This is a genomic window from Collinsella aerofaciens (assembly GCF_015552075.1).
In the GTDB taxonomy this organism is placed as follows: Bacteria; Actinomycetota; Coriobacteriia; order Coriobacteriales; family Coriobacteriaceae; genus Collinsella; species Collinsella aerofaciens_Y.
The window spans coordinates 1-55,937 of the sequence record NZ_JADNDZ010000071.1 but is presented as its reverse complement, the minus strand read 5'-3'; the positions used below and the strand labels follow the sequence as shown (position 1 = coordinate 55,937).

The window sequence follows — 55,937 nt, the reverse complement described above, 5'->3', positions numbered from 1 at the left end:
GTCATGCCTTGCCTTTTGAATGACAAATTGTCGCTCTGGGCGGCGCGCAGCGTCGACCGGTCCGCCGTTCGTTAGAACGGCGGAACCCTAATGTTCGATCCAACAACGTAAAGTTTCGCCGGCTTGCAGGTGACGCAGATTCTCTGCGGCAATGTCGACCACATTATTGAGCGTGGCTGCCAGGTGGAACCAGCCGGAGACGTGCGGCGTGATGAGCATGTTGGGCGCATCCCACAGGGGGCTTGTCTCAGGCAGCGGCTCGGGGTCGGTGACGTCGACCGCGGCGCCGGCGAGATGTCCCGACTCCAGGGCGGCAACCAAGTCGTCGGCGACCACAAGGTCGCCGCGGCCGCCGTTGGCAAAGAAGGCGCCCGGTTTCATCGCGGCGAAGAACTCGGCGTTCGCCAGGCCGCGGGTCTCGGGTGTGCTGGGCATAAAGGATGCGACGATGTCAGCCTCGGCCAGGCGCTCGGACAGGGCGTCCATGCCGTCCATGTCCTCAAACACAATGGGGTAGACGAGTGGATGGCGCTTGATGCCGCGGACGTGCGCGCCCATGTTGCGGCAGAGCGTGGCGAAGTGGCCGCCGATATCGCCCGCGCCCAGCACCAGCACATTGGCGTTTTTGAGCGAGGTGACCGGCCCCAAATCCTCCCAGCGATGCTCGCGCTGCAAGTCGTGATAGCCGGGCAGGCGCTTCATCATGGAAAGGACCATGGCAAACATGTGCTCGCTTACGGCCTGGCCGTAGGCGCCCACCGAGCAAGACAATTTGGCGTCGGCTGGCACGGTGCCGGCGGCCAAGTAATCGTCATAGCCGGCGGTCTGTAATTGCAACAGCTGGAGATGCTCGCATGCCGTGAGCATGCCAGGGTCGATGTTGCCCAAGATCACGTCCGCATCGGCGACCTGCTTGCGCGTGATGGCGTTGGAGCTCGTGTAGATAAAGTCCTCGCCCGGAGCACTCGACTCAAGAATTGCGCGATGGCGGTCGTTGACGGGCAACAAAACCAGGATGTTCACAAGCAGTCCTCTCCGCTCGACCTGCCAAAAGGGGACAGGTTTTTTTTTGGCAGGTTTTATCAGGCAAAACGTTCAAATAAAAACGCCGGATGCAAGACGAGCGTGCCCGTCAGCATCCGGCGCATCCACGGCTACCAGCTCAGCAGCTCGTAACCGTCCTCGGTCACCACAAGCTGTACCTCGCATTGGGCCGAGTCGCTGCCGTCCTTGGTGCGCACGCACCAGCCATCGCCCTTGCTGATCTTGATGTCGGGCGCTCCGGCATTGACCATGGGCTCGATGGTAAAGACCATGCCCGGAGCCATGATGGTGTCCACATCGGGTGCCTCGGTGGTAAAGCCCACAAACGGGTCCTCGTGGAACTCCTTACCGATGCCGTGTCCGCCGTACTCGCGCACCACGCTAAAGCCGGCGTCCTCGACCGTCTTTTGCACGGCCTCGGCCATCACGGACAGTGGCAGCCATGGCTTGACGGCTGCCAGACCCGCCTCCACGCTGGCGCGGGTGACGTCGACCAGGCGCTGGCGCTCGGCCGAGACCTCGCCGATGCAGAACATGCGGCTCGAGTCGCTAAAGTAGCCGTCTAGGATCGTGGAGCAGTCCACGTTGATGATGTCGCCCTCGTGCAGCACGTCCGTATCACAGGGAATGCCGTGGCAGACGACGTCGTTGATCGAGGTGCACACGCTCTTTGGGTAGCCCTCGTAGTGGAGGTCGGCCGGTGTGCCACCGTGCTCGACGGTGTAGTCGTAGATCATCTGGTCGATCTGGTTGGTGGTCATGCCCGCGGCGATGTGCTCGCCTACGTAGTCGAGCACGCCCACGTTGATGGCGGCGGAGCGCTTGATGCCCTCGATGTCGGCGGGCGTCTTGTAGAGCGTGCGGGGCAGAACCTCCCAGCCCTCCTCCCACAGGCGCTCGAGGCGCTCGTCGAAGGCGCTGTGACATTTCTTATATTTTTTGCCGCTGCCGCACCAGCAAGCGTCGTTGCGGCCCGGCACGGGTCCTTTGTCAAACATGGCTAACTTCCTTTCATTCGCAGCTAGTATAGCCCACCCACGTGTCCAAAAAAGTTGCGGTGATATAGTTCCGATTTAAGCGGTTTAACAGCACAAATAGGAACTATATCACCGCAACTGATGGGGCGGGATGGCGGCACTAGCTGCTGCGCGGTTTTGCTAGTAACTCACCTGGCAGGGAATGCCGAGGGCGCGCACGCGCGCGGCAATGGCGTCGAGCACCCCGGGCGCCGCTTTAGCAAGGCCAGCGACCGGTGTCTCGCGCGCCACCGTGTAGATGGTCGCTTCCTGCGGACGAATGCGCTCAAGAGCCGCGAGCCAGGGGGCAACGTACTCCTCGCCGGTGTTGTCGATGAGCTTGCCCTGATACTCGCCGGTCAAAAAGATCGTCTGGATAATGACATGACCGTTAAAGCTTGCGAACGTCTCGATCTGGTGCTCGACGTCGTAGGGGCCAACGGGCTGGTCGAGCAGCTGGATAAACGCCGGGTCGACGGTATCGAGCTTAAGAATGTTGTCGTCGACCATCATGAGCGCGTCGTGCACCTCGGGGCGGTCGGCGCGCGTGCCGTTGGAGAGCACGGCGATCTTGGAGTTTGGGGCAAGCTCGTCGCGCAGCGCGACGGCGCCGGCAATGGCCTGCGGAAACTCCGGTGCGGCGGTGGGCTCGCCGTTGCCTGCGAAGGTGATCACATCGGGGAGCTCGCCCTCGGCTGCCATCTCGCGCAGCTTTGCCTCGAGCGCGTCGAGTACCACGGCAGCTGTGTTGTATGGCTCATGGCAGGGGCGCTCGGCGTTGAGGCCGTTCTCGCAGTAGATGCAGTCGAACGTGCAGATTTTGCCGCTGGCCGGCATCATGTTGACGCCGAGCGAGAGACCAAGGCGACGGCTGCGAACGGGCCCAAAGATGGGGCTGGCATTCAAAAACGTAGACATAGGCATATGCTCCTCAAGACAATTGTGCCTAAGCATAGCATCGGCTCCAAAGCAAGGTGTGGGCTCTTGCTTTACAAGTTTCGTTTTTTCACGTCGCTCATGATGCCGTGCCATGAAAAGCCTCGGGTCGGGTAAAGTTAATCTGTTAACAAGGTGTAAAGCAATGCGGGTCCATCCAACCGTGCTGACGTGCAACTGGATGAGCATTGATGATGGGGGCACAACATGGATTTTACGGTCGAGAATGCGGGCACTACGATTGCCTGTCGCGAATATGCCGACCTGGATGTGTCGCCTGATGCTCCTGCCTTGGTGTGCGTGCACGGCGCTTGTGTCGACGGCACATTTTTCGACAGCATCGCTTGTGAGCTCAGTCGCAACTACCGCGTAATTGCCTACGACCGCCGCGGCTGTGGTGGCAGCAGCGATGCGGCAGACGGCAGCTATGATCTTGCCGCTCAGGCCGCCGATCTGCAAGCCGTGATCGAACACGTTGGCGCTCCGACAAATGTGCTTGCGCACAGCGCCGGTACGTTGGTGGCGCTGGAGCTTCTTCGTACCGAACCCCATCTCGTCGACCGTGCGATTCTGCATGAGCCGGCTGTGTCGGCCGAAGGCGTCGGCATGGGCGCAGCTCCGGTTTTGCTCGATATGATTGCGGCTGGAAAGGTTTCAAGGGCGCTCCGGCTTTTCTTGGGAGCCCTCGGCGACTTGGACCCCGAGGCTCCTGGAACGACCGAAGCGGAAGCCAAGCATGCCCTGCGCAACGGCCGCAGTTTCATGGCAAACGAATACGGGATTACTATGACCTGCGTTCCCGATTGGGATAGCGTTCACGCGTCAAAAACAGTGGCCGCCGTGCTCCTAGGCGAGCTCTCGATTGGCACGCCCCGCGAGGCGGGCACGAGGATGGCGGCTGAGCTTTTGGACTGTCCACTCGTAATGGTTCCCGGCGCGCACAACGGCCTGCGCGATCGCCCGGCAGCGGCTGCCCGGGCTGTCTGTGGCATCCTGGGGCTCTAACACCCGCAATGGCCAAAGCAGGCTTCACTCGCAAACGTTTCGGCCGTGTTAACAAATGTGCTCAAAACCTCACGTCTGCGACTTCAATCGCGCCGCCTGTCAACTCATAAAAATGTAACGGCATTCACGTGCTTACCTGCATCGGCAAGGTGTTACCCTTGTAACATTTGGAACCCACCGCTCCATGCGAAACTATCGAAAGGGCCCCGTATGCTCAATAATCACGAGGTCAATCTAACCGACGAGGAGGCCGCCGCCGAGGTCGCCCGTGTCGCAAGGACCTACCCCGTGGTACGTTTGCTGTCGGCCGATCAGATTAAGAGCGAGCCTAACTGCCTGCTCGCCGGCGATCGCTGCCCTTGTCTGCGTCAGTCGAGTCTTGAGGCCTTGACAGATTCCGATGAGGTGTCGGAGCAACTGCTCAACGATGGTGTTGAGTACCGCGCCCGCCTGCGCCCTCTGAAGGTCGAGGGCGAGCCTCACGTCCTGCTGATGGTGCGTCCGATCGATGAGCAAGAGGCTGCAGAAGAGGACCTCGTCTACACCGACGTGCTGACGGGTGTGCGCAATCGCCGATATTACGAGGAAAAGCTCCGTAGCGCCCGCATGAATGCCGGCGTTGCGGTGATCGACCTTGATGATTTTAGGGTCTTCAACGATACGTGTGGCCGTCATGCCGGCGACCTTGCGCTCGGTGCCGTGGCGACGGCCATACGCAGCGGAATTCGTTCGACTGACGAGCTTGTGCGCTATGGCTGCGACAAGTTTGTGGTCGTCATGCCCAATATTCCCTCCGATGACTTCACCCGTCGTCTGCATCAGGTGTCCGATGCCGTTCATGCCACGATTGTTCCGGGCCATGAGTACGTGAGCTTGACGGCATGTATTGGTGGCGTTCGCATTCATGGCGAGACGGTCGATGAGGGAGTTGGCCGCGCTGTCCAGTTATTGAGCCGCGCTAAGGCAAAAGCCGGTACGGTCGTGACCGACGCCGATTCCATCGAAGCCTTCCAAAGCGAAAAGCCTTCGGTGCTTATTGTCGATGACTCCGAGATGAACCGAGCCATTCTCAACGAGATGCTCAAGGACGAGTATTGCATCCTCGAGGCTGATAACGGTCGTACGGCGCTCGATATGGTCGACCGCTATGGCGATGAGTTGTCGCTCGTGCTACTGGACATTGTCATGCCGGACGTGAGCGGCTTTGAGGTGCTGACCGATCTGTCGCGCCGATCGGTTGTTGACAAACTGCCCGTCATCATGATCTCGAGCGAGGATTCCGATGACGTGGTGCTGCGCGCCTACGAGCTGGGTGCTTCGGATTACATCAACCGTCCGTTTAACGCACGCGTCGTTCGCCGCCGCGTGAGTAACACCATCCGCCTGTATGCCAAGCAGCGTCGCCTGACGAGTCTGCTGTCTCAGCAGTACAACGAGCGCGTCAAGAACAGCCGCATGCTCATCGATATCATGGCCGGCGTCATGGAGCTTCGCAACGGCGAGAGCGGCCTGCACGTCACGCATATCGAAAAGCTGACCGAGCTGCTGCTGGGCTGTCTGGTGCATCGCAGCGACCAGTTCCCGCTCGACAACGAGCAGCGTTCCACGATCGCTATGGCCTCGGCGCTCCACGATATCGGCAAGATGTCGATCGACGACGCGATCCTCAACAAGCCCGGACGCCTGACATCCGAGGAGTTCGAGATCATGAAGACGCACACCACCCTCGGTGCCGATATGCTGTTTGAGCTGGGTCACCAACATGCCGGCAATTCCTTGCTGGAATATGCGTACCAGATCGCACGCTGGCACCACGAGCGCTGGGACGGCAAGGGCTATCCCGACGGTCTTAAGGGCGACGAGATCCCCATTGCCGCGCAGGTGGTTTCGGTGGCCGACGTATACGACGCGCTCACGAGCGTGCGCGTGTACAAGGACGCCATCCCGCACCAGGAAGCGATTCAGATGATCCTGGACGGTAAGTGCGGTCAGTTTAACCCGCTGCTGCTCGACTGTCTGCTCGAGGTGTAAGACCGTATCGCCGAGACGTTGGCACGCCCTGCCGATGTCGTCGCGTTTCCCACGATTTAGTTTGACCGAAGGAGTTTTAATTCATGGGTTCCATGCGTGAAGCGTATGAGAAGATCGGCGCCGATTACAACGGTGCCAGCGTTCGCCTGATGGGCGAGGAGATGCTCGCCCGCTTTGCCCTTAAGTTCTTGGATGACGAGAGCATGGACAAGCTGGAGGCCGCTATGGCGGCAGGGGACGTTGAGGGTGCGTTTATGGCCGTGCATACGCTTAAGGGTGTGAGCCAGAACCTGGGGTTCGACAATCTGTATGAGCCGGCGGTCGTGGTGACCGAGGCGTTGCGTAATGCCAGCACCGTTGATGGTGCTCGCGACGGGATACATGCACTGCGTCAGCAATATGCGGCTACGATGTCGGCCCTGCGCGAGGCGGCCGAATAAGTGCTTGCGGGCCTTGATGACTATGAGAGTGGATAATCTCCCGTTTTAGGCCCGGTGGCGGCCCCAAAGTGGGAGATTATCCACTCTCGTTCGATATGTGTCCAAAAATCCACGCTCACCCCTCCGGGTTAGTAAATGGCCTATGCGCACTGGCGGGGCTTTCCGCATGCAATCAATATCGTTGTTCGATAAACTGTTCGAATAACGATAGAGTCGATGAGGGTGAGTGTATGTCTAACAGCGTTCAGCGTATGGCCAAAGCGGGCGAAAATATCAGGAAGCTTGGCTTTTGCATGGCAGCCGTTTTTGCAGGGATGCTCGTCGCTTTTGCCGCGTTGGTTGTTTACGTGATCTGGTATGCGGTTGCAAACGTTGCCTCTGTCGATTCTTTCGGCGTCGTGACGCTTCTCGATGGCGGGTGCATCGTTATCCCAAGCGGACTGTGCCTGGCACTCGTCGTGGGTATTTCGCTTGTCGTTCTGTGTGGGATCAGCCGTAACATCTCGCGAGGCGTCTCGCCCTTTACCAAGACGCATGTGCGGCTTATCCGTGTTCTTGCGCTTGCCTTTGCTGTTAACGCCGCGGTTTCGCTTATTGGTGCCTACGGATCGGTCAATCTTACCATTGGTGGGCTGGAGCTTTACGTCGTGCCTCATTCCTTCGTTATTGAGATTTGCCAAGGCGTTGCCTTTGATGCGGGGTCGCTTATCGGCGCGGCTGTCTGTCTGTGTATCTCGGTGATCTGGAGTTATGCCTCGCTGCTCCAAGAGCAGTCTGACGAGCTTGTGTAGGAGGAAGCATGAGCTATCTCATCATCGAGCTTGAGACGCAGCTGCTTAAGACCGGAAAGACCAGTGCTGATCTGATTCGTGCCACGGGGCATACTCCGGCTAATATTTCAAAGCTGAGAAACGGAAAAATTAAAGCTATTCGCCTTAAGACGCTTCTCGATATTTGCGATGAACTTGACTGTCAACCGGGAGATATTATTCGGCGGGTGAGTGAGAAAGAGCTTGAGGAGCTTATTGTTGAGCGTGCAAAAAATGTCGTGAGGCAGATGCGGGACGGCGGAGGCAATGAGGCGTTGCTTCCGACATCAGTCTTTGCTGTAGATTTGAGCGACGAGTAGCATAAAGCGAACAGCTATAACGAAATATCAGCGTAAAGGGGCCCGTGTCTAACACGGGTTCTTTCTTTTAGATTACCTTGACAAATATGAGTTATCGAAAAACAATAACAACTATGAAAAACGATAAAGGAAAGAAGGAACGATATGAGCGGTTTTGCTATCAAGCAGAACGGGAGGCCGATGAACGCATCAGCGATAAAGCTATCAAAGGTGTCAAAGCGCTACGGGAGACGGCGCGTTTTGCATGACGTTTCCTTCGAGGTGCATCAGTCCGAGCTCCTTGCCCTTGTTGGTGCAAACGGTGCGGGCAAAAGCACGCTAATTAAAATCGTCTTGGGCCTCTGCGAGCCGTCGTCGGGGAGCGTGGAGCTCTTTGGAGGCAAGTCGAAAAAAGAGCTGAGCCTGATGCGGACGCGTGTCGGCTATGTGCCAGATTCCTGCGGAGCATACCAATCCCTCAGTGCGGCTGAGAATCTTCGGATCCGATGTGCGGAATGGGGGCTCGATGAGAAACGTGAGGTTCCTCGCGTCTTGGGCCTAGTCGGGCTGGACGTCGATGAGAAAAAGAGCGTGAGCAGTTTTTCTCTGGGAATGAAACGGCGACTGGATATAGCTACGGCTTTATTGGGCGACACCGACGTACTAATTTTCGATGAGCCGGCGAATGGATTGGATCCGTTGGGCATCGAGAGTATATGGGCCCTTATCGGTCGATTGAATCGAGAGCAGGGTAAGACCATGCTCATCTCTAGTCATGATTTGGATGAGTTGGCATCGGTTGCAACAAGCTGCCTGTTTATTCATGACGGCGAACTGCAAAAAAAGAATCGATGGACGTCATAAGGGATGAGGCGTCATCCCTAAAAGAGTATTACAGGCGCTTGATGAAGGCGGTCTCGCTATGAAGCGGGCGATCCATCCCATAAAGGCAGATATGATGCGTTTGCACAGGATATTTCCGGCGAAGTTTGGTCTTGCGCTTATGCTGGCGTTCGGCCTTCTCTTCGGTATCTTTCTAAAAAACGGAACAACGTTGCTCGCCTTTGGCAATAGCGTTTTTGGGGAGGATATTGGCTTCTGCTGGAATGTAATCGATCCTTCTGCACCCGAAGAGTCCCTTGTGCGTAGCGCCTTTGCCGGCACAGCTCTGCTTGTGCCGCTCATCGTTTGCCTGGTAATTCTACAGGAGCGTGGCTATGAAGAGGGCTGCCGAATTTCTTTGGCAAGAGGTCTCAGCCGCTTTTATGGGGCTCTAGCCCATGCATTTTCGTCTGCTTTAATAATTGGCGCAGCATATAGTGCGCTTTGCCTTCTTCTTTTTGCAATAGCCATAATACGTGGAGGGCATAACTACTCGCACGACATGCTAACTGTATTTTTGCCCGCATTGATAGTCAACGCCGTATTGGTGATATCGGTTGCGTTGGAGACGACGACCATCTATCGGATTACAGGCAGCGCTGTATTGAGCGGGGCTGCGATAATTATTGGATTTGTCATGAGCTTGACGCTCTACGGAACTTACCTTCAGACGCCCATACCGTCCTTGCGATGGATCTTCTTTCTTCCGGGGCCGTACCTTGGAGTCGGATGTGCCCTTGGGTATAGCGATATGGGGCAGCTGACGCTTCTGGGGTATGGCGCGGCAGCCAGCTGCCTATCGGTATTGATTTACGCTCTGGTGAGCTTTCGTGCTGGGGGTGTGCTCAATGGCTCGTCAGACTAGAAGATTCCTTCATTCAGAATTGAAGCATGTGAGCAAATGGACGTACGCCTTAATCCTGGTAATTTATGCGTGCATGGTGGCATTGCAGCTTAATTCTTTCCCGATGTGGTTCTGTAGCCTCCGTGAGAACAGTTTCTTGGGCTTTTTCCCAGACCCGACGCTTCTGCTGTCGGCAGAGGATGTCCTTCTATTTGGTAATGCAGAGGTTTTTCGCGGTCTGCTGTTCAACGTAGCCCCGTTGGCTCATGCATTGTTCTTTCCGTTCATCGCGGCTTGCATTGTGCCGCGCTTTGTCAGTTCGGGCTTTATTGAGGAACCGTGGGGGTTGTCGGAGGCTCGGGGAGGGAAGCGTGTGTGCGCTATCGTTGCGCGAGTGGTGCTGTCTTCTTTTGCCCTTTTGGGCGCGTTTATCCTGTCGAGTGTCGTTTTGTACTGTCTTAACTGCGTAATCGTTTTGGATGCTCAACAGTATTTCAACCTGCATGTATTTTGCTATCGACTTGTTCTTGCTGCCGCTGCCTGCCTTGCATACGTGGTTTCTTGCGTAATCGTTGTTTCCTATTTTGGATCCGGCTTCGGTCCGATTGGCATGCTGCTGCTTGTCAACGTCGTAGCGATCTACATACAGCTCGGGGCCATTTCCATGCTTCCGCTTCCGTCCTCGATGCTCATGTGGATTTGTGGCGTGACCCCGTTGGGGAATAGTCAAAGCATTTCGATTCTAATCGACTGCCTAATTAACGTAGCAAGCGTTTTTACCATTTGCTTTACCGTAGACCGATTGCGGTCGAGATTTCTTTGATTGTTTGTGAGGGGTAATCATACCGAGCATACCAAATGCCGGGGGGCGGGCACCGTGGCTGGTGTCTGCCCCCCGGCATGGAAGGTTTAAGCCTGTGTGATTCGCGAGCTAGCGCGCCTGCTTTACCTTGGCCGCTGCCTCGACAAACGACTTCCACAGGTTAAAGTCGGTCTCGAGCGTCTTCCACGTGTACTCAGGGTGCCATTGCACGCCTAGGCAGAAGGGTTGCCCCTCGACCTCGATGCACTCGGGAACGCCGTCGGTTGCCTTGGCGACCAAGCGCGTGCTCTTACCCAGACGGTCGACGCAGCAGTGGTGTGCGGAGTTGGTCTGGATCAGCCTGTGCCCGCCAACCGCGCGCTCCAGCAGCGAGCCCGGCATGACCTCGACAGGGTGCACGGGGTCGTTGAGCACGTGGGTGTGGCGCCACTGCGTGCGACCCTCGCGCGCGCCCAGGCTCGGCACGTCCATGCACAGGGTGCCGCCGGTGGCGACGTTGAGCAGCTGCGTGCCGCGGCAGGTGGTAAAGAGCGGCTTTTTGGCGCGGAGTACCTCGTCGACCAGCTTAAACTCAAAGCTATCGCGGATCTCGCAGCACAGCGTGGGGTCGTAGGGTCGATCATCGCCCCAACGTTTGGGATTGACATCGGGGCCGCCGGGAATGGCGATGCCGTCGGCGATATCGACATAATGACGGATGACCTCAATGTCCTCGGTGATGGACATCTGCAGCGGCAGGCCGCCGGTGGCAAGGATGGCATCGACAAAGACACTTGCGATCTCCTCGTTGGGGGAGAGCGTCTCGCTTAAAAACGGCTTCGCCTCTTCCCAGCGCGGCGCGACGAGGATGAGTGGGCGGTCGGCGGGGGCGACGTCGACATGCGGGGTGTAGGACGATGAAGTACGTGTTCCGATCATAGGTGTAACTTTCGAGTTTGGATGAGCATGGCGGGCGAATATGGCAATTGGGTTAGTGGCCCTTGATGGAGTTGAGGAAGTCCTGGGCGCGCTTGGTCTGGGGGTGGTCGAAGAACTCATCGGGCGTGCCGGTTTCTACGATCTGGCCGTCGGCCATAAATACGACGCGATCGGCCACGCGACGGGCAAAGTTCATCTCGTGCGTAATGACGATCATCGTCATGCCCTGCTGGGCCAGACGGACCATGACCTCGAGCACTTCGTTGATCATTTCGGGGTCAAGGGCACTCGTGGGCTCGTCAAAGAGCATGGCCTTGGGCTGCATGGCGAGTGAACGGGCGATGGCCACGCGCTGCTGCTGGCCGCCCGAAAGCTGTGCGGGCACCTTGTCGGCCTGCTCGGCCACGCCCACGCGGCTCAGCAGGTCCATGGCGCGCTCACGAGCTTCCTCCTTGGACACGCCCAGTACATCGACCGGCCCCAGCATGACGTTCTGCAGTACGGTCATATGCGCAAACAGGTTGAACTGCTGGAACACCATGCCCAGCTCAGCACGCATGCGGGCGAGGTCCTTGCCTTCCTGCGGCAGGGGCTCGCCCTCGATGAGGATCTCGCCCGAATCGATGGTTTCCAGGCGGTTGATGGTGCGGCACATGGTCGACTTGCCCGAGCCCGAGGGACCGATCACAACGACGACCTCGCCGCGGTCGACCGAGAGATTGATGTCGTTGAGGACGTGCAGATCGCCATAGTGCTTATCGACGTGTCTGAGCTCGATCAGCGGCTGATTGCCGGTGGAAGAGGTGCTCTGTGCCATGGTGCTCGGCTCCTTATGACTCGAAATGGTAAAGCGTTAGCGGATGATGGTCGCGCCGGTCTTGTGCGAAACATAGACAGCGGCCTTGTTGATCGCGACGTTGATGAGGATATAGATGACCGCGATTACCAGGTAGACCGACACGAGGGCGTCGTAGTTGGTAATGAGCACGCGGGCGTTTTGCATGAGGTCGGGGTAGCTCACCACGTAGGCAACGGTGGTGTCCTTGACTACGACCACAAGCTGCGAAATCAAGGACGGAATGATAAACCGAATAGCCTGCGGCAACACGATTTTAAAGGTGATTTTGGCCTTGGAGAGACCGAGTGCCTGGGCTGCCTCGACCTGACCGCGCGGCACGGCGTTGACGCCGGCACGGAAGATCTCGGCAAGTACGCCAGCTGCAGCGAGCGCGACGGGAAGCGTGAGCATCCAAAACGACGGCAGCGCGATCTTGTACTGAGGCAGCACCAAAAAGAAGAAGTAGATGAACAGCAGGCTCGGTACGCCGCGGAAGAAATCGGTGAGCACGCGGCAGACCAGCTGCAGCGGCTTAATGTCGCTGGTACGGCCGAGCATAAGGGCTAAGCCCAGCACCAGCGCGATGGCGCCAGCGGTGAGTGCGACTTTAACGGTGCCCTCAAAGCCGGCAAGCAGGAACTTCCAGGTGGTGAGGTGCGTAAAGAAATACCAATAGTGAACCGAAAGCTGGCCGGTCACATAAAAGCGCTGCAACACGAGGACGACAAGCGCGGCGACGGCAACAAGCGAGATGGCGGTGCCGATGCGAATCTTGGCGCGCATCTTGGGGCCGGGAGCCTCGTAGAGCGCATCGCGCATGGTAAGCGCAGGGGAGGAATGCTTGCTCATCGGATGATCCTCACCTTCTTATCAATGTAGTTGCCAATGTGGCTCACCACAAAGGCCGTGCCCAGGTAGCCGAGCGCCGAGATAAAGAACGCGGCGACGCCGCCAAGTGAGCGCGTGTTGATGTAGCTCACCACGCCGGTGAGCTCTTGCGGCTTAAGCGGCACCTGGCTGCCGAGCGCGGTGGTGAGCATGACGGCGATAAAGAGGTTGGTCATGGGCAGCACGCTCGAGCGCAGTGCCTGCGGAATCACGATCTTGGCGAGGATACGGCTGAAGCTCATGCCGAGCGAACGTGCGGCTTCGACCTGACCGACGCCGACGGTGTTGATGCCGCTCATAAAGTTCTCGGAGCCAAAGGCCGAGCCCAAAAGAACCGTGGCGACGATAACGCAGGTGCGGTAGGGTAGGACGACCTTGAGCGGCGGCAGCGCATAGACGACGATGATGAGCAGTGCGATGCCGGGGATGTTACGGAAGACCTGGACATACAGGTCGCCAAAGACGCGCAGCGGCTTGAGCGGCGACACGCGCATCACGGTGACGGCGACGGCCAGCACCATGGCGATGGCAAACGACTCAAGCGTCATGCCCCAGGTTGCTAGCAGCGCGTCGATATAGTTCTGGCCATAGAGCGACCAGAGTTCGGAGAGACTCATGCGGACCTCCCGCCGATAAGGAAAGGGGCTCCCGTGTGTACGGAAGCCCCGACAACTCAGTGAGGAAACAGTTTACCGCAATAAAGCGCATCATGCGTTTCCGTATGGTTTCGTTGCGGCCGTTACTAGGCTCGCCGCTTAGGCGCCGACCTCGGGCAGCTCGGGAACATTGGTGTCGCCCGTACGGTCGCCGATGCAGATCTGCCACAGCTCAGTCCAGGTGCCGTCGTCCTCGATCTTCTTAAGGAAGTCGTTGACGAAGGCGACGCCGTCGGAATCGAGCGGCAGGCCGATGCCGTAAGGCTCCTTGCTGCCGAAGGGCTTGCCGGCGATCTTGTACTTGCCGGGCTCGCGAACCAGGGCGCTCTGCTGCATGTTGTTATCGATGACGTAGGCATCAACGCGACCCTGCTGGAGTGCCTGGCGGGCCTCCTCGTCGGTCTTGAACTCCTGCTGGCTGGCCTTGGGGGCGAACTCCTCCAGGATGGCGGGGCCGTTGGAGCCGGACTGGACGGCGACGTTCTTGTCGGCCAGGTCGTCGACGCTCTTGATGCCGTCGTTATCGGCGAGCACCAGGATGGCCTGCTGCGTGTAGTAGTAGGGGCCGGCGAAGGAGACGAGCTTCTTGCGCTCGTCAGTGATGGTGTAGGTGGCAAAGACGGCGTCGACCTGGCCGTTCTGCAGGACAGACTCGCGCGTGTCCGAGGTCACCTGGGTGATCTCGACCTTGTTCTCGCCCAGAATGTAGTTGGACAGGAGCTGTGCGATACCGGCATCGAAGCCGCGGGTCTGACCGTCTTTCTCGTTGAGGAGGGAGAAGAGCGTGGAGGTCTGAACGCCACCGATCTTAAAGACGCCGGCGTCCTTGACGGCCGTGGCCCAGGCGCTGGCGGCGATGGCGTCGTCATCGGCCTTGGGACCGTTGTCGACGAGCTTGTCGAATGCCTTAGCGTCGAGCGTGGTGGAAGCCTCGGTATCATTGGAGCTCTTGGAGGAGCCGGCGGCGGAACCCTTGTCGGCCTCGGCGCTGGTGTCGGAGCAGCCGGCAAGACCAAGGCCGGCGACGGTTGCGAAGGTGGCGGCAACGAAGCCGCGGCGGTCGAGAACGACCTGCTGGGAGAGGTTCTTGCTCATGGGAGAACACCTTTCTCAATAAAATCCCTAGCGGTTGAGTAGAGTTATACCCTATCCCGCTCAAATGGGTCAACACGAAATAACTCAGAAACATACTTACCTTATGGGTTATTGCGTCTATCAAAAAGGACAGGCACCTTCGTGGTGGTTCTTGCAGATGTGGTGGCCTGTCTCGCTACTTTGTCTCAATCTGTAACATCTGCAGTCGCTTTTGCCGAGTAGTTGTTACAGATTGAGATTTTCTCTTCAGGGGAATTCGAATGTCTCAATCTGTAACATCTGGACGGCCAAAAGGTCTCTATCTGTTACAGATCGAGACAAAGGCCAGGGACTAAGACGTCTTGTCTCGATCTGTAACAGGTAGACGGGAATTCGGGCCCTAGATGTTACAGATTGAGATAATCGCGTCGCGAAAATAAAAACCTCCGCAGGGATGCTTCCCTTGCGGAGGTTTTCTTACTCGTTGAGTAGTCTCACGGCTTCGGCGGCCATGTTCTCGACCGTCATGCCGTTCTGAGCGAGCAGCTCGTTGGGGTCGTAGCGGTCGGGGAAGCCCTTGGCGATGCCAAAGGTGCGCGCGCGCACGGGCATGCAGGCCAGGTAGCACGCCACGCGCTCGCCCCAGCCGCCGTCCAAGATGCCGTCCTCGAGGGTGACGACGACGCGATGCTCGGCGGCAAGGCTGTCGAGGAGCTTGCGGTCGAGCTCGGTTGCAAAGCGCGTGTTGACGAGCGTGGCCTCGATGCCGTACTCGGCAGCCAAGCGGTTTGCCACGCGCTCGCCCAGCTCAAAGAAATCGCCGAGCGCGAGCACGGCAACGTCGCGGCCTTGACGCACCACGTTGTAGCGAACGGCGCTGTAGTCGGTGTCTTCGACGGGTGCCAGATCGGGGCGGCTTACCAGGCCAATGCCCGGTACGCGGATCGCCGCGGGATGCTCGCGGTGGTCGAGCGACCAGCTCAGCATGGACAGATATTCCTCCATGCAGGCCGGCGCCAAGTAGCGCATGTTGGGAAGACCGCCCAGCATGGAGATATCAAAGAACGAAAGGTGCGTCTCGGATGTGGTGCCAAAGATCGATGCGCCAAACACCAGGATGGTTGCGGGGGCGTCGTTGAGGCACAGGTCGTGCCACAGCTCGTCGTAGGCGCGCTGCAAAAACGTGCCGTACACACCAAAGACTGGCTTGGCGCCCGAGCGCGCAAGCGCGGTGGCAAAGGTGACGGCGTGCTCCTCGGCAATGCCCACGTCAACAAACTGTTTGCCGGCGGCAGCGCGAAGCTCGGGTGTAAAGCCCATGATGTAGGGCGTGGCGGCCGTGATGCCCACGACCTGCGGATCGCGCTCGATGGCGGCGCTGAGCGCCTCGCCCGTAATGTCGGCATAGGTGCGCGGCGCAGGCTCGCTTGGATGGCCCGGGCAGAGCTTGCGGCCGGTCGCCATGTCAAACGGACCCACGTGGTGCCAGCGCTCGGGGTCGCTCTGGGCCGGCTCAAAGCCCTTGCCCTTGGAGGTGGAGACGTGCAGTACGATGGGATGATCGATATTGCGCATTTCCTGCAGCGCGTCGACGAGGGCTAACACATCGTTACCGGCGTCCAGGTAGCGGTAGTCGAGCCCCATCGCGCGGAAAACGTTGCGCTCGCAGGTGCCGTTGCTGGCGCGCAGCTCGGCCAGATTGCGATACAGGCCACCGTGGTTTTCGGCGATGGACTGGTCGTTGTCATTGACGATGATGATCAGGTTGCTATCGAGCTCGGCGGCATTGTTGAAGCCCTCAAACGCCAAGCCGCCCGAAAGCGAGCCGTCGCCAATGATGGCGATGACGTTGTATGCATCGCCCGCCAGGTCACGAGCGTGCGCCAGGCCGCAGCCCAGGCTCACCGAGGTCGAGGTGTGCCCCATGGCAAACAGGTCATGCTCGGACTCGTCGGGATTGGCAAAGCCAGAAGCCTCACCATAACGCTCCGGATCGATATAAGTGTACGCGCGCCCCGTCAGCGCCTTGTGGGCGTAGGTCTGGTGCGAAACGTCAAAGACAATCTTGTCGATGGGGGAGTTAAACACGCGATGAAGCGCAACCGTAAGCTCAACGACGCCCAAGTTGGGAGCAACGTGCCCGCCGACGGCGGCGGAGCTTTCGAGGATGGCGTGGCGAATCTCGTCGCAGAGCTGCGGGAGCTCGGCACGATTAAGAGCCTTGACGTCCTCGGGCGTTGTCGTTTGCGTAAGCAGCATCGTTGTGGGTTACTCCATGCGAATCGAGCGTCGGCGCTCCCTCGGCCGACACAATTGCACAAGACAGTCTCGCACATTTTGGCGTTTGATATGTGACGGCGGCGCGGTAATTCGCCAACTGGTGGGGCAAAACGTTTTGTCCGATGCCATACTGATATGTTCCATGATGTTTTTATCGATTGTGCACAGGCCGTGGCTTGCCGCCGTGAGCCGCTGGAAGGAGGCAGCATGTCCGATGTCGTTCGTGCCGAGAACATCGCACGCGAAGTAGACCATGCTGCCCGTCAACTGGCGCAGGCGGGCCGTCTGGACCTGACGCGCGAGTTTATCCAGCACGGCGATGTGACGGTGTATGCGCATGTGACTTCGGTAGCGCGCGCGAGCCTGTCCTTTGCCGAGCGCCTGGGCCGCGTCGGTGTCTCGGTCGACCGCGCCTCGTTGCTGCGCGGAGCTCTGTTACACGATTACTTTCTCTATGACTGGCACGATCCCGACCCAAGCCATCGGCTGCATGGCTTTCGCCACCCGTTTTTTGCCTTGGCGCGTGCGGAGGAAGATTTTGAGCTGACGCCGCGCGAGCGGAATATTATCGTACGGCATATGTTTCCGCTGGTACCGGTGCCGCCGACGTGTCGTGAGGCATGGATTGTGTGCCTGGCGGATAAATGGTGCGCACTGCGCGAGACGATTGCCGGCCGTCTGCCGCGCAAAGGCGGCGCGAACGATTTGAACGAGGGCCCGAGTGACGGCTCGAGCAAAGAATCGAACGAAAAGAGGAGTGAGTAGACGGTGGGAACCGCGATCGACATGGCATTTGGCGGCGCGACGCTTGCCGCCTGCCCACTCTCGGCGCTGGTGCTCTCGTTTGCCTTTTACGGGTTTTGCGGCTGGGCATGGGAGTCGACAGTCTGCGCCATGCTTAATCACGGACGATTTGCCAACAGCGGCTTTTTGCTGGGGCCGTGCTGCCCAATCTATGGCGCGGGCGGCATTGCCTGCTGGCTGCTGTTGCGCGGGATTCCGGATGCCTCGAGCCAGTTTGTCGCTGCCGCGCTCGTATGCAGCGTGATCGAATATAGCGTGGGCGTGCTGTTGGAAAAAACGACGGGTGCCCGGTTTTGGGATTACTCGCATCTGCCGTTTAACCTGCACGGACGCATCTGCCTGTACTGGGCCTGCGCGTTTGGCTTGGGTGCGTTGTGTATTTGCCGTTTAGTGGAGCCGGCATTGCTGGGGCTGCTTGGCCATCTGCCGGTGCTGATTGTGCGGCTGTCCGCCTTTATCGTCGCGGTCGCGATGATGGTCGATGCGGTGTGCTCGTTGGCCAGCTGGCGCCGCCTGTCCGATCAGCTTGAGCGTGTGCGTGCCGACCTTGCCGACCGCATCAATGAGTCGCTTGCCGACGCCTCCGACTCTATGCTCGAACGTATTCCCGATTCGGCGATTGACTCGGTGGCGCAGACGCATATCCGCGGTCGCGCCGTTAACGCTTGGCTGGCCGAGCTGGGCGACGCGGCGCTCGATGCCCTGCGCGAGAAGGCTTCGATGCCGACGTTTATCTCGGATGGTGCTCGCGGCCTGGCGCTCGCTGCCCGCCGCGTGGCCGATGCCGCGCCGAGCGTGCCCCGTCCGTCGCTCACCCGTCTCCGTACCGGCAAGCGCATGAGCCGTCCGGTGCCGAGTGTGTCGCTCAGCCGTCGTGACCTGCGCTTCTTTAACGCCTTCCCGCGTCTGCGCATCAATCGCTACGAGGGCGTCATCCGAGCTACCGACCTCCGCGACCGAGCCCGCGAGCTGTTCCGCCGCTAGCCAGAACGGAGCCAAGCGCGCCCTTCTCGTTCGCACGTTTCCCGTTCGTTTCGCGCCCGTTGCCGTGCCGTTTCCAAGATTGCGGCACCGTTTCCATTCGACAACGCAGCGTTTAACAACGCCGTATCTGGTCTACACCAGTTGGCCCTCGGCCGCATCATGAGCGCCGACAACGTTCATGCGACCAAGGGGGAGCGAATGTACGATACGGGATCGACAACGTTTATGCTCATCTGCACCATGCTCGTGTTTTTAATGACACCGGGTCTGGCGTTTTTCTATGGCGGCCTGTCCAGGCGCAAAAATGTCATCAACACCATGCTTATGTGCTTTGGCGCCATTGGCCTGGTTGGTGTACTGTGGATTGTTGCTGGCTGGTCGCTGGCCTACGGCGGCGACGGTTCCAGCCCGTTTATTGGAGGCCTTGACCAGTTGCTGTGCCTACCGGTGCTCAACCAGGTGCTGCAGGCGGCCGAGGGCAATGCCACGGACGGTGCCGTCTATCCTCAGATCATCAACATCGCCTTCCAGATGGCGTTTGCCATGATCACCGCCGCTATCGTCACGGGCAGCCTGGCAGGTCGCGTTAAGTTTGGTGTCATGACGGCTTTCCTGGGCATTTGGCTGCTCGTGGTTTACGCGCCGCTCGCCCACATGGTTTGGGGCGGCGATGGCTCCTTTATCGGCGACATCATCGGAGCGCTCGACTTTGCCGGCGGCGACGTGGTGCACATTTCGTCCGGTCTTACGGGCCTGATTCTCTGCTTAATGCTCGGCCGTCGTCGCGGCTTTGGCATGGTGAGCTATCGTCCGCATAACGTGCCGTTTGTAGCACTGGGCGCCGGCCTGCTTTGGTTTGGCTGGTTTGGATTTAACGGCGGCAGCGAGTTTAAGGCCGACGCCGTGGCGGCGCTCGCCATCCTCAACACCGTGACGGCCAGCGCGGCGGGCATGGTCTCGTGGCTTGCCGTCGAGCGCGTGCACACCGGTCGTCCCACGCTGGTGGGCGCCAGCACCGGTCTGGTTGCGGGCCTTGTGGTGGTCACGCCGGGCGCGGGCTTTGTCGAGCCGTGGGCGGCGCTGGTCATGGGCCTGATCGTCTCTCCCGTCTGTTACCTGGCCATCAGCCATCTCAAGACCAAGTTCGGCTACGACGATGCGCTCGACGCGTTTGGCTGCCATGGTATCGGCGGCATCTTGGGCGGCGTGCTCACGGGCCTGTTCTGCGTGCCGGAGCTTTCGTGGACCGGTAAGGGCGGCCTGTTCTACACGGGTGATATGTCGCTGCTCATCTCGCAAATCCTGGGCATTGTGGTGACGGTCGCTATTGTGCTGGTGCTCGACTTGGTGATTGCCGCGGTGGTCAAGGCGCTGTTCCGCGGCAGCCTGCGCGTGGACGAGGCCGATGAGGCGCTGGGCTTGGATGCCAGTCAGCACGGCGAGAGCGCCTACCCTTCGTTCTCCGGACTCGATTAGCAGCTTCCCCAAGCACCGCACCTCGGCCTTCAATCGTCGTTTGCGTACCTTAAGTACGCGGCACTCCTCTTTCAGGCCGATCTGCGGCACTTGGGAAACCTGCTAAGACCTGTTAGTTGCACTTATCTGATCTACAAGGTTGGTCTGTGGCACCTGGAAAACCCGTGCCATGTGAAGGACAATCAATTTCTTTTATTAAAGAGAGGAATTCATTATGAAAAAGATCACGGCTATCGTGCGCCAGGAGAAGCTTGAGGTTCTCAAAGATGCGCTGTTTGCTGCTGATGTTCGCGGCATGACTATCAACCAGGTGCAGGGCTGTGGCGCACAGCATGGCTGGAAGGAATACGTGCGCGGCAACGAACTGCTCGTCAATACCATCCCCAAGGTGCAGTTCACCCTCATCTGCGCTGATGAGCACGTTGACGGAATTGTCGACATCATCTGCAATGCCGCCCGCACCGGTGCCGTTGGAGACGGCAAGATTTGGGTCGAGCCGGTCGAAGAAGTCATCCGTATTCGCACCGGCGAACACGGCCCGGCCGCGGTGTAGAATCGACCGTCTGCCATCCGCAACGTTAAAATGCTGCAATGAGGCACAAGACTTGCGTTGCGGATGGGCGGATTATGGGTCGCAATAAATATCCCGAGGAGACGGTCGCGAAGATTCTCGACGCGGCACTGGAGCTATTCTGCGCACAGGGTTATGAGGGGACGAGTATTCAAGATATCGTTGACCGTCTCGACGGCATGACCAAGGGCGCTGTCTATCATCACTTCAAGAGCAAAGAAGAGATTTTCAACGCCGCGTTTGATCGGGCGATGACTCCGATTGTTGAGCACCGCCGCTCGATGCTTGGCGTCGGTAATATGACCGGAGCCCAAAAGCTCAGGCGGCTGTACGCGCCCGAGTCCGTTGTTCCGCAAATTGAGCTATGGGCACGCATGCATCCTGCGGCGGATCCGGTAAAAAGCTCGCGTCTACTGGCGATGCAGTACCAGGGCTCGTTTGACGAGTCAGCCGAGGGCTGTCTCTTGCCAGTGATCGAGGAGGGCATCGCCGACGGCTCCATTGCGTGCGAATGCCCGCGCGAAGCGGCGGAGGCCGTATCGTTGCTGGCGAATCTCTGGCTGCTGCCGCTGTTCCGTCCGCTCGAGCCCAAGGAGCGAATGCTCGCTCGTGCACAATGTCTGGCGCAGATGGCCGCTGCGGTGGGACTCGATTTGGGCGAGGAAGTGCTCCAGACAACGGCACGGATTTGGGACGTATGGGACCGCGCTGGGTGGTAATATAGATACCAACGGTATGTAATTGATTTGTGAGGGTAGCCACGGCTGCCCTTTTCAAGTCATTAAATACATACTAGTGGTATGTATAGGGGGTGGGCTTATGGCTGGGCTGAGAGACGTCGGCGTCTCGTTGAAATCAAAAACAGTGCGGTCAATCAGGCTCGCGGAACTTCTGGTTGCGCAGCTGTGCACGTATTCGATGCTGTCGGCGCTGTGCTTTGCGTATCCGCTTTACTTGTTCGATTGCAGCAGATCGTCAACGTTATATGGCGCCGCCGTGGCGATAGCGTTCATACCCGGCGTACTCGCAACTCCGATTGGCGGAATCTTGGCGGATAGGGGAAGACATCGCGAGGCCCTCGTGGCCCTCGGCATTGCTCTGATGACTGCATCACTGCTGTCTATCCCCATGAAGCACTCATTGCCTCTTGCGGTCGTCGTAGTAGCGATACTTTGTGTTCAATATGGCGCTCAATCGCTGCTAAAGCCAATACTCCAAATGGAGACGGTGCGCATGGCGGGTGAAAAGAAGGTTGAGCGGGCCACTGCATTGGTTTCGCAGGTGACCATGGTGAGCAATATCTTGGGTCCTGTGGTCGGGACGGCAGTCTATGGGTGCTTTGGCATCGATGCTCTTTGCACAATCGCGTCGGTAACGTTTGCGATTTCAGCTCTGTTGTTTGGTGGCGTACTCAAGCAAAATGCCTCATCTGAAACGATGGGAGACGGCGCGACTCGTACGACATGCCGAAACGATTTTCGGGAGTCGATTCGGTATCTGTTGCAAAATGCATCATTGGTCGCTGTGATTTTGCTTGCGACAGTTTTGAACCTTGCGTTGGTTGGGCTAACGATTGGCGCTCCCATTATTGTTACAAAGCATCTCGGCATGCAATCGTCCTGCGTTGGGATAGTTGAGGTTGCTCTGGGCCTGGGTGGTCTTATCGGCAGTGGCTTGGTCGGCATTTGGCCGCATCGCTTTTCTCTCAATGGCATATGTCGATATGTTGCGATGATCTGTTTTGGAGTCGCACCGATTATTGTCGCGCAACTGTTCGGCGCAGATGCATGCGTGTTCACCGTGTTTGCGGTTGGTTCGGCATGGATCATGGTGTGGGCAAGCATTGCGTCGGTTGAAATCATCGCGTTTGTTCAGCGGGTAGCGCCGACTGAGCTCTGCGGAAAAGTGCTTTCGGTCGTTTACATGGTCCTTTCCTGCGCAACACCTATCGGCCAATTGACGTACGGGGTTGCATATGATCGATGGGCACCGGTGATTGTATTCGCAGCTATGTTGGCGGTGCTGACGTTGACGACGGCGCTGTTTCATCGGCTGAAAAATCGCTTGCGGCGATTGTCTTAACGCGCTGGGGCACCGTGAATTTGCGGAGGCAGTGGCCCGCCACGCCAGGACGGCATTGTTTGGGCATGCCTCTCTTTCGTCTACAATATCGTGCAGACGAAGGAGAGGCATGCCCATGATCAAGATGTTTGCGAGTGACTTAGACGGAACGCTGCTGAACGCCCTGCATGAGGCGGATGGGACCATCCGCCGTGCCATTCGCGAGCTGACCGAGGCTGGCCTGCATGTGGTTCCCGCGACCGGACGCTCGACGCTGCCGGTCGGCGAGCATGGCTTTACGGGCCTGGCGCTTGACGCCTGCTGCTCTAACGGCTCCATCGTGCGCGACAGTCATGGCGAGGTGCTCAAAACCTGGACCATCGACCCGCAGGTTACCGAGGAGCTGCTCAAGGCGTTCCCGGACATTTGCTTCGACTGCTCCACGCCCGACGGCATGTTCTCGAGCGGTTCGTTCGAGATGCACCAGGCGGGCTTTAAAAAGGACAGCCCCATCAAGCGTATTGTGATGCGCGGCATGCGTGCACGTGGCGGGTATCACGAGGAGCAGTATTTCGATCAGTCGATCGGCGACATCCTGCGTCACGATGTATGCAAGATTAACTGTCGCGTGACCTCGCCCGAGCTGGAGCGCGACCTTAAGGCGTATTTGGCCGAGCGATCGGACCGCGTGGTCAACGCGCCGTTCGATCCGGTGATGTTCGAGATCACGGACGTGGCGTGCAACAAGGGCGAGAGCGTGGCCTGGCTGGCGGGCTACTACGGCATTGCCGAGGATGAGGTCGCGGTTTACGGAGACGGCGGCAACGACATCGCCATGCTCAAACGCTTCCGCCACAGCTACGCGACCAAAAACGCAAGCGATGCCGCCAAGGCCGCCGCGAGCGCAACTATCGGCAGTTGCATGGTCCACGCCGTCCCCAAACACATGCTCGCCACCATGCGCAAGCAAAACTCTCGCACCGTCATCGAATAATGTGACAAAGGGACAGCCCCTTTGTCACAGGTGACGCTGGTCTCTTGAAATACGAACAAACATTCGCATATCTAACTGCGCTTTGATAGAATTGATACTGTTGGCGGCAGTTCCATGTGCCGGGCAACGCCCTCCATCTGATGGGAGGTGATGCCCATGACCGATCTGATTGATTTCGTGAGACTTCTGACCGCTTTGGTCTCGTTCTCCACGGCACTCGTCGGGCTTTCCGAGGCACTCAAGCAACGTTCGAAGCAACGTAAAAGGGGTCGCCGCCGCTAAGGCGTTGACCCCTTAATCCAAGCAACGGCGCTGCCCAGCTTTCCAGAACTTGGGCTGCCGTCGACACTATTCTACCCACGAATGATATTTTGAACAATCGGCAATGCTGCTCCAAAAGCCAGGCACAACTGGCACAACCTAGGCGGTCGCTGAATATGGCAAAGAAACTGTCCCTTTAACACATCCAAAATATTGCCTTTACGTGTTGATGCACACGGTGTGCAATAATACTCGCACTGTGCAATAGCGCACAGGCTGAGTAACAAGGAGGACGCTTGTCCCAGCTCGAGAAATGCGATCGCCGGTCCCTTCGCTCGCAGCGTGCCCTTCGCCAGGCACTTGCCAGCGAGCTTGCCGAAAGCGGCGACCTTTCGCGCATTAATGTCGCGTCGCTCACCGAGCGCGCTGGCCTTACGCGCCGCACGTTCTATTCGCATTACCGCGATATCCCCGACTTTATCAATCAAATCGAGGACGGCTTACTGGCCGAGATCCGTGAGCGCATTGAGCTCATCACCGCAGCTCAGCTGCCCGATCTCTATCACAACATCGATGAGCTCGAGCCGGCGCCTGGTTCGGTTGAGTTGCTGCGCTACCTTGCGGCCAACCGCGACTTAATCGGTGCGCTGCTGGGTCCGGGCGGCGACCAGGCCTTCATTAAGCGGATCATCGACACCGCGCGTGAGGCTGTGGTGCCGCGTGCGCAGACGGGCATTTTGGGCCTGGCGCTGGGCACGTTCTTTGACTACTACGTCACCTACGTCGTGAGTGCCGAGGTCGGCATGATTCAGCGCTGGTTTGAGCGTGGGCTCACCGAATCGCCCGAGGCCATGGCGCGTATTATGACGGTTATCGCTTTTGTGCGTCCCGGCGACTTATATGGCCAACCCATCGATATCAACGTGCCGGAATACGGCTTGAAGCTATTGAACCTGCAGCTCGAGGATGCGGCCGACACCGTCGCAACCGTCGAGTCCAACAACTAAGAGGAGAGACAGATGAGCAAACTCGTCGAGGGCATCAAGGACCGCATGGTCGCTGCCGCACGCGAGGCCGCGCCCGCCGTGGTGGACGCCGCGCAGAAGGCCGCGACCGCGGCTGCCGAGAAAGTTGCCGAGGCGGTTGCCGAGGCCAAGAATGCGGCAGGGGAGACGTCCGTCGCTAGCGAGCCCGTCACTGCCGCTGAGCCCGTAGCCGCCGCCCACGCCCCCGAAGGCGCAATTTTCAACCCCGAGAACGCTCGCGGCAACCTGCACCTGGGCATTGACGTGGGCTCCACCACCGTCAAGCTCGCCGTGCTCAACGACGATAACCAGATCGTCTACGCCAAGTACCAGCGTCACCACACCGACGTCCGCGCTTGCGCCCGCGACTTGTTCGAGGGCGCTGCGACCGTGCTGCCGACGGCCCAGATGACCTGCGCCATTACCGGCTCGGGCGGCCTGCTGCTGTCCCAGTGGCTCGACCTGGAGTTTGTCCAGGAGGTCATCGCCAGCAAGCGTGCCGTCGAGACCCTCATCCCGGCCACCGATGTTGCCATCGAGCTGGGCGGCGAGGACGCCAAAATCATCTACTTCGACAACGGCATCGAGCAGCGCATGAACGGCACCTGCGCCGGCGGCACGGGCGCGTTCATCGACCAGATGGCCACTCTGCTGCACACCGACGCTAGCGGCCTTAACGAACTCGCGGCCAACGCCACCACCATCTATCCCATCGCCAGCCGCTGCGGCGTTTTTGCCAAGACCGACGTCCAGCCGCTGCTCAACGAGGGCGCCCGCCCCGAGGACGTGGCCGCCTCCATCTTCCAGGCTGTCGTGACCCAGACCATCTCGGGCCTGGCGTGCGGCCGTCCCATCCGCGGCAACGTCGCCTTCCTGGGCGGCCCGCTGCAGTATCTCTCCGAGCTGCGCCACCGCTTCTACCTCACGCTCAGCCTGGACGAGGAGCACCGTATCGTGCCCCAAAACGCTCACCTGTTTGTGGCGAGCGGCGCCGCCATGGCGCACGAGTCCAACAAGCTCAGCACGTTCCCGCAGCTCATCGATGCCATCGACAGCCTGGGCGACACGCAGGGCGCCGAGGTCGAGCGCCTGGATCCGCTCTTTGCCACCGATGAGGACTTTGCTGAGTTCAAGAACCGCCACGACACCGAGGTCGTCCCCAAGGGCAAGCTCGACGGCTACACCGGCCGCGTGTTCATCGGCATCGACGCCGGTTCCACGACCATGAAGGCCGCGCTCGTGGGCGAGGACGGCCAGCTGTTGCACACCTGGTACGGCAACAACAACGGCGACATCCTGGGCACGGCCAAGGTCATCATGGCCGATTTCTACAACCATATCCCCGCCGGCTGCACCATCGGCCACGTGACCACCACGGGCTACGGCGAGGCGCTGCTCATTGAGGCCCTCAAGGCCGATTCCGGCGAGATCGAGACTGTCGCGCACCTGCGCGGCGCCAAGGCGTTCCTGCCCGGCGTCGAGTTCATTTTGGACATCGGCGGCCAGGACATGAAGTGCCTGCGCGTCAAGGACGGCGTCATCGAGCACATCATGCTCAACGAGGCCTGCTCGTCGGGTTGCGGTAGCTTTATCGAGAGCTTCGCCGTCTCTATGAACATGGACGTGCGCGCGTTCGCCAACGCTGCCATCCATGCCAAGGCCCCCGTCGACCTGGGCAGCCGCTGCACGGTCTTTATGAACTCGCGCGTCAAGCAGGCGCAAAAGGAAGGCGCCACGGTGGGCGACATCGCGGCCGGCCTGTCCTATTCCGTCATCAAGAATGCCCTGTTCAAGGTCATTAAGCTGCGCGATCCCAAGGAGATCGGCAGCCAGGTAATCGTCCAGGGCGGCACCTTTATGTCCGATGCCACGCTGCGCGCGTTTGAGCAGCTCACCGGCGTTCATGCCGTGCGTCCCGACATCGCCGGCTGCATGGGCGCCTACGGTGCGGCTCTGCTCGCCCGCGATCGCGCCGGCGCCGACGGCACCTCGACCATTCTTTCGGCTGAGGACATCGCGCGCCTCACCGTGACGCAAAAGCATGTCCGCTGCGGCCGTTGCTCCAACAACTGCCAGCTTACCGTCAACGACTTTGGCGGTGGCAGGCGCTTCATTACCGGCAACCGCTGCGAGAAGGGCGCCGGCCACAAAAAGCAGAAGACCGAGGCCCCCAACCTCTTCAAAAAGAAAAACGAGCTGCTCTTTAACCGCGAGGTCCTGAGCCCCGACGAGGCCCCGCGCGGCACCGTCGGCATCCCGCGCGCGCTCAACATGTACGAGAACTACCCCTTCTGGCACGCGTTCTTTACGCGCCTGGGCTTTAGCGTGCAGCTGTCCGACCAGTCGAGCAAGAAGACCTACCAGGCGGGCATCGAGTCCATGCCGTCCGAGAGCGTGTGCTACCCGGCAAAGATGAGCCACGGCCATGTGATGAACCTTATCGACCGTGACGTCGACTTTATCTGGATGCCGTGCGTGCGTTGGGAGCGCAAGGAGGATCCGACGGCTGGCAACTGCTATAACTGCCCCATCGTCATGAGCTACCCCACGGCGTTGGCGCTCAATATTGACGAGATCCGCGAGCAGAACATCGAGTTCCTGTACCCGTTTGTGCCCTATCACGATAAGACCGAGCTCAAGCGCCGTCTGTACCAGGTGCTCGCCGTCGACCGTGTGGCCGATGCTGAGGCCGGTCGCGGTCGCGTGCGTGGACCCAAGATCACGCGCTCCGAGGTCGATGCCGCCGTCAACGCTGCCTTTGAGGCCGATGCGCGTTTCCACGAGGACATCCAGACTATGGGCGAGGAGGCTCTTAAGTGGGTCGAGGACCACGGCGGTCACGGCATCGTGCTCGCCGGTCGTCCCTACCATAACGACCCCGAGATCAACCATGCCCTGCCCGAGCTTATCTCGAGCTTTGGCTTTGCGGTCTTTACCGAGGATTCGCTCGCGCATCTGGTAAAGCCCGAGCGTCCGATTCGCGTCGTCGACCAGTGGATGTACCACAGCCGCCTGTACGCCGTCGCCCGCTTTGTGACGATGCGCAACGACCTGGACCTGATCCAGCTCAATTCCTTCGGCTGCGGTCTCGATGCCCTGACCACCGATCAGGTGCAGGAAATCCTGGAGGCCAGTGGCAAGATCTACACCGTGCTCAAGATCGACGAGGTGTCCAACCTGGGTGCTGCGCGCATCCGCATCCGCTCGCTCATGGCGGCGCTTAAAGACCAGGAGGCCGAGCGCCTGGCCGAGGCCACGGCCGCGGGCGAGGCATACGAGCAGGGCGATGCCGCGCCGGTGGCGCCCTCCACGGATGCCCCCGCGTTCGCGAGCCGCAAGTACACGTTTGAGGCTCAGCGCGAGAGTGCTTCGACCGCGTGGCCCAAGGTGCCCTTTACCGAGCAGATGCGCGACGAGGGCTACACCATTCTGTGCCCGCAGATGGCGCCGATCCACTTTGACCTGGTCAAAGAGGTGTTCCGTGGTGCTGGCTACAACTTGGAGCTGCTGCCCTCGACCGATCACGACGCCGTCGAGGCCGGCCTGCGCTATGTGAACAATGACATTTGCTATCCGTCCATTTTGGTGACCGGCCAGATTATGGAGGCCATCGAGAGCGGTCGGTACGACCTGTCCAAGACGGCCGTGGTTATCAGCCAGACCGGCGGCGGCTGCCGTGCCACCAACTACATCGCACTCATCCGCAAGGCCCTGCGCGAGAGCGGCCACCCCGAGATCCCGGTGATCTCGCTTTCGGCCGTGGCGCTCGGTGAGGACAACCCCGGCTTTAAGATTACGCCGGCACTGCTTAAGCAGGCAGTCTACGCAGTGCTCTTTGGTGACGTCATGATGCAGATGCTCTATCGTTGCCGCCCGTACGAGGCCACGCCCGGTGCCGCCAACGCACTCTACGAGGAGTACATGGCGCGCGCCCGCAAGCTGGCGCCTAAGTTCAACAGGCACAACTACACCAAGTTGTGCCGCGAGGCCATCCGCGCGTTCGACACCATGCCGCTTGTGGGCGAGGGTACCAAGCCGCGCGTGGGCGTGGTTGGCGAGATCCTGGTCAAGTTCCATCCCACGGCCAACAACCACGTGGTCGATGTCATTGAGCGCGAGGGCTGCGAGGCCGTGGTACCGGGCCTGCTCGACTTCTTCCTGTACTCCATGAGCAACGCCGAGCTTCAAAAAGACGAGCTGGGAAGCTCTGCCACGGCGCGCGCTAGCATGCAGGCGCTCATTAAGCTGGTGGACTGGATGCGCACGCCGGTGGAGGAGATGCTCGAAAAGTCCCGCCGCTTCGAGGCGCCCGAGCGCATTGGCACCATGGCGGACAAGGCTCGTACGGTGCTTTCGGTGTGCAACAACATGGGCGAAGGCTGGCTGCTCACGGCCGAGATGCTCGACCTGATCGACCACGGTGCGCCCAACATCATCTGCACGCAGCCCTTCGCGTGCCTGCCCAACCACGTAGTGGGTAAGGCCGTGATCAAGGAGCTGCGCCGCCAGCATCCCGAGAGCAACATCGTCGCGGTGGACTACGACCCCGGCGCGTCCGAGGTCAATCAGCTCAACCGCATTAAGCTCATGATCAGCGTGGCCAAGGAAAACATGCGCGCCGGCAAGGGTTTTAAGCTCGAGAAGGTGGCGCCGCTCGCGATGGACGAGGTCACCGGCCAGATGCGTGCCCACGATGGCTGCGTGAGCTGCGGCTCGGTCGACGAGAGTGCCGTGGCGTCGGTCGCTGAGCGCCTGGGACGCGGCATTAAGAAGTAACTAAATTATTCCGACGCTAACAGCGGCTTGCCGAAATAACGTGTGAGGCGCGGTGGCGGCCATCTGGCTGTCGCCGCGCCATCTTTCTCTGGCTTGGTCTGGGGCGGTGCTGACAATGAATGGTGCGGTCAGTGCTCGGCTCAACCCGCTGAGAAGGGGGCTGAGCCATTTATTTCGGAAGTGGGGCACAGGCTTGCGGGTGGTGAGTGGGTCACTGATTTGGCAAGAGTCTGTCAGGCCCTCGTTGTTTTCTCTCGGAATACTTCAAAAAACACGGGCTGACCCACGCTTCTGTTCTGGCGGAATACGTTGCTGTTTTGCATGGAATTAGCATGCCCGTCATATTCAGCTGGAAAGGTCTCCTCTTTCAGCGCTTTTTAAACATCGAGAGAGCTGGCGTGCCTCAAGTTGAATGCAGCTTATCGCGTGATGAGTCTGCGCTTGGGTATCGTTTGAATTTGAAACGCAGTAAAAAGGGATTGATATTCTGTCTTGTTCGCCTAGGCAAACGATTTTTGCTGGATAGCCTATCCTGAATTGAGACGCTTGTGAGGCTATGGTCAGAATAATCCCATGCTTATGAATCAGAAAATCGGACAAATTTTGCTGGTCTGCTAAGTTAATATTCTCGTAGGAAGGGGAAAGGCCCAGATGGTTAAATGCTGAGTTTATTCTCTTTCGACAATATCGAATGTCACAGGTGTTTGCAATTGGATATCGAGCCACCGCGTTTAGATTTGCCGTTGCGCGACTAGCTAATGGGTGACTGCTTTCAACTAAGAGGTTGACTTCGGCATTCAATAAAAAATGTGATTCAAAAAGATTGGTGTCTACTTGTCCAGCGACAATTGCAATGTCGATTTGTCTGTCAAGTAGAAGGGATAAACACGTTCCGCCGTCGTCATATCTGGAAACAGTAAACTTACCGCCCTTATACTTTTTCGAAAGCCTGTTCAGTGTGGGCTGGTTGAACCAGCTTGCGAGTATTGGTGCTAGTCCGACTGCAACGCGTGTCAAACGTGTCTGGGTTATTTTTATCTTTTCACGCATGATTTGCGCATACGCTTGAATTCCCTCAACTGAAGCTAGTACATCTAATGCTATAGGAAGGATTTCCTCTCCATAGTTTGTTAGATGTAGAATACTGCCTCTTTTTTCGAACAGCCTCAGACCAAGTTCAGATTCCAATGCTCGAATGCCTTTTGAAACAGCTTGCGGCGAAACGCTTAATATAGTTGCTGCATCCGAGTAATTCTGATAATCAAATACCTTTATGAAATACTGCAGCTGAACAACATTCACCAGAATTTCCTTAGGTTGAATTTTTAATCAGTCTAAGTGTAAATTAAATAATGTTAAACAAGGCAAACAAATTGTTTCATCTAGTACAAAAAGTTATCAAACAGCTTTTGACTTTTTGACCAAAGTATAACTAGGCCTAGAACGAGAAAGGAGCCATTGTGGATTGGATACAGCCAACTCAAACACCTAACGATATTGCTTTGCTATCAAGTTGGTGTCCTTGTCAGGGCGCAAAATGTCAAGGGCGCTGTAATCCCTGGGGGATGTGTGCCGTGTACACGGGCGGGAATTGCCGCGCATTTCAACATTGCGGTATACACGTTAGCTAGGAGCTCCGATGGAATATATTCAAAAGCCAGTGAATACTCAGATGCCTGCTTCGTCTCGAGATATTTCTACGTGTGTGTCCTGTGCAGCACATATTTGTTGGAGTTATTCAGAGGGAGGACCGTGTGGCCTGAGGATCTGCATTACCAAATTTTGTGGCTGGAATTACTCCTAATGGCAGGTTGAAATATTGAAATATGCAACGGAGTAGAAATGAAACAGTCTCGCTTTAATGTAATCGATAAAGGGAATCAACCTACGCTGGCATATAACTCGTACTCTGGTGCAATCGTTGCGTTGGATGCAGAATACGAGAAGGGGCTTTTTGAGAATGGAGCTAATTGCCCTTCGGAAATTGTCGATAATTTGACGGACGCGGGGTTGTTGGTTCCCGACGGACTTGACGAGATCGAACATTTAAAAGAGATATCGTTGGCCTGTCGCATGCAATCAAAATCGCTTTCATTTACGATAGCCCCGACATTGAATTGTAACTTCAGATGTCCGTATTGTTATGAGAACGGCAAGCGTTATGGCTCAATGAGCGACCGATGCGTCGATCAGGTAATAAAGCATATCAATGGCATGGTTATAGACAATCAGGCGGAAAGTTTGCAGATTGCCTGGTATGGCGGCGAGCCTTTATTGGCGATTGAGACTGTGGAGAAGATTACGCGCGGAATCCGAAGTGATGAAATCTTATTTAACGCCAGCATGGTGACCAATGGCTATTTCTTAGATGGGAAAACGGCGGAGTTGCTTGCAAAAAATGGGGTTACGCACGTTCAGGTAACTGTCGATGGTCCGCCTGAGATACACAATCGAAGAAGATGTCTTCCTTCTGGCGGCGATACGTTCAACCGTATTATTGATAACGTAAAAAGGGCTAGTGCGTACTTTGATGTCATCTTAAGAGTCAATGTTGATCCGTCGAACGGTGATCAGATTGATCGTTTGGTTGATTCGCTTGATCGTAAAGGTCTTCGTAATAAAGTAAAACTATATTTAGCGGCAGTAGATGATATAAATGGGACGTGCGTTAACTCTCCATGCTATTCAGAGGATGAATTTGCTTCGATTGAAGCATCCTGTCTGTCTCGCTACAAAATGACAGGGTACATGGATCCATTTCTTCCAGGCTTTAATCCGACCATATGCGGAGCCGTCAATAAATATTCAGAAGTTATTGGACCAGACGGTTCCTTATATAAATGCTGGAATGAAATAGGATATTCCGACAGAAGCTATGGGAGCATCTTTGAAAATGTAACGAGTAGCGCATCCGAAGTTTCCATATGGAATGCTTACGACTTTTGTTCAGATTCAGAATGCCTTAACTGCTCACTTCTTCCTATGTGCATGGGTGGCTGTCCCTTCACCAGGCTGTATGAAAATAAGACAAGCTGTGTATCCGCAAGAAAGAACTGTATAAAAGTAATGAGGGCGGCCTATGATCTCAAACATAAGAAGTGATGCGGATTCAACGGCGATCTTCGACTATCTGCTATATTTCAGACTTGGGTTTTCTTCCCAATTGCTTCTGGTTATAGCCTTTACGTTGTGCTTAATAATATCTGGAATGATGGCCTCTGTATCCCCGCTGCTCACGAGCGCTCTGGTTGATAATATATCTAAAAAAGCTCCTTATGGTGCTATTAAGATTGACAGTGCGTTAATTGGTTTCGCGGCATTAATCGATATTGTTGTCAGCTATTTAAGCACCCTTCTTTCAATGCGGATAACGACCGTGGCTGCATTCTCGATTGCTCGAAGGAAAATCGATGAGCTCGTGCGGATGCCTTTTGAGTTGTTTCTTGAGCAGGAGTCTGCTGAAAAAACTCAACAGATTTGTTCAGATGCCAATACTGTGGCGTCCTTCGGATTGTCGATGCTCCAGACGGTACTTCTTGCGATTGTCCAGCTAGGTATCAGTTTATTTTTTCTCTATGGATGTTCCACAGCGCTCTTTTGGGTTTCCGTGACATTTTGCATCTTGTATGCAATTGCATATGCTTCATTTAAAAAACCGCTTTTTGTTTCAGGTCTGACCTTTAAGGAAGAGCAGTCCCTGTATTTCGGAAAAGTGGAGTCCCTACTTGCGCATCAGAGATTTTTGTATGTTAATGCGCTGTTCGAAAGAGCATTGAAATCCATAGATAGCTATTTTTCGTCTTTGCTGCACGCCGGAGTCGCCTATCAAAGTGTCGTTTCGAAATTTCAGGCAACTGATTCCTTTGCTGCGGCTGCGTCCCAGGTGACCATTCTTTTGATTTCGGCTTTTTATGTAATGCATGGAAGCATGAGTGTAGGCCAACTTGTTGCTGTTTCGAGCTACATGGCTTTAATGCTATCTGCCGTGAGGTCAATCTACGGTATAGGTAGCAGCGCACAAGACTGCTTCTCATCGATATCCCGTCTAAATGCCTCTAAATTGCCTTCGGCTGCTGCTGGAGAGGAGCTCTTGGAGATCGATTACATCGAACTGCATAATTTCGGCTTTACATTAAATGGAAAGTGTCTCTACAGCAACTTGAATGTCAGGTTTGAAAAAGGAAAGCTCTATGCTCTTGTAGGGATTAATGGCTCGGGCAAAACGACCCTTGCGTACTTATTGATGGGTTGTTTCAATTCGGATTACGTTGGGACTATTTCCTACAACGGTAAGGCCCAAGAAGAAATCAACTGTGAGCTCCTTAGGCAGAAGCTAGTTTCGTTTGCTGAACAAACTCCGATATCAGTAAAGGATATTCTTTGCGATAGAAACTTTCCTTCTATCGAAAGGAAGAGGTGCGGAGGAATGTCTCCCGGGGAACTGGAACAACTGGAAATTAGGCGGGTCTTAGAAAAGAAGGCAGACGTCTATTTATTCGATGAGCCAACAGCATCACTCGATATTGCTCATAAAGAAGCTCTGATAAAAGCTTTGAAGGAAATGCGAAAGCACAAGATTGTCATTGCAATTACACACGATATGGACCTAATAGATGCTAGTGATGAGGTGGTAGAGCTTGGGAAAAGCGACTGAAATAATGCGCCTGGGGGCACGTTATCTACTGGGCACGATGGTTGCTAGCGTGCCGTGGGCTATTTGGGTTATTGCAAAAGGATCCCCCGCTTGGCTGTGCTCTACAGGGGCGCTCTTTTGTGCGTTGGTAGTCTATCTTTTTGCAACTCGGGGCGCTGTTTCTTGTGATAAGCCCAAACGGCGTGGGATTCTTTTGGGATGGCAGTTTATTTTCATCGTATTTATTATTATGGCCTCTATGCTCGATATAGGTGGAAAATCAATATCCAGATGGGTATTGGTCTGTTCGGTTTCAGTTTTGCATGAGCTGTTATTTAGGTACGTATTTTTATTTGAATACACAATCGTCGGAATAGTTCGGCCGTTTTGCATAAGGGCATTTATACAGTCGATGCTATGGTCATTGCTTCTCGTGACTCAACAGTGTTTAATCGGGGCACCCACAAATTACATCATTGCAATGATGGGGGGCTATCTTTGTCTGGGTCTTATTTTTGCGCTGCTCGTGCGAAAAACAGGGACAGTGTGTCCGTCTCTTTTAGCCATGATGTCTCTGGATTTTATCAACATCCTGGCTCTTTGAGTTACGGACAAAACTTCAAAATCTTCAGGTGTTGGTACCATGGCAGATAAAGCCCGCACGGTGCTTTCGGTATGCAATAACATGGGCGAGGGCTGGCTGCTCACGGCCGAGATGCTCGACCTAATCGATCACGGTGCGCCCAACATCATCTGCACGCAGCCCTTCGCCTGCCTGCGATTCGGTTAGCGAGGATGCCGTGGCATCGGTCGCCGAGCGTCTGGGGGCGGCATTAAGAAGTAACATGCCTGCTTTAGGCTGGTATGAGAAAAACGGGTGGCAGCCATACCGGCTGCTACCCGTTTTTACTGGATACATGTTGCGTAATTGGCCTTGCCGGCACCTTTCGCGGACTCGGATTTCGGAAGTGCGGGGAAAAACTCCGAATCTCCGAGCACACTGCTCTTTTGCACCCTTGTGACCTGCGGTTTTGTTGCTAAAAAAGTCGGTCTGGTCGGCGGGGCTCAGTTTTTCACCGCACTTCCGAAAACCGCGGTCTCGCAATATGAAAAACGGTCTCCATAACTCTGGGATAATGGATAAGTGTGGCCTTTCGCCGTATATCACTGTCCGTTTATGGAACCTATCTCCAACGAGTCGTAGCCATATGGTTTAATGTTAGAAACACATAGTTGTCGGCGGGCCGCGGGTGACGTTTGCTTTGATATCGGAGGTACCAAGTATGTTTTGCACTCCGTTCAACAAGTATTGGTCCGGCTAACATGGGTCGCCATGCTATTTCGATAGCCCTTGCAGTGGTCTGCCTGGCTGTGCTCCTGGGCGCTACAGGGCTGTTTGCTATAAGCCGAGAAACGTCCTATATGCAGGAATGCGCTTCCGAAGGGTTTGCCATTGATGGTTTCTATCGGGATGACAAAACGAGTCGGGAAACCCTGGCTTTTCTTGAGGAGGACAACTGTCGATGGCAGCTGGTCGATCAAGACGGAATCTGCACAGACGGGCAGTTTAAGCGTACGGATGACCCCAACATCCTGATATTAAAGAAGGAAAACGGTGAAGAATTCGGTACGGTCCACGTGGCGTATATGTCACGCCGACGCGAGCAGGGCCAGCTCTATCTATTTAGAGATACCAGGGTGACCCGTTTTTATCTGGTGAGTACCGGTCCGGCGTTTACAGTGGAGTCTGGCGATGTCGATCCGGACAGTTGATTCACGGCAATTAAACAGCGAGCGGGGTGCGGGTGAACTGCACCCCGCTATTTGCTCGTGTCCGTATCGCGTCTGCGCCTCGTCATAACTTGCGTCCGTGCGAGCATTCATCCCGCCCCGCATCACTTCACGTCAAACTCCACGCGATCGAGTTCGGGCACGTTGAGGTCGATGAGCTTGCGAGCGACGTGGCGGTCGTGTGCCCCGAGCGCCTCGCTTGTCGTCACATGGGCGACAATCTCGCGCTCGACGATGCCCCTCTCGTCGCCTTCGGTGGCCGAGGTCTCGACGGCGACGGTGTAATCCTTAAAGCCCGGCAGTATCGCGGCAAGCTCGCGCGTGGTTTCGGTGACGCCGTAGCCGTCCTGCACGCCGGCTTGCGCCGAGCCAATAGACCCCGCCGTCATAACGATGCAGGGGATGGCAAAGACTACCGTGCCTACAATGATGCGGCGGCGCACCTTGCGCGATAGCTCATCGACCTCGGCATTTTCCTCGGCAGTTACAATGCCGTCGCCGTTCAGGTCGCGCTTGAGCGGCACGCGCAAAAGAAGCAGCACGGCTTCGGCGGCCAGTGCGATAAAGACCACGTTGATGCCAAACTCATAAAGCGCCGAGAGAAACAGTGGCCCGCTTGCGATGGCGATGCCATAGCCCGCCGCGCACAGGGGCGGCATGAGCGCGGTCGCCACGGCCACGCCGGCGATGAGCGTGGCGGGTTCCTGGTCGCGCGAGTTGCCCAGGCCACCCGCAAAGCCGCCCGCGAGCGCGACGGCAAGGTCCCACACAGTCGGTGTCGAATTGTCGACGATGGCGGCCGTGGTGGTGCCAAGGGGCGAGAGCTTAAAGTACAACGTGGACGTGACCAGGCAAAAGGCCATCTGAAGCGCGAGGCTGGCGACGGCCTCGACGGCAATCTCGCGGTCGAGCGTGGCGATGCCGTATGCCATGGCAAGGACCGAGCCCATGAGCGGGCAGATGAGCATGGCGCCTACAATGGCGATATCCGAGTCGATATCGAGGCCGATGCTCGCGATCAACATGGCAATGATCAGGATGCATAAGTGCGAGCCAGTCAGCCGCGCCCCGTTTACAAAGCGCTTGCGAATCACGTGATAGGGCGCGCGTCCCTCGCGAATGTTGAATGCCTGCTTTAGAAAGCGGCTTGCGTTCTCCATGGCCTCGCTGTGAGCGGGGCGGATGCCATGGCGCCGATGATGGCGCTCACGCAGTCGCTTGAGCTGTTGTTTGTCGAGTTCCATGTCCACCTCGTATTGCCGCAGGAACGCGGGTGCGTTCGCAGCATGTACTCTACACCGTGACGGGCGGGGCGGTCATCTTGACATGGAACTTAGGCCAGCAGGCAAAGGAAGACAGGCCACATGCGAGTGCTGCTGAGGGTTTCGGCAGATACAAAAAAGCGCGGGGCCGGATGGTCTCCGACCCCGCGCTCTGTACGGGTACGTTGTTGTTGGGTTTATCCCAGCAGGCTCAGACCGACGGAGACAAACGCCAGGATAACGCCGACGATGGACTCGCCGCCCAGCAGGCCGCTGGCAACAACCAGGCCCTGCTCCTGGAAGGCGGCATCCTTGGCGGCCTTCTCCTCGTCCGAAAGACCGGCCTCGGCGTCGCGGTGAGCGGCCCACTTGTCGTAGGCGAGCTTAACGCAGGAGCCCAGGAAAGCCGTGAGCGACATATAGAACGGCAGGTACACGCCCAGACCGATCATCATGGCCGGAATGCCGAGCCAGTACATGACGATGCCGGCGATAAAGCCGCCTGCGAACCACGGTACGCTCGGGATGCCCGAGACCATGGTGGCGACCACACTTGCCTGCGCGGCCACAAAGCTCTTGTCGGGACCAAAGGCGTCCGGACCATAGGCGGTGACGAGCGCGACCATGACGGCGGCGGCGACCAGGGCGCCCACGATGCCGCCGATGGCCTGGCCGACCCACTGTGCGCGCGGGTTGGTGCCCAGCACGGCACCGGCCTTAAAGTCGTTCATGACGTCGCCCGCAAGGCCGCACGCTACGGCCACGATGCCGGCGATAAAGAACAGCTTGACCTGAGCGAGCTGCGCGAAGGCTGCCACGATGAGCATGACGATGAGGCCGAAGATCTCCATGGGGTCGATACCCGTCTGCCCGCAGCTCTGCGCACTCATGATGGTGGTGACAAAGGTGAACAGCGTGACGATGACGGCTGGAACGGGACCAAGGTCGAGCGCGATGGCGACGATCACGGCGATGGCGGCGGCGCCCAGGCCGATTATGCCGGCGTCGAGCTTAAGGGAGCCCGAGATGAGCGACTGCTCGTCGGTGTCGGTGGAGCTGTCGGCGGCGAGGCCGCGGACGATACCGGCGACCTGCGGCAGGATGTCCTTGAGTACGACGGCGACGCCAAAGCCCATCATGAGGCCCATACCCAGGGACTTGACGATGCCCTGTGCGGTCATAACGTCAAACAGACCGGCAGCGGTGCCGCCGACGATGATGCCAAAATTGCCCAGCAGCGCGCCGGCAAACCAGAACGCGACGGGGGCGAAGCCCACCAAAAAGCCGACGGAGAGCAGCATGGGCGAGTTGTAGATGGCAAAGGTCACGCCGGGGATATTGAGCGTGCACAGCATACTGGGCACCACGCCCAGGGCGTCGCGAAGCACGCTGTAGATGCCGGCGATGGCCATGGAGCCAAAGAGCTGCTTGCCGGTCTTGCCGCCGGCCTCGGTAGCGCGCAGGGTCTGAGCTGCGGCGTTGCCGGTGGGGAACTCGAGCGCGGCGTCCACGATAAAGTGACGGTGGGTGAGCGCTGTCGCCAGAAGGCCCAAGATGGTGCCGGCGAGCGCCACGATAAACATGTCGAGCCAGCTGATCTGGTTGGCATAGCCCAGCATCCAGGCGCCCGGGATGGTAAACGCCAAGCCGCCGGCGACCATGGCGCCTGCGGACATGATGGTGTGGGTGACGTTTGCCTCGTTGAGGCTGGCGTTGCCCATAAGCTTAAGGAAGAACAGCGAGATGACGGCAGCGAAGACGATCGGCCAGGGGAGTGCGCCCATCTTGAGGGCGGTGTAGGCCGAGCTTGCCGTGATGATCACGCAGCCAAGGACGCCGATGACGACGCCGCGCAGCGTGAGTTGCCCGCGCATCGAAGCGCGGTTCGAGGGATTGCTCATATAGAACTCCTTTGCGTATATCCGCTTCCCCCGGGAGCGCCGTTACGGATACGGCGCGGGAAGTCGGGTTACCAAGGGCCGCCGCATGAGCTCGCAAACGACCGCGCACCAGTATAGCCGCACGGCAGCTCATTTGGGACGGGGCTTTTTTAGCTGCCCCGAGCAAAGCCGAAGGATGATTATTCTGGGACGGGGATTTAAAAATCATTAGGTACGCAATGATTTTTAAATCCCCGTCCCAGAATAATCATCGGGATATACTGCTGGGCAGACGAAAGGAGCGCCGACGATGCTTAATGGGTGCGCATATATATTGACGGTCGACGTGGGCAACACGTTCATTCGCTTTGGCCTGTTTGCCGAGGATTCGGCCGCGGCGCAGGAATGTCCGCTTGCGACGTGCGAGATCACCACGCCATCGAGCATCACAGCAGACGAGGCGCGCATGCGTCTCGTGCAGGTCATGGCCGCACTGGCGGCCGATGCGGGCATGCCGGGTGCGCTTGTGCCCGCGGCTGCTGTGTTGAGCTGCGTGGTCCCGGCGCTCGAGCGCCCGTGGAAGGTAGCGCTTTCCCGTACCTGCACGGGGCGCGTGCTCACCGTGGGGCCGGGACTTAAGACCGGCATGCCCGTGCACTACGACGATCCGGCCGAGATCGGTCCCGACCGCATCGCCGACGCCGTGGCGGCCCGCGCCGTCTACGGCTCGCCCTGCATCGTGATTGACCTGGGCACGACGACCAATATCGAGGTCATCGACGCGCACGGCACCTTTGTCGGCGGCGTTATCGCGCCGGGTCTGGCACTTGGCGCCCGCTCGCTTTCGGCGGCGGCAGCGCGTCTACCCCAGGTTGAGCCCTCGGCACCCACACATGTGATCGGCCGTAACACGCGCGAGGCCATGCGCTCGGGCGTGGTTTTGGGCGAGGTGGCTCGCATCGACGGCATGCTCGACATGGTGCTTGCCGAGATGCGTGCGACCAAGGCCGCGGGGGAGGGCGATGTGCCCATCGTCATTACCGGCGACGATGCCGAGGCGCTTGCGGCGCTGGTCGGCCATAACCTGACGGTCGACGATGCGCTGACGCTGCGGGGCCTCGCCGAGCTCTACCACATCAACCAAAAGCCCCGCCGCGCGTAGCGATGGGGGCAATGGGACAAAAACGTCTCCACCTTCCACCTGCTACAATGGGTCAAACTATTGCGATTTCGGAGGTGTCTGCCGTGTCGGACGATCTTCATCAAACCGCGTCGGGCAAGCGCCGCGACGTTATTAGCTGGGATGAGTTCTTTATGAGCGTGGCCATTGCCGCGCAGCGCCGCAGTAAGGACCCTAACACGCAGGTGGGAGCGTGTATCGCCAGCACTAACCACCGCATCCTTTCGGTGGGTTACAACGGTACGCCCTCGGCGCTCAACGATGACTTTTTCCCGTGGGGTACGAGCGACGACCCGCTGCAGGACAAGCACAACTACGTGGTCCATGCCGAGGCCAACGCCGTGCTCAACTACCGTGGCTCGCTCAAGGACCTCGAGGGTTCCACAGTCTACGTCACGCTATTCCCGTGCCACGACTGTGCCAAGATCCTGGCGCAGGTAGGTGTAGGCGAGGTCGTCTACCTGGACAATAAGTATGCCGATACCGATGACGGCCGTATCAGCCGCCGCATTCTCGACTCCTGCGGCATCAGCTACCGCCAGGTCATCGTCGATGTTCAGATTGGTACCGGGGGACAAGCTCAGCAGTAATATGCGTTGTCGCTATCTGGCGACGAACGCAGCTCAAAGAGCCCCGTCCCAAATTGACTACTCGTGAAAGTCGCGTCTGCGCGCATGGACGGCTCGTGAGCGGGTACATGGCTGTAGTAACATAGCTTCTGTCCGCGGGCGTGCCCGCGTTATTGTGAGAAAGGAGCCCCTGTGGCTGTTAACGAAGAGCTGCTTAAGAAGGTTCTTGAAGAGATTCGCCCCAACCTGCAGGCCGACGGCGGCGATATGGAGTATGTGGGCGTCGACGACGAGGGCGTCGTCAAGCTGGAGCTGCAGGGCGCCTGCGCCGGCTGCCCCATGAGCTCGCTAACCCTGTCTATGGGCATCGAGCGCATCCTGAAGGAGCATGTGCCCGGCGTTACCCGCGTTGAGCAGGTCAATGCTTCCGGCGAGGCCGAGGACCTGTACGACGAGTACGCGCCGTTCTAAGATGCGAAAGCTGCGGACGGTACGCTCCGCGTAGACGTTACGTCCAAATATGCGGCTGCGAGCGTAAGGCCCGCGGCCGCATTTGTATGTAGGGAGCAGGGGATCGATATGCTCAACGATCTCTACCATATGCTTGATCCCGTCGCGATCTCGGCGGGCCCCATCACCATCTACTGGTACGGCCTGGCCTACGTGGTCGGCGCTCTGCTCACGGCGGTTGTTATGTACCGCACGCAGCGTCGTTGGGGCTTCGACATCACGATCGATGACCTGACGAGCGTCGTGGTCGGCGCGGTCTTTGGCCTCATCATCGGCGCGCGCCTGTTTTACGTCGTCTTTTACGGCGATGGCTACTATTGGACCCATCCGCTCGAGATCTTTGCCACCAACGAGGGCGGCATGAGCTTCCACGGCGGCCTGGTGGGCGGCATCTTGGGCGGCATCATCGTGTGCCGCATGTATAAGCTCGACGCCTGGACCATCGCCGACCTTGCTGTGATCGGTGCTCCGCTGGCGCTGTGCCTGGGACGTTGCGCCAACTTCGTGAACGGTGAGCTGTGGGGTAAGCCGACCGATCTGCCCTGGGGTGTGGTCTTTGGCGGCACTGCGGGCGATATGCCGCGCCATCCCTCCCAGCTCTACGAGGCGTTTCTTGAGGGCGTCGTGCTCTTCTGTATTTTGCAGGTGCTCAGCCGCAAAAAGCCGCTACTGCCCCAGGGCACGTTTATGGGCGTGTTCGTGATGGGGTACGGCATCGTCCGCTTTCTCGTTGAGTTCGTGCGCGTGCCCGATGCGCAGCTGGGCTATCTGCTGGGCGGCGTCATCACTATGGGCCAGCTGCTGAGTTTGCCGCTCGTGATCGCCGGCCTGGCGCTCATCATCTTCGCCCGACACCGCAATCGCCCCCAGCGCGTCTATTTGGACGCCTAACCACTAAGACCACCGCAAAGGGGACAGGCGCCTTTGTGGTGGTCTTGCCGAGTTTGATAGGTTTCTAGAAAGGCTTTCGGACTGTGAAGGATTCCGACCTCTCCACAACGGCCGCGCGCGACGCTGCCCGCATCGTCTGGTTTAAGCGCTACCCCGCCAAGCAGACGCTCATCGCATTTTTGCTCGCGCTGTTGGCGACCACGGCGTTTTCCATCGATCCCGCCCCGGTGTCGAGCAACGCGGTCTTGGCGATTGACCCCAAAGCCTCGGGCATGCTGTACGTGTGCTACGAGGTGCTCCTCTCGTTTGCCGGCCATACCGACGCGGTCATGCTGCTTGCGCTTGCCTGCCTGCTCACGCTGCCGTTTCGCTACGTATTCTTTGGCCGCGGCGACGCTTGGCGTCCCTCGGTGATCCTTCCGTCGCTGTTCTTTGCCGTCTGCATGGTGTTTGGCCGCAGCTACGACCTCACCGATTCGGCCGAGATCGTGCTCGGCGACAAGGCCCGCATCATCTGCGCCTGGATAGGCGGCGCGGGCTGGATGCTCTTGGCGGTCGTTGCCTTCTACCTCGCCTTTGAGTGTCTAGATTGGCTGAGCTCTCGGCGCATTCCGTTTTCCGAAGCGCACTTTGGCCGCGTATGGCGTGTGGCTCACGCCGTGCTCTCGGTCCATCCCTTTGCCGGGCCCTTCCTGGTGCTTATGGTCGCCTGGGCGCCCACGCTCATCGCTTCGCTGCCCGGCCTTTTTATGGGGGATACGGGTGCGCAGATTCGCCAGTGGTTTAACTACCCCAACGGTACGAGCGACTACCTGCGCCTGCTCAACCCCAATGTCCTGCTCAACGGGCATCATCCGGTCGTGCACACGGCTATCATCGGTTCGTGCGTCCAGTTGGGGCTTTCACTGTTTAACAGCGCCAACGCAGGTCTTGCCATCTACACCTGCACTCAGTTCGTCATTACGGCCGCCTGCATGGCCTATTCCATCTCGTCGCTGCGCAAGCTGGGCGTGAGCCTGCCGGTCCGCGGCGTAATCTTGCTGTTCTTTGTGTTTATGCCCATGTTCTCCAACTACGCGGCCCTGCTTACCAAAGATGTGCTGTTTGCCGACGCGTTTTTGGTGCTGTTGGTGCAGACCGTGAAGCTCGTGGCATGCGGCCTGCCCCGTCGCGATGCCAATGCCGAGCGTGCGGGCGAACAGAGGCCCGTGCTCTTTGCGCGCCATGACTGGCTGATGCTCGCTCTGGGCGCCATGGGTTCCACGTTTCTGCGCAACGGCGGCCTGGTGTTTCCCCTGGCGGCATGCGTAATCGCGGCGGCGTTTTGCGCATGGGACGCGCATGTGGCTCGTCGTGCAGCCAAGCAGGATGGTGCTGAGCCTTCGGGCGCCATCCCGCGTTTCCGCTGGGTGGGAGTTCTTGTGGTGCTTGCACTCTGTCTTGCCTCCAATATGTACTTCACCAAGGTCTTTATGCCGGCGCACGATATCACGCCTGGTTCCAAGCGCGAAATCCTCTCGATTCCGTTCCAGCAGACGGCTCGTTTCGTCCAAAAGCACGATGGCCTCAACTCGGGCGTCAACCCCACGGTTAAGGAGGACGGCACCATCGTGGAGGCTCCTTGCGACGGCTTGGTGACCGACGAAGAGCGTGCCGTGATCGACCGTGTGCTCAAGTACGAGAATCTGGGGCGCCGTTACAACCCGGATAAGTCGGACGCCGTCAAAAATTGCTTTAACGAGTACGCCTCGCAGGAGGACATCAAGGCCTATTTTGAGGTGTGGGCCCAGATGTTCAAAAAGGACCCCGGGTGCTATATCTCGGCGCTCATCAATAACTACTATGGGTATTTTTATCCGAGCGCTCGCGACGCATGGGTCTACAGCACGGCGCGCAGTGCCGAGATCATGGCGAAGCCCGATAACCTCAAGTACTTTGACTTCCATCCGGTCGATAGCAAGGTTGTGCGCTGGTGCGACCACCTGATCAACCTGTATCGCGTGGCAGTACAACGCATCCCGTTTATCTCGCTCACCATGAGCTCGGCCACCTATGTGTGGATCATGATCGCCGTGGTGGTCTATCTGCTACGTCGTCATTCGTGGCGCGGGCTGGCCATTTGGGTGCCGCTGCTGGGCGTGCTCGCCGTGTGCCTGATCGGTCCCTGCAACGGCTCGACCTACATGCGCTACCTGTATCCGGTCATCGCCTGCATGCCCTTTGCCATCGGCGCCACCATCACCCGCAGCGACCTCCTCTGGTCCTAATTTGGTGCAAAGGGGACAGGTTACTTTGCACTAAGGGGCTGTATCATCACGACGCCTTCATTTTGGGGTTTATCTCGCAGGCCAGTAGGTATATCATAACGACGTTTGTTTATATTGCCCGAGCATCTGCGCTGGGCTTTAGGTCGAAACCGATAGGAGACACGTATGTCCGGACACTCTAAGTGGGCCACAACCAAGCATCGTAAGGGCGCGCAGGACGCCAAGCGTTCCGCCCTCTTCTCCAAGCTGAGCCGCAACATCACCGTTGCTGCCCGTCTCGGCGGCGACCCGCTGCCCGAGAACAACGCCAGCCTCGCCGCTGCCGTTGCTAAGGCCAAGGCTCAGTCCATGCCCAAGGACAAGATCAAGTCCGCTATCGACAAGGCCTTCGGTTCGGGTGCCGATGCCGCCGTCTACGAGAACATCGTGTACGAGGGCTACGGTCCCGCCGGTGTCGCCGTCTACGTTGACTGCCTGACCGACAACCGCAACCGTACCGCCGCCGATGTCCGTTCCGCCTTCTCCCACGCTGGTGGTAACCTGGGCACCTCCGGCTCCGTCGCCTTCCAGTTTGAGCGCAAGGGCCAGATCGTCGTCGCCAAGGAGATCCTGGACGAGAACGCCAAGAAGGAGACCATGATCGCCAACGGTCCTGCCGGTGACGAGGATGAGTTCATGATGGCCATCGCCGAGGCCGGTGGCGAGGACTACGAGGACGCCGGCGAGGAGTGGATTGTCTGGACCGCTGCTAACGACGTCATGGCTGTCTCCAAGGCGCTCGAGGAGCAGGGCGTCCAGGTCAAGGGCTCCGAGACCACCATGGTCCCGACCACCCCGACCGAGGTCTCCGGTACCGACGCCAAGAAGGTCCAGCGCCTCATCGACCGTCTTGAGGAGCTCGACGACGTCCAGGATGTTTACAGCACCATGGACATGACCGACGAGGTCATCGCTGCCCTCGAGGAGGAGTAGCGCCCACACGGGTTAAGCCGTGCATATCTGGGCATAATGAAGCGAGCATGCAAGCCTCGTGGAATAGATGAGCCGGATCCGCGTGCGTATGGCACCGGACCCGGCTCTTTTATAATGATGCGAACCGTTTTGCATTCTGTGGACCGAAACCTGAAGGGAGCGCGCGTGCGCGTACTCAAACGAGCCCTAGCGATCGTGTATCTTGCCGCCGCCATCGTGGCGCTGGGTACGCTTGTCTGCCAGTTCTGGGGACCGTATACGTATCGCTTTATGCTGCTGCGTGACGCCATGCCTCGCGTCGTCGTTACGGTGTGTGCCGCTATCGTGGCGCTTGGCGTGCTCATCGGTTTTTTCCGCCTGATGTTCGCGCGTCGCGAGCCGTCCTGCGTGCATCCGGCGGGGGAGCGCAATATCGAGGTCACGCTCGCAGCGCTTTCCTCGTGCGCCCGTGCCGCGGCAGAGTGCGATGATCGCGTGATGGTTGAGCATATCGAGGCGCGCGTTCAAGGCTCCGACGAATCGCGCGTTCGTTTTAAGGTCGAAGCCATCGCGCTCGACGACCGGGACGTGGCCTCCCTTGCAGCCGCGATGCAGCAACGTATCGAGAAGGCCTGCGACACCATGCTCGGCACGCCGGGCACGACCGCGCGCGTCCGTTTTTTGCCGTCCAAGACTACCGTCCAGACCGTGGAGGTTTCCGGTGAGTGATACCAACCAAGACAAGACCGCCCGCACGCCGCGCCTGACGATCGACCAGAACGCTACGCCGGCAGGCGAGTCCACCGACACCAAGCTCGAGGCCGGCGAGCAGCATGACGTCGCCGCCAACGACTTTGACGAGGCCATGGGTCTCATCAAAGGTACGGGCGCTGCTATCTGGAGCTACGCCGTGCGCCACCCCAACACTACGCTCGGCGCCTTGGCAGGCTTTATCCTCGCTGTGCTGGTACTTACGTTGGGCCTGTGGGACACGCTCGTCATCGCATTCTTTGTGCTGATCGGCGCCGTGATCGGCCAGATTCGCGACGGCGAGAACGGTATCGTCAACTTCTTCGGCCGTCTGTTTAGCGGCCGCTAATATGAATTCGACTGTCGCATCTGCGGCAGGCATAAGGAGGAACCATGGCTTTTAACACGAAGGTCGATGTAGCCGATACCGAGCTCGAGGCGAATGAGGCCGTCGCCGCCGAGGCGGAGGACGTAACGCTCGAGGACGAGGCACTCGTCGAGGCCGAGTCCGATGCGGACGAGGATAACGAGGAGATGGACGAGGAGGCGGACGAGTCCGAGGACTCGCTGACCTATTCCAACGGTGTGATCGAGAAGATCGTTGCCATGGCCACCCGCGAGGTGCCGCATGTTCTGGGCATGAAGGGTAACCTTATGCACTTTGTGCAGGAACAGTTTGGTGCCGAGAACCTGACCAAGGGCGTGACGGTCGAGGTCACCGACGACAACCGCGTGGTCGTCAACATCTCGGTCATCATCGAGTACGGCGCCTATGCGCCTGCGATCTTTGACGACGTTAAGGCGCGCGTCACCGAGCGTCTGGCCGCGATGACCGGCCTTGAGGTGGCAGGCGTCAACCTGCGCATCGAGGATGTCATCACCCCCGAGGAGTACGAGCACCGCACCAGCCAGCACGAGTAACCTACCAAATAGGGACAGGTTTGTTTCGATAGGTTTTACCTGCGAAAACGCTAAACGGTCGACCGCGCAAGCAAAAGTGCGGTCGACCGTTTTCTATATGCCCCCGATGCAGGCATACCGCTCGTCTAACTAAGGGTTGCAATCTTCGCGTTCCGCGTTACCCTAATGGGCGCATTGTTTCCAAATTGTTAACGAAGGGTTGCCGTAATGGCCGACGAACACGAGACCGAAAGCAAGGCATGGGCGATTGAAGCCGCTGCGGCAGAGGCGGCGTCGCGTGCCGCCGAGGAGATGCATCGTCCTCCGGTGGTGCCGATGGAGCGCGTTGTCGGTCGCGAGGATATCGAACGTGGCGAGCGCGCCGGCCGCAAGCGCAGCCAGGAACCAGGCTTTCCGCGCTTTTTTGCCGAGCTCAATCTGGGCCTGGTCCTCACGGCCTTTGCCATCGTGGCCTTTAAAACCCCCAATCACTTTGCCTTCGGCGGCACCTCGGGCGTGTCGGTCATTCTTTCCACGCTGTTCCCGACCCTGCCCGTCGGCGTCTTTATGTGGATTATCAACGCGGTCCTGGTCATCCTGGGTTTTATCTTTTTGGAGCGCAAGGCAATCCTTTGGAGCGTCTTTGCCTCGTTTGCGCTTTCGGCCTACGTCTCGCTGTTTGAGCTCTTCATTCCGTCGGATGTTTCGATGACGGGCGATATGTGGCTCGACCTGTGTTTTGCCGTCATCTTGCCGGCGCTGGGCAGTGCCATTGTCTTTGACATTGGCGCCTCCACGGGTGGTACCGACATTCTTGCCATGATCCTCAAGCGCCGCACGACGCTCGAGATCGGCCGTGCACTGTTGCTGGTCGATATCGGCATCGTGACCATCGCGGCTTTCCTGTATGGCCCGCGCGTCGGCCTGTACTGCGTGCTCGGTCTGTTTGCCAAGACGCTTGTGGTCGACAAGGCTATCGAGAGCATTCACCTTCGTAAGGTCTGCACCATCATTTGCTCCGAGCCCCTTAAGGTCGAGGAGTTTATCGTCAAGCATCTCAACCGCACGGCAACGATCAGCCGTGGCTACGGCGCCTTCTCGGGCAAGTGCGTCACGGTGATTATGAGCGTGCTGAGCCGTCGCGAGGCAGTGCAACTGCGCCGCTATACCCGCGAGATTGACCCTGGCGCCTTCATCACCATCGTCGATAGCTCCGAAATCGTCGGCAAGGGCTTCCGCGGCACGAACTAGCCCGGTCGTACCCTTCGAATCATTGAATAAACCGGCTACGTTGCAAATCGGTCATCTTGCGGTATTTGTCCCCACATTGGGCGATAATGATGCCAAAGACATCGTTTGCGATCCAGGTGATTCGCTCTAGATACGAAGGGATGATTTCGATGTTCTGTTCGCAGTGTGGCGCCCCCATGGGCGATAACGACAAGTTCTGCGGCGTGTGCGGTGCCCCTAATACCGAGGTTAAGGCCGCCGGTCCCGCCCCCCAGGGACAGTCTCAGCCCCAGCAGTTTGTTCCGCAACCGCCCGTGGCGAATGTGTCAAAGGGCTGTGTGGCTCAGGCGTTCCAAGATATGACCAAGACTCCGGGCGTGCTTCAGCGTGTATGCCAAATCGCGTTTTTGCCGGCGTTGATTTGCGTTGTGTCGGTGCTCGTGTTGTTTATTCCCGTTATTGGCGGCATTGCGGCTGCCATCGGCTTTTTGGCAGCTTGCATTGCGAGCGTATGCGGTTCCGGCTTTGGTATCGAGTGGGGCCGTGATCTTTCGCTCAAGGTCGATGACGGTATGGACCGTCCACTCATGCGTTCCACGTCGTTTGGCCTCGGAGTCTTTTCGAGCGTTATTTCGGTCGTGCTCGAGGTTATCGCTGCCATTCCCGTAATCGGTGTAGTGCTTTCGCTGGTGGAGGGCGTGGTAATTGGCGCCGCGGGCTCGTATTCTTATTACGGCTCTTATGCGCTCGAGGCTGCGCTGTTTGGCTCGCTTGGCCTGCTCGTTCTGGCTATGATTGCCACGGCGGTCCTGGGGGTCTTCTTTAAGATGTTCGCCGACATTGCCGTGATGCACTTTGCGGTGACCGGTCGCGTCGAGAGCGCGTTTTCGCTCGATAAGGTTTGGACGGCCTTTAAGAACAATAAGACCAAGCTGTTCTGCGCTTCGTTCCTTCCCGAGTTTTTGACGGGTTTGGTCGCCAACGTTGTCACATGGATCTTGACGGTCGTCTTTGGCGCCATTGCCTCTGTTGGTATGTATAGCTACTACTATCGTCCTACGGGCATTGAGGCGATTGTTACCGGCGGCGGCATTACGCTCGTGCTGTTCCTGGTGCTGGTCGCTTTCGTCACCGTATTTCTAACGGTCTTTGGCAAGATGCTCAAGCACCGTGCCGTTGGCTATTGGGCCGCACGTTATGCAAGTGAGTGGGCCGACGAGGACAAGGACGACGTTCTGACTTTTGTACTGCCCTTCGAAAAGAAGTCCGCCGCTTCGGGTTACAGTGCTCCGGATGCTTCGCCAGCGCCAGCGCCTGAGTCTGCGCCGGAGTCCAAGCCTGCGCCCGAGCCGGCGCCTGTGTCTGAGCCTGAGCCGGCGCCCGAGTCAAGCTCTGACGAGGACCCTCAGGACGAGTAACCCTGCCGCCTGCCATTTGGACGCCATTTGGGGACGGGGTAGAAATGGTAGAAATAGTGCTTGACAAATGAGCGGGGGGCGGGCGTCTTTCCAACGTCCGCCCCCCGCTTTGCTATGGCCAGGTTGTTACGGGTGGGCGTGACGGCTACTCGTCGCGCTTCTCCTCGTGGCGAGCGGCGGCACGGGCATCGTGAATGCCCTTGATGGCGGCATGGCGGGCGGTGCGGGCGTCGTGCACGGCGTCGCGGGCCTCGGCGGCCGTTGCCTTGGCAGAGCGCAGCTTGGCTGCCAGGTCGGGATTGGTCTCGGCAACCGCGGCGATCGTGGGGCCGTCGAGCTCTTCTTGCGTGGGCTCGGCCAAAAAGTCGATGGCATACTGAGCGGCTACCATGGAGCCCTTGGCGAGCACGCTCTCGTCGATCTTATAGAAGCAGGAGTGCTGGGCATAGGTGGCGCCAATCTGGGGGTTGCGCGTGCCAACAAAGGCGAGCACGCCCGGTACGCGGCGCAGATACTCCGAGAAGTCCTCGCCCGAAAGCGTGCCGCGGTAATGGCCCTCGCCCGCGGGACCCAGGCACTTGAGCACAGCTTGACGGCAGCGCTCGCTCGAGGCGGCATCGTTTTCGACCTTGTAGTTGGCGATGGTGTAGTCGGTGAGCTCGGCCTCGGCGCCCAGAGCAGCCGCGGTGTGCTCCACGATGCGGCGCATAAGCTCGGGCATCTCCTCATGCGTCTTGTCGCCGTAGGTGCGCACCGTGCCGGCGAGGTACGCCGTGCCGGCGATAACGTTGCGTGCAGTGCCGCCATGCAGCTCGCCGACGGTGATGACGGCAGGTTCGTAGGGGCTAATCTCGCGCGAGACGATGGTCTGCAGGGCGTTGACGATTTCGGCGGCAACCATAACGGCGTCGTGGCCGCGCTGGGGCATGGCGCCATGGCACGAGGTGCCGCGGACGTCGATGCGGAACCAGTCGGTGTTTGCCATGCGTGGGCCGGGCTCGCAGCTTACGGTGCCGGCGTCGACCTCGCTCCAGATGTGCGCGGCGTAGGCGCCGTCGACGCCGTCGAGCACACCCGTGCCGATCATGAGTTTGGCGCCCTGGCCGTTTTCCTCGCTGGGCTGGAAAACGATGCGAATCTCGCCGTGGATGTCATCGGTCATGTGGCGCAGAATCTGCAATGTGCCGAGCATCATGGCGATATGGCAGTCGTGGCCGCAGGCATGCATGCAGCCCTCGTTGACGCTGGCGAACTCCTCGCCGGTCTGCTCGGTGACAGGCAGGGCGTCGATGTCGGCGCGCAGCAGGATGCGGCGGCGCGGCGTGCCGTCCTCGCGGTAGGCATCGGGCGCGGTACCGCGGAGCGTCGCCACCAGGCCCGTCTTGAGCGGACGCTCGTAGGGGATATTCATGGCGTCGAGCTGGTTGGCGATGTCGGAAGTCGTGCGCTCCTCGGCAAGGCTCAGCTCCGGATGCTTATGGAAGTGACGGCGCTGCTTGATGATGTAGGGTTCAAACTCGGCGGCGATATCTCGGATGGCCGCGGTGACGTCGTCTGCCGCGCGAACCTCGGTTGCCGCCATAATTTGCTGTGCCTTGGTCTTCGTCATGGTCGATTTGCTCCTTGCTGGGTTGATCGCAAAATCGTACAGGCTTTCTCCAGTATGCCACCTGCCGCTAGGGCTGGTAAAGTTGCCGTTTGCCGCTTGGGGTTTTGTAACAAGAGTGGGGGAGTACACTCGGGGGTGTTGAATTTCCTGCCAGAGATGGGGATGTCCATGCAACATATCGATCGGATTATCCGCTCCAAGAACGTCTTTACCGCGCAAGACGGCATCGATACCGCCCGCGAGCTGGCGATTGCCATTGCAGGCGATCGCATCGTCGCGGTCGGCGCGCCCGATGACGTGGTTGCCGCCGCCCCTGCCGCCACGCCAGTTGTCGATTACGGCGAGCAATTCATCTGCCCCGGTTTCCATGACGCTCATCTGCACTTCTTCCATACCTCGGTCGGTTCCTCGCCGTACATGCTCATGGATATGGGCACGTCAGAGGCGGCACTGGTGCAGCATGCGCTCGAGTTTTCCCAGGGCCTGCCCAATGACGCCTGGGTCGTGACCCAGGGCTGGCGCGATTACCGCTGGGATCCGCCCGAGCACCCTACCAAGGCTTCCCTCGACGCCGCCTTCCCCGATCGCCCCTGTGTTATGTATTCGGGCGACGGGCATACCCTGTGGCTCAACAGCCGCGCACTCGAAGCCCTCGGCGTGACGCGCGACAGCGAGCCGCCGGCGGGTGGAAGTTACGACAAAGACTCAAACGGTGAGCTTACGGGTATCGCCCACGAGGCAGCTGCTATGCAGCTGCTGCCGCGCTGCCTGGAGTGGCTGGGCGAGGATCGCATCGCGAGCGCTTACGCCGACCAGATGAAGCGTATGGCCGAGCAAGGCATCACCTCAATCTGCGATATGTCGCTCATGCCCATGCCGGGTTGCGACTTTATTCGCGACGATGTTTACGACAAGCTGCAGACCGCCGGCAAGCTGGGCATCCGCGTCCATCTGTTTCCCACGCTGCTGGATGACCAATCGCGCTTGGAAGAACTCCAGACCCGCTACGCGAACAACGCGCTGCTCTCGGCGCCAGGCTTTAAACAGTTCTTCGACGGCGTGTCGAGCGAGCATACCGCATACCTCACTGAGCCCTATACCAACCCGCGCTTCCCGGGCGACCAGGGTCGTCTGACGGTTCCCGTCGAGCGCATGTGCAAGCTGGTTCTGGCGGCAGCCGAGCGTGGGCACACCGTGCGCATCCACGTTATCGGCGACGGCGCCATTCATGCTGCGCTCGATATCTTTGAGGAGGCGGCAGAGCTCTACGGCTTGCCCCAGCACGGTCATAACACACTCGAGCATCTGGAGAATTTGCTGCCTCAGGACATCGATCGTCTGCGCAAACTCAACGTCATTGCCTCGAGCCAGCCTTGCCACATCACGCTCGACCCGGGTGGTCCGGAGCGCGACCTGGGCTTGGAGCGCAGCCGCATCATGTGGCCGTTTGCGACCTATAAACAGCGCGGCATCCGCCAAGCTTTCGGTACCGATAGCCCCATCACGGCCGTTACCAGCATGAACGTGCTCTACACGGCTATCACGCGCCAAGACCCCAGAAGCCACTGGCCCGAGGGCGGCTGGTTGCCGAGCGAGCGTATCGACGCGGCAACGGCCTTGCGCAACTACACGCTTGGCAGTGCATACGCAGCGGGCGACGAGCAAAACCTCGGCAGCCTGGAGCCCGGCAAATACGCCGATCTGGTAGTCCTGGACCAAAACCCGCTCACCATCGACCCCCAAGAACTCCAGGGCACCAAAGTTCAGGCAACCTATCTGGCAGGCAACTTAATCTACGAGCGTTAACCCCACATCCCACCCCTCAGTTGCGGTGAAATACGGACTAAATAACACCTCAACAGCCAAAAACAGTCCATATTCCACCGCAACTTAAGGGGCACGTTTCAGCAACGTGCCCCTTTCTTGTTCGCACCATCTGCATCGCCATTTTGCTGCACTGACTTTTCTGAATGCCGGGTCCGATAACGTTGACTCAGCTCCCGTGTGGCTCCGGAGGGGCGGGGCGTAAGGTTTATCGCGAGTTCCGCACGAGCCGAAGGCCACTTAATGTGGCCTTCGTGCGAGCAGGACTGCCCGAGCAGGAAACCTTATGCCCCGCCCCTCCGGAGCCACACGGGAGCCACCGCTAAGTTATCCCTCGGCATTCAGAAAATCTAAGTGCTAAAAAATAAGATTTTTTGACTCCGTGTTGTATAACCCGTCATTCGTGGGTACCATTCAACGCGTACGCAAACAAAAAGGGTTAATTCGCGCGGTATAACCGCGCGGCCCAAAAAGGAGGAGACAAGCATGTCGTCTTTGAAGCCGCTTGCAGATCGTGTTCTGGTCAAGCCCGATGAGGCAGAGCAGAAGACCGCTTCTGGTCTGTATATCGCCAGCAACGCTCAGGAGAAGCCGCAGCGCGGCACCATCGTTGCCGTTGGCGCCGGCAAGGTCAACGACAAGGGTGAGCGCATCCCCATGGACGTCAAGATCGGTGACGTTGTCATCTACGGTAAGTTCGGTGGCAACGAGGTCAAGGTCGACGGCGAGAAGTATCTGCTGATGCGCGCCGACGACATCTACGCCGTCGTCGAGGCCTAGTCTCGTCAGAATCTCTGATTCGTCTTTGAACGCGCCCGCCGCATAGGACTCGGAAGCGGCGACGCGAGTCACATTTCTTTTGGAGGATTACCTACCATGGCAAAGAACATTACGTTCAACACCGATGCCCGCGCTAAGCTTGCCAAGGGCGTCAACACTCTGGCCGACGCCGTTACCGTCACCATGGGCCCCAAGGGTCGCTACGTTGCGCTGCAGCGCACGTTCGGTGCTCCGACCATCACCAACGACGGCGTTTCCGTCGCTAAGGAGATCGAGCTCGAGGACAACATCGAGAACATGGGCGCTCAGCTGGTGAAGGAGGTCGCCACCAAGACCAACGACACCGTGGGTGACGGCACCACCACCGCAACCCTGCTCGCTCAGGCTATCGTCAACGACGGTCTGCGCAACGTCGCCGCCGGCGCCAACCCGCTGGCCATTCGTCGCGGCATCGACAAGGCCGTTAACGCCGCCGTCGCCGAGATGAAGAAGCAGGCCAAGCCGGTCGAGACCAAGGAGCAGATCGCTTCCGTCGGTACCATCTCCGCCGGTGACCCCGAGGTCGGCGAGAAGATCGCCGAGGCTATGGAGGTCGTGGGCAAGGACGGCGTCATCACCGTCGAGGATTCCCAGACGTTCGACATCACCATCGACACCGTCGAGGGCATGCAGTTCGACAAGGGCTATGTCTCCGCTTACTTCGTCACGGACAACGACCGCATGGAGGCCGTGATGAAGGATCCGTACATCCTCATCACCGACCAGAAGATCTCCAGCGTTCAGGACATCATGCCCGTTCTCGAGGCTGTCCAGCGCGCTGGCCGTGGCCTGCTCATCATCGCTGAGGACATCGACGGCGAGGCTCTGCCTACCCTGGTCCTCAACAAGATCCGTGGCGCCCTCAACGTCTGCGCCGTTAAGGCCCCGGGCTACGGCGATCGCCGCAAGCGCATCCTCGAGGACATCGCCGTCCTTACCGGTGGCCAGGCCGCTCTGGACGAGCTGGGCGTGAAGGTCGCTGACATCACCGCCGATATGCTCGGTACCGCTAAGTCCGTCACCATCTCCAAGGACAACACCGTCGTCGTCGGTGGCGCTGGCTCCAAGGAGGCCATCGACGCTCGCATCGCTCAGATCAAGGGTGAGATGGAGAACACCACCTCTGACTTCGACCGTGAGAAGCTCCAGGAGCGCCTGGCCAAGCTCTCCGGTGGCGTTGCCGTCATCAAGGTCGGCGCTGCTACCGAGTCCGAGCTCAAGGAGATCAAGCATCGCGTCGAGGACGCCCTGCAGGCTACCCGCGCTGCTGTCGAGGAGGGCATCGTCGCCGGTGGCGGCGTCGCCTTCATGGACGCTGCTCCTGCGCTCGACGCCGTTGAGCTTGACGACCCCGAGGAGAAGATCGGTGTCGACATCGTCAAGAAGGCTCTGACCGCTCCGGTCGCTACCATCGCCAAGAACGCTGGCTTTGAGGGCGCTGTCGTGGTCGACAAGGTTGCCGAGCTGCCCGCCGGCCAGGGTCTCAACTCTGCCAACGGTGAGTGGGGCGACATGATCGAGATGGGCGTCCTCGACCCCGTCAAGGTCAGCCGCGTCACCCTTCAGAACGCTGCTTCTGTCGCCAGCCTGATCCTCATCACCGAGGCTACCGTCTCCGATGTGCCCAAGAACACTCAGCTTGAGGACGCTATCGCTGCTGCTACCGCTGGTCAGCAGGGCGGCGGTATGTACTAAGGCCGACAAGGTCTAGAACTCCC

General features: G+C 58.6%; 50 protein-coding genes. 37 read left to right on the top strand and 13 right to left on the bottom strand.

Annotated elements, in window-relative coordinates:
* Positions 1-87 precede the first annotated feature (87 nt).
* The 3 genes from I2D41_RS05230 to I2D41_RS05220 all read right to left on the bottom strand — a co-directional run bounded on the left by I2D41_RS05230 (position 88) and on the right by I2D41_RS05220 (position 2,978).
* Complete coding sequence (locus I2D41_RS05230; RefSeq protein WP_195363773.1) at positions 88-1,023, bottom strand: D-2-hydroxyacid dehydrogenase; 936 nt, start codon at positions 1,021-1,023, stop codon at positions 88-90.
* Between the two features lie 131 nt (positions 1,024-1,154).
* The gene (map, locus tag I2D41_RS05225) at positions 1,155-2,042 is read right to left on the bottom strand and encodes a type I methionyl aminopeptidase (RefSeq protein WP_195363772.1); all 888 of its coding nucleotides are present in this window, start codon (positions 2,040-2,042) and stop codon (positions 1,155-1,157) included.
* A 159-nt stretch (positions 2,043-2,201) separates the two neighbouring features.
* Entirely contained in the window at positions 2,202-2,978 is a 777-nt protein-coding gene (locus I2D41_RS05220) for a radical SAM protein (protein WP_195363771.1), read from the bottom strand.
* 225 nt (positions 2,979-3,203) lie between these two features.
* Here I2D41_RS05220 and I2D41_RS05215 point away from each other — a divergent pair, with 225 nt between their 5' ends.
* The 8 genes from I2D41_RS05215 to I2D41_RS05180 all read left to right on the top strand — a co-directional run bounded on the left by I2D41_RS05215 (position 3,204) and on the right by I2D41_RS05180 (position 10,129).
* Positions 3,204-4,001, top strand: coding sequence for an alpha/beta fold hydrolase (locus I2D41_RS05215; protein WP_195363770.1), 798 nt, complete (start codon positions 3,204-3,206; stop codon positions 3,999-4,001).
* A 210-nt stretch (positions 4,002-4,211) separates the two neighbouring features.
* The gene (locus tag I2D41_RS05210) at positions 4,212-6,032 is read left to right on the top strand and encodes a diguanylate cyclase (protein ID WP_195363769.1); all 1,821 of its coding nucleotides are present in this window, start codon (positions 4,212-4,214) and stop codon (positions 6,030-6,032) included.
* 83 nt (positions 6,033-6,115) lie between these two features.
* Positions 6,116-6,472, top strand: a complete 357-nt coding sequence (locus tag I2D41_RS05205) for an Hpt domain-containing protein (protein WP_195363768.1) — start codon at positions 6,116-6,118, stop codon at positions 6,470-6,472.
* Positions 6,473-6,702: 230 nt separating this feature from the next.
* Positions 6,703-7,263: a hypothetical protein gene (locus I2D41_RS05200; RefSeq protein WP_117798465.1), complete on the top strand. Its 561-nt coding sequence runs from the start codon at positions 6,703-6,705 to the stop codon at positions 7,261-7,263.
* A gap of 8 nt (positions 7,264-7,271) precedes the next feature.
* A complete protein-coding gene (locus I2D41_RS05195; RefSeq protein WP_195363767.1) occupies positions 7,272-7,601 on the top strand; it encodes a helix-turn-helix domain-containing protein in 330 nt (109 codons plus the stop codon).
* A 144-nt stretch (positions 7,602-7,745) separates the two neighbouring features.
* Positions 7,746-8,444 carry an ABC transporter ATP-binding protein gene (locus I2D41_RS05190; RefSeq protein WP_195363766.1) on the top strand — a complete coding sequence of 233 codons (699 nt, stop codon included), beginning with the start codon at positions 7,746-7,748 and terminating at the stop codon, positions 8,442-8,444.
* Between the two features lie 58 nt (positions 8,445-8,502).
* On the top strand, positions 8,503-9,327 hold the full coding sequence (locus I2D41_RS05185; RefSeq protein ID WP_195363765.1) for a hypothetical protein: 825 nt from the start codon (positions 8,503-8,505) through the stop codon (positions 9,325-9,327).
* A complete protein-coding gene (locus tag I2D41_RS05180; RefSeq protein WP_195363764.1) occupies positions 9,311-10,129 on the top strand; it encodes a hypothetical protein in 819 nt (272 codons plus the stop codon). Before I2D41_RS05185 ends, I2D41_RS05180 begins: the two co-directional genes overlap by 17 nt.
* Before the next feature lie 108 nt (positions 10,130-10,237).
* On the opposite strand, the gene I2D41_RS05175 is transcribed toward I2D41_RS05180, so the two are convergent.
* The 6 genes from I2D41_RS05175 to I2D41_RS05150 all read right to left on the bottom strand — a co-directional run bounded on the left by I2D41_RS05175 (position 10,238) and on the right by I2D41_RS05150 (position 16,762).
* Positions 10,238-11,047 (bottom strand): gamma-glutamyl-gamma-aminobutyrate hydrolase family protein, encoded by an 810-nt coding sequence (locus I2D41_RS05175; protein ID WP_195363763.1) that lies wholly within the window; start codon positions 11,045-11,047, stop codon positions 10,238-10,240.
* 52 nt (positions 11,048-11,099) lie between these two features.
* Positions 11,100-11,864: an amino acid ABC transporter ATP-binding protein gene (locus I2D41_RS05170; protein WP_117746439.1), complete on the bottom strand. Its 765-nt coding sequence runs from the start codon at positions 11,862-11,864 to the stop codon at positions 11,100-11,102.
* Positions 11,865-11,900: 36 nt separating this feature from the next.
* Complete coding sequence (locus I2D41_RS05165) at positions 11,901-12,734, bottom strand: amino acid ABC transporter permease (protein WP_117840241.1); 834 nt, start codon at positions 12,732-12,734, stop codon at positions 11,901-11,903.
* Positions 12,731-13,390, bottom strand: a complete 660-nt coding sequence (locus tag I2D41_RS05160; protein WP_195363762.1) for an amino acid ABC transporter permease — start codon at positions 13,388-13,390, stop codon at positions 12,731-12,733. The genes I2D41_RS05165 and I2D41_RS05160 overlap by 4 nt, the downstream gene beginning before the upstream one ends.
* Positions 13,391-13,528: 138 nt before the next feature.
* On the bottom strand, positions 13,529-14,524 hold the full coding sequence (locus I2D41_RS05155; protein ID WP_195363761.1) for a glutamate ABC transporter substrate-binding protein: 996 nt from the start codon (positions 14,522-14,524) through the stop codon (positions 13,529-13,531).
* A 456-nt stretch (positions 14,525-14,980) separates the two neighbouring features.
* Positions 14,981-16,762: a 1-deoxy-D-xylulose-5-phosphate synthase gene (locus tag I2D41_RS05150; protein WP_195363760.1), complete on the bottom strand. Its 1,782-nt coding sequence runs from the start codon at positions 16,760-16,762 to the stop codon at positions 14,981-14,983.
* A 228-nt stretch (positions 16,763-16,990) separates the two neighbouring features.
* Between I2D41_RS05150 and I2D41_RS05145 the strand changes: the two genes are divergently transcribed.
* The 10 genes from I2D41_RS05145 to I2D41_RS05105 all read left to right on the top strand — a co-directional run bounded on the left by I2D41_RS05145 (position 16,991) and on the right by I2D41_RS05105 (position 29,735).
* The gene (locus I2D41_RS05145) at positions 16,991-17,548 is read left to right on the top strand and encodes an HD domain-containing protein (RefSeq protein WP_195363759.1); all 558 of its coding nucleotides are present in this window, start codon (positions 16,991-16,993) and stop codon (positions 17,546-17,548) included.
* 3 nt (positions 17,549-17,551) lie between these two features.
* The gene (locus I2D41_RS05140) at positions 17,552-18,571 is read left to right on the top strand and encodes a putative ABC transporter permease (RefSeq protein ID WP_271741656.1); all 1,020 of its coding nucleotides are present in this window, start codon (positions 17,552-17,554) and stop codon (positions 18,569-18,571) included.
* Between the two features lie 198 nt (positions 18,572-18,769).
* A complete protein-coding gene (locus I2D41_RS05135) occupies positions 18,770-20,047 on the top strand; it encodes an ammonium transporter (protein ID WP_195363758.1) in 1,278 nt (425 codons plus the stop codon).
* Between the two features lie 214 nt (positions 20,048-20,261).
* Positions 20,262-20,600 carry a P-II family nitrogen regulator gene (locus I2D41_RS05130; RefSeq protein ID WP_099432138.1) on the top strand — a complete coding sequence of 113 codons (339 nt, stop codon included), beginning with the start codon at positions 20,262-20,264 and terminating at the stop codon, positions 20,598-20,600.
* Positions 20,601-20,674: 74 nt separating this feature from the next.
* Positions 20,675-21,337 carry a TetR/AcrR family transcriptional regulator gene (locus tag I2D41_RS05125; protein ID WP_195363757.1) on the top strand — a complete coding sequence of 221 codons (663 nt, stop codon included), beginning with the start codon at positions 20,675-20,677 and terminating at the stop codon, positions 21,335-21,337.
* A gap of 100 nt (positions 21,338-21,437) precedes the next feature.
* On the top strand, positions 21,438-22,700 hold the full coding sequence (locus I2D41_RS05120) for an MFS transporter (RefSeq protein ID WP_195363756.1): 1,263 nt from the start codon (positions 21,438-21,440) through the stop codon (positions 22,698-22,700).
* A 115-nt stretch (positions 22,701-22,815) separates the two neighbouring features.
* Positions 22,816-23,673, top strand: coding sequence for an HAD-IIB family hydrolase (locus I2D41_RS05115; RefSeq protein ID WP_195363755.1), 858 nt, complete (start codon positions 22,816-22,818; stop codon positions 23,671-23,673).
* A gap of 156 nt (positions 23,674-23,829) precedes the next feature.
* Positions 23,830-23,955, top strand: coding sequence for a hypothetical protein (locus tag I2D41_RS10120; protein ID WP_260699404.1), 126 nt, complete (start codon positions 23,830-23,832; stop codon positions 23,953-23,955).
* 275 nt (positions 23,956-24,230) lie between these two features.
* Entirely contained in the window at positions 24,231-24,941 is a 711-nt protein-coding gene (locus I2D41_RS05110; protein ID WP_195363754.1) for a TetR/AcrR family transcriptional regulator, read from the top strand.
* A gap of 12 nt (positions 24,942-24,953) precedes the next feature.
* Positions 24,954-29,735, top strand: a complete 4,782-nt coding sequence (locus tag I2D41_RS05105) for a 2-hydroxyacyl-CoA dehydratase (protein ID WP_195363753.1) — start codon at positions 24,954-24,956, stop codon at positions 29,733-29,735.
* Between the two features lie 345 nt (positions 29,736-30,080).
* On the opposite strand, the gene I2D41_RS05100 is transcribed toward I2D41_RS05105, so the two are convergent.
* The gene (locus I2D41_RS05100) at positions 30,081-31,037 is read right to left on the bottom strand and encodes a LysR family transcriptional regulator (protein ID WP_195363752.1); all 957 of its coding nucleotides are present in this window, start codon (positions 31,035-31,037) and stop codon (positions 30,081-30,083) included.
* A 540-nt stretch (positions 31,038-31,577) separates the two neighbouring features.
* Between I2D41_RS05100 and I2D41_RS05095 the strand changes: the two genes are divergently transcribed.
* From I2D41_RS05095 to I2D41_RS05075, 5 genes are all read left to right on the top strand, one after another.
* Positions 31,578-32,837: a radical SAM/SPASM domain-containing protein gene (locus I2D41_RS05095; protein WP_195363751.1), complete on the top strand. Its 1,260-nt coding sequence runs from the start codon at positions 31,578-31,580 to the stop codon at positions 32,835-32,837.
* Positions 32,815-34,389 (top strand): ATP-binding cassette domain-containing protein, encoded by a 1,575-nt coding sequence (locus tag I2D41_RS05090; RefSeq protein ID WP_195363750.1) that lies wholly within the window; start codon positions 32,815-32,817, stop codon positions 34,387-34,389. The genes I2D41_RS05095 and I2D41_RS05090 overlap by 23 nt, the downstream gene beginning before the upstream one ends.
* Positions 34,373-34,972 carry a CPBP family glutamic-type intramembrane protease gene (locus tag I2D41_RS05085; protein ID WP_152077725.1) on the top strand — a complete coding sequence of 200 codons (600 nt, stop codon included), beginning with the start codon at positions 34,373-34,375 and terminating at the stop codon, positions 34,970-34,972. Before I2D41_RS05090 ends, I2D41_RS05085 begins: the two co-directional genes overlap by 17 nt.
* Before the next feature lie 39 nt (positions 34,973-35,011).
* On the top strand, positions 35,012-35,158 hold the full coding sequence (locus I2D41_RS05080) for a hypothetical protein (protein WP_195363749.1): 147 nt from the start codon (positions 35,012-35,014) through the stop codon (positions 35,156-35,158).
* Positions 35,159-35,691: 533 nt separating this feature from the next.
* The gene (locus I2D41_RS05075) at positions 35,692-36,141 is read left to right on the top strand and encodes a hypothetical protein (RefSeq protein ID WP_195363748.1); all 450 of its coding nucleotides are present in this window, start codon (positions 35,692-35,694) and stop codon (positions 36,139-36,141) included.
* 122 nt (positions 36,142-36,263) lie between these two features.
* Here I2D41_RS05075 and I2D41_RS05070 read toward each other — a convergent pair whose 3' ends face one another.
* Together I2D41_RS05070 and I2D41_RS05065 are read right to left on the bottom strand one after the other, a co-directional pair.
* Entirely contained in the window at positions 36,264-37,403 is a 1,140-nt protein-coding gene (locus tag I2D41_RS05070) for a DUF389 domain-containing protein (protein WP_195363747.1), read from the bottom strand.
* Positions 37,404-37,618: 215 nt separating this feature from the next.
* On the bottom strand, positions 37,619-39,322 hold the full coding sequence (locus tag I2D41_RS05065; RefSeq protein ID WP_195363746.1) for an OPT/YSL family transporter: 1,704 nt from the start codon (positions 39,320-39,322) through the stop codon (positions 37,619-37,621).
* Between the two features lie 289 nt (positions 39,323-39,611).
* Here I2D41_RS05065 and I2D41_RS05060 point away from each other — a divergent pair, with 289 nt between their 5' ends.
* The 11 genes from I2D41_RS05060 (at position 39,612) to I2D41_RS05010 (ending at position 49,967) form a co-directional block, all read left to right on the top strand.
* A complete protein-coding gene (locus I2D41_RS05060) occupies positions 39,612-40,463 on the top strand; it encodes a type III pantothenate kinase (protein ID WP_195363745.1) in 852 nt (283 codons plus the stop codon).
* A 47-nt stretch (positions 40,464-40,510) separates the two neighbouring features.
* Positions 40,511-41,071: a deoxycytidylate deaminase gene (locus I2D41_RS05055; RefSeq protein ID WP_195363744.1), complete on the top strand. Its 561-nt coding sequence runs from the start codon at positions 40,511-40,513 to the stop codon at positions 41,069-41,071.
* A gap of 171 nt (positions 41,072-41,242) precedes the next feature.
* Complete coding sequence (locus I2D41_RS05050; RefSeq protein ID WP_035137589.1) at positions 41,243-41,521, top strand: NifU family protein; 279 nt, start codon at positions 41,243-41,245, stop codon at positions 41,519-41,521.
* 108 nt (positions 41,522-41,629) lie between these two features.
* Entirely contained in the window at positions 41,630-42,451 is an 822-nt protein-coding gene (gene lgt / locus I2D41_RS05045; RefSeq protein WP_195363743.1) for a prolipoprotein diacylglyceryl transferase, read from the top strand.
* Positions 42,452-42,534: 83 nt separating this feature from the next.
* Positions 42,535-44,718, top strand: coding sequence for a DUF6020 family protein (locus I2D41_RS05040; RefSeq protein WP_271741655.1), 2,184 nt, complete (start codon positions 42,535-42,537; stop codon positions 44,716-44,718).
* A 165-nt stretch (positions 44,719-44,883) separates the two neighbouring features.
* On the top strand, positions 44,884-45,690 hold the full coding sequence (locus I2D41_RS05035; RefSeq protein ID WP_035137586.1) for a YebC/PmpR family DNA-binding transcriptional regulator: 807 nt from the start codon (positions 44,884-44,886) through the stop codon (positions 45,688-45,690).
* A gap of 165 nt (positions 45,691-45,855) precedes the next feature.
* Positions 45,856-46,398 (top strand): Asp23/Gls24 family envelope stress response protein, encoded by a 543-nt coding sequence (locus I2D41_RS05030; protein ID WP_195245882.1) that lies wholly within the window; start codon positions 45,856-45,858, stop codon positions 46,396-46,398.
* Positions 46,391-46,768, top strand: a complete 378-nt coding sequence (locus I2D41_RS05025) for a DUF2273 domain-containing protein (protein WP_271741654.1) — start codon at positions 46,391-46,393, stop codon at positions 46,766-46,768. Before I2D41_RS05030 ends, I2D41_RS05025 begins: the two co-directional genes overlap by 8 nt.
* 44 nt (positions 46,769-46,812) lie before the next feature.
* On the top strand, positions 46,813-47,340 hold the full coding sequence (locus I2D41_RS05020) for an Asp23/Gls24 family envelope stress response protein (RefSeq protein WP_035137581.1): 528 nt from the start codon (positions 46,813-46,815) through the stop codon (positions 47,338-47,340).
* A gap of 207 nt (positions 47,341-47,547) precedes the next feature.
* On the top strand, positions 47,548-48,570 hold the full coding sequence (locus I2D41_RS05015; protein WP_195245883.1) for a YitT family protein: 1,023 nt from the start codon (positions 47,548-47,550) through the stop codon (positions 48,568-48,570).
* Between the two features lie 149 nt (positions 48,571-48,719).
* The gene (locus tag I2D41_RS05010; RefSeq protein WP_195363742.1) at positions 48,720-49,967 is read left to right on the top strand and encodes a zinc-ribbon domain-containing protein; all 1,248 of its coding nucleotides are present in this window, start codon (positions 48,720-48,722) and stop codon (positions 49,965-49,967) included.
* A gap of 145 nt (positions 49,968-50,112) precedes the next feature.
* Here the strand turns inward: I2D41_RS05010 and I2D41_RS05005 are convergent, their stop codons facing one another.
* Complete coding sequence (locus tag I2D41_RS05005; protein ID WP_195363741.1) at positions 50,113-51,576, bottom strand: M20 family metallopeptidase; 1,464 nt, start codon at positions 51,574-51,576, stop codon at positions 50,113-50,115.
* Positions 51,577-51,744: 168 nt separating this feature from the next.
* On the opposite strand from I2D41_RS05005, the gene I2D41_RS05000 reads away from it, so the two are divergent.
* The 3 genes from I2D41_RS05000 (at position 51,745) to groL (ending at position 55,914) form a co-directional block, all read left to right on the top strand.
* Entirely contained in the window at positions 51,745-53,382 is a 1,638-nt protein-coding gene (locus I2D41_RS05000) for an amidohydrolase (RefSeq protein WP_229042165.1), read from the top strand.
* A 504-nt stretch (positions 53,383-53,886) separates the two neighbouring features.
* On the top strand, positions 53,887-54,180 hold the full coding sequence (gene groES / locus I2D41_RS04995) for a co-chaperone GroES (RefSeq protein ID WP_195363740.1): 294 nt from the start codon (positions 53,887-53,889) through the stop codon (positions 54,178-54,180).
* Positions 54,181-54,276: 96 nt separating this feature from the next.
* Complete coding sequence (groL, locus tag I2D41_RS04990) at positions 54,277-55,914, top strand: chaperonin GroEL (protein ID WP_022094352.1); 1,638 nt, start codon at positions 54,277-54,279, stop codon at positions 55,912-55,914.
* Positions 55,915-55,937: the final 23 nt, after the last annotated feature.

Bases quoted from the DNA above. Each gene is read 5' to 3' on its own strand.
- map (WP_195363772.1), bottom strand. From the start codon at position 2,042: ATGTTTGACAAAGGACCCGTGCCGGGCCGCAACGACGCTTGCTGGTGC.
- I2D41_RS05220 (WP_195363771.1), bottom strand. From the start codon at position 2,978: ATGTCTACGTTTTTGAATGCCAGCCCCATCTTTGGGCCCGTTCGCAGC.
- I2D41_RS05215 (WP_195363770.1), top strand. From the start codon at position 3,204: ATGGATTTTACGGTCGAGAATGCGGGCACTACGATTGCCTGTCGCGAA.
- I2D41_RS05210 (WP_195363769.1), top strand. From the start codon at position 4,212: ATGCTCAATAATCACGAGGTCAATCTAACCGACGAGGAGGCCGCCGCC.
- I2D41_RS05205 (WP_195363768.1), top strand. From the start codon at position 6,116: ATGGGTTCCATGCGTGAAGCGTATGAGAAGATCGGCGCCGATTACAAC.
- I2D41_RS05200 (WP_117798465.1), top strand. From the start codon at position 6,703: ATGTCTAACAGCGTTCAGCGTATGGCCAAAGCGGGCGAAAATATCAGG.
- I2D41_RS05195 (WP_195363767.1), top strand. From the start codon at position 7,272: ATGAGCTATCTCATCATCGAGCTTGAGACGCAGCTGCTTAAGACCGGA.
- I2D41_RS05190 (WP_195363766.1), top strand. From the start codon at position 7,746: ATGAGCGGTTTTGCTATCAAGCAGAACGGGAGGCCGATGAACGCATCA.
- I2D41_RS05185 (WP_195363765.1), top strand. From the start codon at position 8,503: ATGAAGCGGGCGATCCATCCCATAAAGGCAGATATGATGCGTTTGCAC.
- I2D41_RS05180 (WP_195363764.1), top strand. From the start codon at position 9,311: ATGGCTCGTCAGACTAGAAGATTCCTTCATTCAGAATTGAAGCATGTG.
- I2D41_RS05175 (WP_195363763.1), bottom strand. From the start codon at position 11,047: ATGATCGGAACACGTACTTCATCGTCCTACACCCCGCATGTCGACGTC.
- I2D41_RS05170 (WP_117746439.1), bottom strand. From the start codon at position 11,864: ATGGCACAGAGCACCTCTTCCACCGGCAATCAGCCGCTGATCGAGCTC.
- I2D41_RS05165 (WP_117840241.1), bottom strand. From the start codon at position 12,734: ATGAGCAAGCATTCCTCCCCTGCGCTTACCATGCGCGATGCGCTCTAC.
- I2D41_RS05160 (WP_195363762.1), bottom strand. From the start codon at position 13,390: ATGAGTCTCTCCGAACTCTGGTCGCTCTATGGCCAGAACTATATCGAC.
- I2D41_RS05155 (WP_195363761.1), bottom strand. From the start codon at position 14,524: ATGAGCAAGAACCTCTCCCAGCAGGTCGTTCTCGACCGCCGCGGCTTC.
- I2D41_RS05150 (WP_195363760.1), bottom strand. From the start codon at position 16,762: ATGCTGCTTACGCAAACGACAACGCCCGAGGACGTCAAGGCTCTTAAT.
- I2D41_RS05145 (WP_195363759.1), top strand. From the start codon at position 16,991: ATGTCCGATGTCGTTCGTGCCGAGAACATCGCACGCGAAGTAGACCAT.
- I2D41_RS05135 (WP_195363758.1), top strand. From the start codon at position 18,770: ATGTACGATACGGGATCGACAACGTTTATGCTCATCTGCACCATGCTC.
- I2D41_RS05130 (WP_099432138.1), top strand. From the start codon at position 20,262: ATGAAAAAGATCACGGCTATCGTGCGCCAGGAGAAGCTTGAGGTTCTC.
- I2D41_RS05125 (WP_195363757.1), top strand. From the start codon at position 20,675: ATGGGTCGCAATAAATATCCCGAGGAGACGGTCGCGAAGATTCTCGAC.
- I2D41_RS05120 (WP_195363756.1), top strand. From the start codon at position 21,438: ATGGCTGGGCTGAGAGACGTCGGCGTCTCGTTGAAATCAAAAACAGTG.
- I2D41_RS05115 (WP_195363755.1), top strand. From the start codon at position 22,816: ATGATCAAGATGTTTGCGAGTGACTTAGACGGAACGCTGCTGAACGCC.
- I2D41_RS10120 (WP_260699404.1), top strand. From the start codon at position 23,830: ATGACCGATCTGATTGATTTCGTGAGACTTCTGACCGCTTTGGTCTCG.
- I2D41_RS05105 (WP_195363753.1), top strand. From the start codon at position 24,954: ATGAGCAAACTCGTCGAGGGCATCAAGGACCGCATGGTCGCTGCCGCA.
- I2D41_RS05095 (WP_195363751.1), top strand. From the start codon at position 31,578: ATGAAACAGTCTCGCTTTAATGTAATCGATAAAGGGAATCAACCTACG.
- I2D41_RS05090 (WP_195363750.1), top strand. From the start codon at position 32,815: ATGATCTCAAACATAAGAAGTGATGCGGATTCAACGGCGATCTTCGAC.
- I2D41_RS05080 (WP_195363749.1), top strand. From the start codon at position 35,012: ATGGCAGATAAAGCCCGCACGGTGCTTTCGGTATGCAATAACATGGGC.
- I2D41_RS05075 (WP_195363748.1), top strand. From the start codon at position 35,692: ATGGGTCGCCATGCTATTTCGATAGCCCTTGCAGTGGTCTGCCTGGCT.
- I2D41_RS05070 (WP_195363747.1), bottom strand. From the start codon at position 37,403: ATGGAACTCGACAAACAACAGCTCAAGCGACTGCGTGAGCGCCATCAT.
- I2D41_RS05065 (WP_195363746.1), bottom strand. From the start codon at position 39,322: ATGAGCAATCCCTCGAACCGCGCTTCGATGCGCGGGCAACTCACGCTG.
- I2D41_RS05060 (WP_195363745.1), top strand. From the start codon at position 39,612: ATGCTTAATGGGTGCGCATATATATTGACGGTCGACGTGGGCAACACG.
- I2D41_RS05055 (WP_195363744.1), top strand. From the start codon at position 40,511: ATGGGTCAAACTATTGCGATTTCGGAGGTGTCTGCCGTGTCGGACGAT.
- lgt (WP_195363743.1), top strand. From the start codon at position 41,630: ATGCTCAACGATCTCTACCATATGCTTGATCCCGTCGCGATCTCGGCG.
- I2D41_RS05035 (WP_035137586.1), top strand. From the start codon at position 44,884: ATGTCCGGACACTCTAAGTGGGCCACAACCAAGCATCGTAAGGGCGCG.
- I2D41_RS05020 (WP_035137581.1), top strand. From the start codon at position 46,813: ATGGCTTTTAACACGAAGGTCGATGTAGCCGATACCGAGCTCGAGGCG.
- I2D41_RS05015 (WP_195245883.1), top strand. From the start codon at position 47,548: ATGGCCGACGAACACGAGACCGAAAGCAAGGCATGGGCGATTGAAGCC.
- I2D41_RS05010 (WP_195363742.1), top strand. From the start codon at position 48,720: ATGTTCTGTTCGCAGTGTGGCGCCCCCATGGGCGATAACGACAAGTTC.
- I2D41_RS05005 (WP_195363741.1), bottom strand. From the start codon at position 51,576: ATGACGAAGACCAAGGCACAGCAAATTATGGCGGCAACCGAGGTTCGC.
- I2D41_RS05000 (WP_229042165.1), top strand. From the start codon at position 51,745: ATGCAACATATCGATCGGATTATCCGCTCCAAGAACGTCTTTACCGCG.
- groES (WP_195363740.1), top strand. From the start codon at position 53,887: ATGTCGTCTTTGAAGCCGCTTGCAGATCGTGTTCTGGTCAAGCCCGAT.
- groL (WP_022094352.1), top strand. From the start codon at position 54,277: ATGGCAAAGAACATTACGTTCAACACCGATGCCCGCGCTAAGCTTGCC.